This window comes from Spirosoma validum (assembly GCF_014699035.1).
Taxonomy (GTDB): Bacteria; Bacteroidota; Bacteroidia; order Cytophagales; family Spirosomataceae; genus Spirosoma; species Spirosoma validum.
In genome coordinates, this window is record NZ_JACXAA010000003.1 from 461372 (window position 1) to 519042 (window position 57671).

The window sequence follows — 57671 nt, forward strand, 5'->3', positions numbered from 1 at the left end:
TCGGTAATTAACTGATACGCATTTGTACTCAACCGGATCGGTACACGCGTTTTGCCACCGGGTTGTACCTCAATACGTTGGTTCAAAAACCCATTAAACAGTTCCTGACCCGTTAGCAGAACTTTATATTCTAATTGATTGATACCCGCCAGTTTACCAGTAGGATTGGTAATATCCAGGTTTATCCGGGCATCCAGGGGAACGTTACGTGTCAGCAAGCCAGTCGCTAGTCGGGGAAACCGGGCAAAATTGAGATCTTCCAGTTTGCGAAACTCGCGAACATCAACCCCCGCCAGATAGATGCTATCCGCAGAAGCAAGGGTATAGCGACAGTCGCCAAGCGCCTTGGCCTGCGAAATCTGTTGATTAACACTACAGCGGCTAAACAACAAAGGGAAAGCGACTAATACGAAAACAAGTGTTTTTTTCATGATTGGTTGTAAATCGTTTACTATAAACGTTCGACAGCAGGTAAAGGGTTTGGTTTAACCCTTACAAAGCTAAGTTTTCTTAACCTCGCTAGTACGTTCTGTCAACAGATCTAATTATAGACGGTAAAGCCGATTATTGGTCATTCGCATTCCATTCCGTCCTTAGTCAGTTGATTTGCGCGCTTGGTCAGTTGTAACGCATTCGCTATTTTGAATACACTACAACGTATAATTTGCTAATTGGTTTACGATGAGGTTGCTATAAGTTAGGCCCTATAGCTTAACTATTTTTTTATCTTTGCTGTAGTACACTTTCCCATTTTCATGGACAAGCTAACCGCCGACGACCTGATTTACGGGTACATCAACGGTATTTTCCCGATGGCCGACTCCGACGGTACATTATACTGGTATGCACCTGACCCTCGTGCTATTATTCCGATCCATACCTACGAACCCGCAAAATCGCTTCGTCCCGTTCTGAACCGTAACCAGTTTGAGATACGTATCGATACCGCTTTTACCGAAGTCATGCAGTGCTGCTCAAAACCACGTTCTGATGACGACAGTATCTGGATTTCGTCCGAAATCATTAATGCGTATACCGAATTGCATCACATGGGCTTAGCCCACAGCGTCGAGACGTATATTGACAATCAATTGGTTGGCGGTTTGTATGGTGTTGCGTTAGGTTCCGCTTTTTTTGGAGAATCGATGTTTCATCACGTTAGTAATGCCTCTAAAGTAGCCTTTCATCATCTGATCCTGATTTTGCGTCAGCAGCAGTTTACCCTGCTCGATACGCAGTTTATTAACGACAACGTCCGGCGCTACGGAGCCATTGAAATTCCTAAAGCTGACTACCTGAAGCAGCTTAAACTGGCCCTCCGTCACAAAGTCCGTTTTGTAGAACCTGTCGGCAATGAGCAATAGAAACGGCTTATTACGTAATTTTGCCGACTACAATCTGCTATTACGTTCTAATGTCCAGGCCCGTTCTTGTTCTTAAATTTGGTACTGCTTCCATTACAAAACCCACCGGCGAGCCTAATGAGCCAATTATGGTCGACATTGCCCGGCAAGTGGCTTTGTTACATCCATACTATCGCATTGTACTGGTATCGTCAGGAGCGGTAGGAGCTGGAAAGGCGCTGATTCGGGAGTATAAGGGCGACATTACGCAACGCAAAGCCGCAGCGGCTGTCGGTAATCTGTTACTACTTAATCAGTACTCCCGCTTCTTTTCAATCTATGGCATTTCTATTGCGCAAAGCTTGTGCGAGCGCCACCATTTTGCCAGCCGCGATCAGTTTTTGCAACTCAAACAAACCTACGAAGAGCTGTGGGCAAACGATTTGATTCCGATTGCCAACGAAAACGACGTAGTAAGCAATCGTGAACTGAAATTTTCGGACAATGACGAGCTCGCGACGCTTATCGCCGTTGGCTTTGGTGCTAAAGCGATGATGCTTTGTACCTCTGTAGGTGGATTGCTGGATGCCAATGGCCAGATTATCCGGCAAGTCGAGACCTTCGATGAACAAGTATTTGGCGTTGTTCGGACGGATAAATCGTCGCTGGGTTTGGGCGGTATGGCGTCGAAACTGACGTTTGCTAAGTTGGCTACACGCATGGGTATCCGGGTCGTTATTTTCGGATTGAACGAACCCGACAGCCTCGGGCGGGCGTTACGTGGCGAAACGGGTACCGAGTTTCTACCCCAATCGTCTACTTTATCAGCTCGAAATCGCTGGCTTGGTAGCGGCAGTCTGGTTGTGGGCCGTATACAGGTTGATGCCGGTGCGGTACGTGCTTTGCAACAACGACGTAGCTTATTAGCCGTTGGTATCCGGGCCGTACTAGGCGAATTTTCGACCGGCGAAATGATTGAAATTCTAGATGAGAACCAGGAGCCGGTAGCCGTAGCCCGCGTACGGATTTCGTCTGATACGTTATCGCAACAGCTTAATCAGCAAAATGTTGAGGTGGCTAATGCGAATGATATCGTACTTTTGTAACCTATGACACCTATTACGCCCCTGCTCCAATCGGCGCAACAAGCCGCGGCCGTCGTTCGTCGATTGAGTCCTGCTCAGAAAACAGACCTGCTTAATCGTCTAGCGGACGTATTGGCTGTGCATACAACTGAGATTGTGGCTGAGAACCAGAAAGACCTCGACCGGATGCCATCAACTGATCCGAAATACGATCGGTTGAAGCTGACGGAAAGTCGGGTAGCGGATCTGTCGAAGAGTTTGCGTGACGTAGCGGTATTACCCGATCCGGCGGGGGAGGTTCTCCTGGAACGTACCATTGAGCAGGGATTGAAACTCAAAAAAATTGCGGTACCACTGGGTGTTGTAGGCGTCATTTACGAAGCTCGCCCGAACGTAACGGTCGACGTAGCGTCGTTATGTCTGCGCTCTGGAAACGCCTGTGTGCTGAAAGGTGGCAAAGAAGCGGATGCCTCGAACCGGTATTTGGTTGGGCTGATTCAGGGCGTATTAACTGAATTTAACGTACCAAAAGCCGCCGTTACGTTGCTTCCTCCTGACCGGGCGGTTGTTAATGAACTGCTGACGGCCACTCGTTACGTAGATATCATTATCCCACGCGGATCGGATTCACTGATTCAGTTTGTTCGTAAAAACTCGTTGGTGCCAACGATTGAAACCGGCGCTGGCGTATGTCACGCCTATGTTGAGGAATCGGCTGATTTAGACAAAGCCGTGGCCATCGTCGTAAACGCGCGCGTATCACGCCCATCAGTCTGCAATTCGCTCGACTGCGTACTGGTTGACGAAGCTATCGCAGAGCGCTTCTTACCGATGTTAGTCGATGACTTCAACAAGTGGAACGTAGAGGTTTTTGCTGACGAATTGTCTTTCGAGGTTTTCGAAAAAGCGGGCTATACGAACCTGCAACATGCCAAATCAGAGGATTTTGGTCGTGAATTTTTAGATTACAAGTGCGCTGTAAAAGTCGTTGCCGGACTTGACGAAGCGCTGTCGCATATTCAAACCTACTCGTCGCGACATTCTGAAGCGATTCTGTCACAGAATCAGTCCCATATTGACCAGTTCCTGCGCGAAGTAGATGCGGCTGCCGTTTATGCGAATGCGTCTACTCGCTTCACCGATGGTGGCGTCTTTGGTTTAGGGGCCGAAATTGGTATCTCGACTCAAAAACTCCATGCACGTGGACCCTTTGCGCTTGAAAAGCTGGTCACCGAAAAATGGATTGTGGTTGGTGATGGACAGGTACGTTGGTAGAATCATCAACTACTTTACCTGTCTGGACTACCGAACATGGGTTAGAAGTACTTTTTGTGAGAAGAGTCTAACCGCGTCCAGTTAGTAACGATTATCCGATGGCAAAGTGACTGTCTCCAGCCAATATACACGTAGCAACTCAAAATAATTTATCCATTGCTCCGTGGTTAAGGGCTTGGCAATGAATGAGTGAACTCCCAAATCATATGCCCGCTGCACATCTTCTATTGTCTGATAAGCACTGATCGCAATAACAGGTAAACGCGGATAGGTGTGTCGGAGGACCGTCAGGAGGTGCCAGCCGATTTCGGGTTGGGGCAAATAGATGTCCAGTAATATCAGACGGACGGCCTGAGCCTCATTTTTTGAACTAGCCTGCATATACTCGACTGCTTCGGATGTAGTCTGCACAAAAACCGGCCTGGCTTGCGGAAAGCGCTGCCCCAAACCATAACTCATCACTACTTGATGCTCAGGATTGTCTTCAATAATCAGGATAGGAAACGTACGATCTGATCGGGTTGATGGAGTCGTAACGGATGCTGTCATAAATATTACTTATAAACCAGATCGTAAATTTACAGTTAAATGTAAAGATATTCTTTCGGACATACGATTGATTAGATTTAACTTTTGGAATATCAGTGGAAAACAGTCCAACTATTGCCTCACCTTTGATAACGATTGCTGCTTATCTGTTTGCTAAGCGAGAAGTGATTCTCAACAGTTGGTTTACTCGGGTTACGGAAGACCCGGCATCCATAACAGCGGTTACCTTAACCCGTGATGAATTCAACGATCAGATTCCGCTTATTCTGGATATTCTGGATCAACGGCTACGTCATCAAAAACCTAAGCTGAATGCATTAACCATAGCCTCCGAACATGGAATGCACCGCTGGCACAAAGGCTATGGCTTGACCGAACTACTCCAGGAAGTAGCGCACCTGCATACGCTGATTACCCATGAGCTGGAAATTTACGGGTCTATTTATGCCGATACTGAATTGAGCGTCCTATCCAATGCTCATCGTTTAGTGAACGAAATCATGCACGAAGCTATTCAGGGCAGTGCGGCTCAGTATAACGACCTGCAACGGCAGGATGCCTCGCAGCGAGCCACAAATCTTCAACAGGCCTTACAGGCGCTGGATGAACTGACCCGGCAGCGGGGCGAAGTGCTGAGAAATACATCGCATGATCTTCGCAGCCATTTCTCACTGTTGAGCGGGGCTGCCTGGATGCTGGACCAGCCCGGCACAGAGCGGGAACAAAAGCAATGGCGGGATATGTGGCAACGTAATCTGGATAGTGCCGCTACGTTGCTGATGAAGCTGATGGACTTTGCCCGCTTAGAAGCTGGCCAGGAAACTCTGCAAATTGAATCGTTTAATGCAGGAGACTTATTACGACAGATCGCCGGAAGTATTCAGCCTTCAGCTGAGCAACGTCGATTATCATTTGAATGGACCGGACCCGAATCCTTAGTTGTTGATGGTGACCCGATTAAGGTGCAACGGATCGTACAGAACCTACTGACTAATGCCTTAAATCACACCCAGCAAGGATGGATTACATTGAGCTGGAGCCGGGAAGATAATTTTCGCTGGATCGTGAGTGTACAGGATAGCGGACCTGGCTTACCGCCGAATATTGCTGGAGAAGTAGGCCAGGCTTTAGTACCCACAGTTGATTCAACATCCATTTTTCGGGACAGTAATCCGATACAACCTGCACCGGACCCAGAGAAGGCCATCCCTGTTAATCCCTCTCAGCCGAAAGGCGAAGGGATTGGCCTGTTGATTGTCAAAAAGCTTTGTGAACTGTTGCGGGCTGATCTGGATATTGAAACCCGACCTGAAGTGGGTACCTTGTTTCGGGTTCGTTTTCCAATGCACTACACAAAGCATGACTGATTTTCTCTGAGTTGGACTATCCAAAATTAAGAGTGTGTTCGTCGCGATTATATATACATAGGTAAATCAGTAAAATTGTCAAAATTTCTCTCCTGATTGAGGCAGGAGAGAAACTACGTCCTGCTGTTTAATCGACTAGCCTTCAAATCGTTATATTGAGTAATAGTGGATGCTATAATAGCGTAGATTAAGTTTTTAGGCTTTTCTGCCTAAATTCCGCTGTTTTTCGATTATTCCTCGTATTGATCCTGATGAAATTATTGCTCTGCTGGTCACTTGCTTTCCTGACAGCGTCCGTGCTTGCCCAGCCTGCTCCAAAACAAACCCGCTCTACAAGTCGGCCGGAACTCACTGTTGAAACCATTATGCAGGACCCCGATACGTGGGTGGGCTCATCACCCTCCAATCCGTTCTGGTCCGATGATTCCCGAACGCTGTATTTCAACTGGAATCCTGCCAGCGAGCGTACGACAGGAGCGAAAGAGAAGCCAGCCCAGAGTGATTCACTCTATAAAGTGACCTTTAGCACAAATGCCCGGAGTAAACGTTTAACGGCCTCGAAGCCGATTAGAGTTAGTCCGGCTGAACGACGGGTCTTACCAGCGGCTCCGGGCGCGACCTACAATCGGGCCTATACGCAACGGCTGTTTGAGCGGCAGGGCGATTTGTTTTTGCTCGATATAAAATCCGGTTCCATTCGGCAGTTGACCAACACCGTTGAGACGGAAAGCGAACTTACTTTCTCGGGAGACGAACAGCAGGCCATCTTTCGTCGGGGTTCAAATCTGTTTAGTATTGACCTACGAACGGGCGAGCTGACTCAACTCACTGACTTTAAATCCGGGACTAAAAAAGAAGAGCCGAAGCTGACCGACCAGGAGAAGTTTTTGCAACAGGACCAACTGCGGTTGTCGACGGTGTTGAAAGAACGAAAAGACAAGAAAGACGAAGGCGAACGTATCAGCAAAGCCAACCGGCCCAAACGTCCGAAAGAGATTTATTTCGCCGACAAGCAGGTAGTTACTCCGCAACTCAGCCCCGACGGCCAGTTCGTTACGTATCGACTGACCAAATCGGCGGCCAATGCGAAAACGGCTCTCGTGCCTAATTACGTCACCGAATCGGGCTATACAGAGAATATTACGGCTCGTACGAAAGTAGGCGCTCCACCAGCCAGCCAGGAGTTTTTTGTCTACGATATTGCCAATGACACGGTTCGGTCAGTGGATTTGAGCGGCATTCCGGGTATCGGGGACCTACCCGCTTATCTGAAGTCGGCCAGCACTGCCAAGCGCGACACTACCAAAAAAACGCGTCCTGTCATCATCAATGGGCCCATCTGGTCCGATAACGGTAAACTGTGCGTGGTCGTGCTTCGGTCGTTGGATAATAAAGACCGCTGGATTATGCGCCTTGACCTAAACACAAGTCCGACCGCCCCACTAAAACCTTTGCTTCTTGACCGCCAGCACGAGGATACCTGGATTGGCGGCCCGGGTATTAACTGGCAGGGGGGCGGTTCGTCCGCACCAGCTAACATAGGTTTTCTGGCTGATAATCAAACCATCTGGTTTCAGTCGGAAGCTGATGGCTATTCGCACCTGTATACCGTTAACGTGCTGACGAATGCCAGGAAACAACTGACTTCCGGTAAGTTTGAAGTACAACAGGTTAGGCTTTCGAAAGATAAAACGCATTTTTTTCTTCAAACCAACGAAGTGCATCCGGGCGAGCAGCACTATTACCGGATGTCGGCGAATGGTGGTGTCCGAACCCGCCTGACAACCTTAATCGGTGCCAACGACGTAACACTCTCACCTGACGAAACCCGTATGGCTATTCGCTATTCGGCCAGCAATCAGCCCTGGGAGTTATACGCAATGGATGTAAAACCAGAAAAGGACAAAGGAGAAGAGAAAAAAGAAGCTATAAAATTAACCGATTCGCCGACGGAGCGTTTCAAAGAATATCCCTGGCGGGAGCCACAGTTCGTGACCATCCCGGCCCGCGACGGCCAGACGATTTACGCCCGGCTCTATAAACCCGAGAACCCCACGGGTAAATCGGTTGTATTTGTTCATGGAGCTGGTTATTTGCAGAATGCTCACAAATGGTGGAGTCAGTATTTTCGCGAGTATATGTTTCATAACCTGCTCGCAGATAAGGGCTATACGGTGCTCGACATCGACTACCGGGCTAGCGCAGGATACGGACGCGACTGGCGCACGGGCATCTACCGATACATGGGTGGGAAAGATCTGGAAGATCATGTCGATGCGGCAAAGTGGCTTGTGCAGATGCAGGGCGTCGATGCCAGTCGCATCGGCATTTATGGGGGATCATACGGAGGCTTCATTACGCTCATGGCCATGTTCACTACTCCCGACGTCTTCAAGGCTGGAGCAGCTCTCCGGCCCGTAACGGACTGGGCCGCCTACAACCATGGGTACACGGCTAACATCTTAAATGAACCGCAATTAGATTCACTGGCGTACCGCCGTTCGTCGCCTATTTATTATGCTGAAGGGCTAAAAGGTCATCTACTTATCTGTCACGGCATGGTCGACGTAAACGTGCATTTTCAGGATGCTGTTCAGTTGGCGCAACGGCTCATCGAACTCAAAAAAGAGAACTGGGAACTAGCCGTTTACCCCGTCGAAGACCATTCTTTTGTGGAACCGACAAGCTGGATGGATGAATACAAGCGGATTCTGAAACTGTTCGAAGAACGATTATGATTCGTTAACATGACTTATACTTACCCCGCCGAAGCTCTGACTGGGTAATTTATATTATCAATACCCGTAATACCTGCCCCACCATTTCTGCAAACTACGTCGGATTTCGTCTTCGCGGGTATTGTGAATCTATGGAAGCTGCCAACTATGCTTCGATCGGCTCTTGATATACTTTTATTAGTTGAGTAGCTGCTAATACCGGAAGCGCGTAGGTTACACCATTTAAGTCTGCAAATTCAACAAGAAAGCTTCCATTACCGAATACCTCAACAATAGCCCCTAAGCTGCCCTTTCGTAATTTTTCAGTGGGCAGATCGGAAAGTAATACAACGGTGTCTAATAAGTCGGGAGTGTCCATAGTTTTCCGATTTAAAGGTTTACGTAACAACTGACTAAACGTGGAAACGATTCGCCAAAGAGAATAATCCAGGCTGTTGTAACAGTGGCTTTTTGGCCTTGATTGGCCATATCGAAATCCACTACGTATAAATCTCCCTGTTGGTTCTATCCATTAGCCTGGGTCTCATTCAGCAAAACTATGGTCAAAATCGTTTCTTTAAGCAATAAGTAATCTATTGCAGTAAGCCCCAGGGCCGATTTAAACACCCGGGCTTTATGTTTCCCAGTAATATGTGTTTCTGATAAACAATAGCCAACTAGTTTTTGATCATCAATATAGGCTTTTTCAGCAAATGGTAAGAGCATAGAATGAACCGAACAAAACAACTATCAATTTTAATACCCGTACCAGTCTCCCCACCATTTCTGCAAACTACGGCGGATTTCGGCTTCGCGGGCGTTCTGACCCGGTTCGTAAAACTTGCGCCCTTTTAGGTCATCGGGCAGGAAGTTTTGCTGGACAAAGTTTCCTTCGTGCGAATGAGCGTACTGGTAATCTTTACCATAACCAATCTGCTTCATGAGCTTCGTAGGCGCGTTACGTAAATGCAGCGGAACGGGTAAGTGTGCGGTCTGTTCCGCCTGCGCCAATGCATCATCGATTGCTACGTAGCTTGCGTTACTCTTAGGCGAAGTCGCCAGATAAACCGCTACTTGTGACAAAATGATACGTCCCTCTGGCATGCCGATTGCCCGAATAGCCTGCACTGCTTCCGAGGCCATAATCATGGCGGTTGGATTTGCATTGCCAATATCTTCCGAAGCCATAATCAGCATCCGTCGGGCAATGAACACCGGATCTTCGCCAGCGACAATCATCCGCGCCATCCAATACAAGGCCGCGTTTGGATCGGAACCACGTAATGATTTAATAAAGGCTGAGATAATATCATAATGCTGTTCACCCGATTTATCGTAGCGGGCAATATTCTGCTGCGCTACGGTAGTTACTCCTTCGTCGGTAATCACTAACGGATCGGATGACACGTGTGCTGAAGCAACTAACTCCAGCAGATTTAGCAGCTTACGCCCATCGCCACCTGATAAACGTAGCAGGGCATCGTATGACTCGACCGTAATCTTTTTAGACTGTAAAAACGTATCCTGCGCAATGGCCCGATCGACAACCTGAATCAACTCATCGCGACTGAGAACTTCCAGAATATACACCTGACAACGCGACAATAACGCGCTGTTTACTTCAAACGAAGGGTTTTCCGTTGTTGCCCCGATCAGGGTTATCTGCCCTTTCTCGACAGCGCCGAGCAGCGCATCCTGCTGACTTTTGTTGAACCGATGAATTTCATCAATAAAAACCACGGGTGGAAACATACCACTCGGTCGACTTAATACGTCCCGGATTTCTTTAACTCCCGAGTTAATCGCGCTTAAGGCTATAAAAGGGCGATTGACGGCTTCGGCTAGCAGCAACGCCAGTGTAGTTTTACCAACGCCCGGTGGCCCCCACAAGATCATGGAGGGCAATCGTCCGGAAGTGACAGCCCGACGTAGTGCACCAGTTGGGCCGATAAGTTTACGTTGACCAATTACGTCGTCAAGGGTGCGCGGGCGAACCCGCTCGGGCAATGGCGTTGAGTCTGTATTCATTCAGCGAAGTTACTCGATTGAGGAGAAGGGAGGAAGGGGAGAAGAGGGAAGAAAGGGAGAAAAGATTATGATGCCTTCGTCTCTTCTCAATAAAAAAGACCCAGCAGCCTGAAATAGCTACCGGGTCTTCATTCAAGGTTAGGAATAGTCAGCGTCAGAGCGACACATTTTCAAGCGTAACATAACGCTTGAGGTTGCTCATAGCACCAAAAATTAAATTATAAACAGACTGGATATTGATTTGCATGAGGGCCGAAATCTCTTCATTGCTCATATTCTGAAAATATCGCAGGTGAACCGCTTCACGCTGACGGCGGGGTAATTTGTCAAGGGCCTGATGGAGACAATCGTTCATAAACGAATCTTCTTCGTGGGCAATCAACAGGTTTTCGTGCGACGGATCAGCTCCGGGAAGCATATCGCCTACCCGCCGACCGTTGGTGATTTCGTCCTGGCTAACTAGCTTCTGCTCAGCCGTAAGATGACGAACCAGCTTCCGTTTAATGGATGCCATCAGGTAAAACCGCACGGAGGTGGTTGGGCCGATGGTGGTACGGTGCTTCCAGAGTTCAACGAACAGATCGTGGATGCAGTCTTTGATCAGTGCCCGATCCGTAGCGAAGTGGGCGCAATAATGGTAGAGGGTTTGAACATAATTTTGATACAATCGGGCAAACGCATTTTCATCGCCACTGCGAAACTGATTCCAAAGGGTTTCGTCATCGGGGCCGTTGTGAGTACGGGAGCGAGCCATGATAGGGTAAGTAAAGGTTAGGAATAGCCTTGAGGTCTGTAAACTTACCGATAAAAAATAGAATTAAAAAAGTAATTAAATAAAATTTTTTTTTGTCACTCTTTCACTATTTGAAGAGGCACAAAACTGAATCGTTTTCCGTCGAACAGACCCTTGTCACTGAGTTTCAGGTTGGGAATAACCACCAGGGCCATAAAGGAAAGCGTCATGAAAGGAGCCGCCAGGGTGCTGCCTAACTCCTGCTTGGCAAATTGGTCGAGTGACGAATACTGCATTGCTACGTCGTAGCCGTCCGAATCGGTCATTAACCCGGCCACGGGCAGCGGTAAAACTTGCTCACTGGTGCCGGTAGTTAACTTCAAAAAGTCACGGCGACTCATGCGCTCATCATCGCTTTTATGCGCAGCTGCTCCGGCTACGGCCGATAAGCCGCCCTGCGCTTCAATGACTAAATTGATCGCTCGACAAAGGCTCTCGTCATCACAACCAACGGCGGTAATATTATGGGAATCGTGCCCGACAGAAGAAGCAATAGCGCCTTGTTTCAAGCCAACGTTTTTAATAAAGGCAACCGCAGGCGGGACATCCTGATACCGGTTAACGACCACCAATTTTAAAATATCCCGCTCAACGTCTGGTACAATCTGACCGTCCTCTACTTTCGGTTCGAGCTGTATTTCATTCGTGATCAACTGCCCATCGAGCGCTTCAATGACCCGTATTACGTTTGCTGAATCACCGGAATTCGCCGAAGACGTAACGTGTACGGCAAAATCGTCTGGGTTTTTTGGCGAACAATTGAATTGATTGACGTGCTCACTCCGTAAATCTGGAATAGTGGATTGTCCATCTTCGGCAACGATCTGGCCGTTGATGACCGTTTGCTGCACCCGCAAATCCTGCAACGTATCGACCACAATGTAATCGGCAGGATCGCCTTCCCGTAATAAGCCAACGGGCAACCGATAATGCAACACTGGATTCAAACAGGCAGCCCGCAGTACGTTCCAGAGGGAATGTCCCTTTGCCAAAGCCCGAATCACCAATTGGTTGATATGTCCTTCGGCCAACGTATCGGGATGTTTATCATCGGAGCAAAACATGATTTGCGCCGGGAACTGGCTCAATAGCGGAATCAGCGCGTCGAAATTACGGGCGGCACTTCCTTCCCGGATCAGGATGTGCATACCCCGACGCGCTTTATCAAGGCCTTCTTCATACGTAAAGCATTCATGATCAGTGCTGATACCGGCATCGATATAGCGCTGAGCGTCGTCGCCGGTTAAGCCGGGCGCGTGACCATCGACGGGCTTGTTGAACGCTTTTGCCAGCGCAATTTTTGCCATTACGTCCGGGTCCTGATGCAATACGCCCGGAAAATTCATCATCTCGGCCAGATAGCCGATTTCCTTCATCGCCAGAAGTTGCCGAACGTCCTGAACGTCGATGAGAGCACCCGCTGTTTCGAACGTAGTGGCCGGCACGCACGACGGGGCGCCAAACATAAATTTGAATGGTACGCGCCGACCTTCTTCGATCATATAGTTGACACCCGCAACGCCCAGTACGTTGCCAATCTCATGCGGGTCGGACACCGTGGCAACTGTACCGTGTACGACGGCTAACCGCGCAAACTGCGGAGGTGTCAACAGCGAGCTTTCAACGTGAACATGCGCATCGACAAAACCGGGTAGTACGTAGGGTTCGCCAGGACGTTCGGGACCGAGTCGCTGAATGTGAGAAATTCGACCGTCGGTAACCGTAATGGTTCCGTAAAAAATTGCCTGATCAAACAGGTTCAGAATATTCGCCGTAATCATAAATCAGATGCGGATAAATAAATTCCGGCGGTACATCCACCGAAGAATCAGGTAAAAAATGCCCAGCGTAACAGCACCAATCAATAGTTTTTCGTAGGACGGACCAAAGATCAGGAAGGGGCCATGCCCGAGGTGTGTATATAACGACGTAATGATGAAGCTGTCGATCAGATGCACCAGGCAATAAATAGCAATGGAATTCATGCCAACAACGACAAGTGGAAAAGCCCAGGCTCGTTTTTCCTTTACGTCGATAACGTAGTAGAAGAGAGCCAAAAGCCAAAAGCACCAGCCTCCGCTGAATAATACCCAGGCGGGTGTCCAGATACGTTTCACGACGGGGCAGATTCCCAAAACGTGCAACAGAATGCCCGATGCAAGACCAATGGCTCCGGCCAGTAAAAACCGTTTCAGAACTTCCCGCTGGCTAATCCCCGACCGCAACCATCGACCAGCCTGCAAACCCAGAATCATCGTGCCGAGCGTAGGGATGAAACTAAGTGTAGCGTAACCTCCTCCGTTAAATAAAAAGGGTTTTTCGCGCGGAAACAGATTCAGGAACCACGTATCAAATGCCCACGCCAGATTACTGTTTTTATTGAAACGCGCCATCAAACCCGTATAAAACTCAGACCAGTCGGGTGGAACCCCCACAGCGGTATAATCGAAAGTAGATCCGGGGGCCGGATAGATTACAAACGCCAGCCAATAGGCAAACAGAATCAGGCCGAAGGCAATCCAGGTGATTCGGGGTTTGGCATAGCCCAGCAAGAAAAGAAAGGGATAGCCAAGACCAATTTGCGTAAGGGTATCTTCAAATGTAAATCTCGTTTGTTCGGAATGAGTGGAGCGCAAAAAGATGCCAAGCAAAATCAGAATCAGCGATCGACGTACGGCCCGTCCAAACAGTTTGCCAAATCCATGTCCCAGCGTAGCCCGGCTGGCCACTGAATAGGGCAACGCTACGCCCACCAGGAAAGAAAAAGAAGGCTGAATTAAGTCGTGCAAGGAACAACCCGCCCATTCAACATGACTCTGATGATGGGCCAGAAATGCCCAGAAAGCACTAGCTGGAAAAGCTTCGTGCAAGCGATCGAATTGCAAAAGTTCGGCCGCCATCAACGTCATGACAAAACCCCGGTAGACGTCCATCGACATCAACCGACCAGCCAGGAAAGGGCTTGGCGCAGTAGATAAAGGTTGGGGCATAAGATCGGTAGGATTCGGACGTTAAAACTTGGTACTGTCTGGCACATTCGCAAGCGAAGAACACAAACTTTTTAGGAAAGGCTGGTATATTTCGCCCAAAGACGTCTCTTTAAATTAAAAATCCGTTTTCCAATGTCTGCTCGTGTATTGAAAGTTCATCCCGCCGATAATGTAATTGTTGCTTTACGGGATCTGTCGGCTGGCGAACAAATTGACTTCGGGAATGATACGTATACCCTCCCTTATGCCGTTAGCGCCAAGCATAAATTCGTGACTGAAGATCGTCAGCCCGGCGATCCAATTACCATGTATGGCGTACTGGTCGGGAAAGCCACTCAGCCTATTCGCCGGGGTGAATCCATCACTACGTTTAATCTTAAACACGACGCCGATCGCTACGGTCTCGATAAAAAGCAACCGTATTCCTGGCAACCTCCCGACGTTTCGCCCTGGCAGGGCCGTACGTTCATGGGTTACCACCGCGCTGATGGCAGTGTAGGAACCCGCAATTACTGGCTGGTTGTACCCCTGGTTTTTTGCGAGAATCGGAACGTATTGATTCTGAAAGATGCTTTTGAACGGGAGCTGGGCTACTCGCAACCCGATACGTACCGCGATCAGGTTCATGAACTGCTGAGTTTGTATAAGGCGGGCGATATGAGCGTCATCAAAAAGATGGAACCGTTTGTCGCCGAGTCGCAGAATCAGACGCTGGCGCATCCAGCCAAATTGATAAATCGTCCGTTTAAAAACGTTGATGGCATTAAGTTTCTGACGCATGAAATGGGTTGTGGGGGCACCCGGCAGGATTCAGCTTATCTGGGTTCATTGCTGTCTGGGTTCATCAACAATCCGAACGTAGCCGGAGCGACGGTACTTAGTCTGGGTTGCCAGCATTTGCAGGTCGATATGGTTGCAGCGGAGATCAAACGGCAGAATCCGAAGTTTGACAAGCCGCTGTTGCTGTTCGAACAACAGGCCGGAACCGAGTATGCGCTGATGGCGCAGGCCGTGAAAGAAACGTTTCTCGGTTTGATCGAAATCAACAAACTCGAACGCCAGCCCGCTCCACTCAGCGCCTTAACGGTTGGTCTGAAATGCGGTGGTTCCGATGGGTTTTCGGGTATATCGGCCAATCCCGTTCTGGGCCATCTGTCAGACACGCTCGTTACGTTGGGCGGCAAAACGGTATTGGCTGAATTTCCGGAGCTGAACGGCGTCGAGCAGGAGCTTATCAACCGCACCGACGACAATGCCAAAGCGCAGAAGTTCATTACGTTAATGGGCGATTATTCAGCGCAGGCCGAAGCCGTTGGCTCGGGTTTCGACATGAATCCGTCACCGGGAAATATTAAGGATGGATTGATTACGGATGCGATCAAGTCAGCGGGAGCCGCTAAGAAAGGTGGTAACGCGCCCGTTGCCGATGTACTGGATTATGCTGAACCCGCCACGACACCCGGTCTGAGTCTGCTTTGTACACCTGGCAACGATGTAGAAGCAACAACAGGCATGGCCGGATCAGGGACCAACGTTATTTTGTTCACGACGGGTTTGGGTACGCCCACCGGCAATCCGATCTGTCCGGTCGTGAAGGTGTCGACTAATACAAAATTGAAAAACCGGATGCCCGATGTCATTGATTTCGACAGTGGTCCAATCATTGATGGTGCCCAAAGTATTGAACAAAACGCTGATGCTCTGCTCGAATACATTATCAGCCTGGCATCAGGTGATCTAATAACGCAGGCCGAACGGCTTGGTCAGGACGATTTTATTCCCTGGAAACGGGGCGTGTCACTTTAGAGGGAGGAAAAGGAGGAAGGAAGAAAGGGATGAAGGGAGAATAATAATTGAACACTTCGTCTGTTTCCTTCCTCCTTTTTCCCTTTCCTCCTTTCTGTCTCTACTTATGTTTTCACTCACTAACAAAACTGCCCTCGTCACTGGGGGCGCCAGCGGCATTGGGCTGGCCATTTCCAAAACGTTCGCACAGGCGGGCGCTTCCGTACATATTCTGGATCTTAACGGTGATCAGGCCGAGCAGGCTGCCAGCGACATTCGCCAGGCTGGGGGACAGGCCACAAGTCATGCCATCGACGTATCGAATCAGCAACAGACGGTAGAGGTCATCAATCAAATTGCTGCTTCAGGGCCGATTCATATTCTGGTCAACAACGCAGGTGTTTCGCACATTGGTAAGGCTGAAACCACTACCGAAGCTGATTTCGACCGGATCGTACGTATCAATATCAAAGGCGTCTACAACTGTCTGTTCGCCACTATTCCGCACTTGAAAGCGAATGGCGGAGGTGTCATTCTGAACATGGCGTCGATTGCTGCTACGTTGGGTCTTTCCGATCGTTTCGCTTATTCAATGAGTAAGGGCGCCGTACTAAGCATGACGCTTTCCGTTGCGAAAGATTATTTGAACGAAAATATCCGTTGCAATTGTATTTCACCTGCGCGCGTCCACACGCCGTTCGTAGACGGATTCCTGGCCAAAAACTATCCGGGTCAGGAAGCGGAAATGTTCGAGAAATTATCAAAATCACAACCCATTGGCCGTATGGCGAAACCCGAAGAAGTTGGCTCGCTGGCGCTGTATCTATGTTCTGATGAAGCCGGTTTCGTTACGGGCTGTGACTACGTACTGGATGGCGGATTTACGAGATTAAACTCCTAAAAAATCAATCTGTAAAAAGAACTAGCCAACACGTTGTCCAATGTGTTGGCTAGTTCTTTTTTAGCTCAGAAACGGGAAAATTAGTCAGAATCTGCACCAGATGGTCAAAGTCGGCGGGCTTTCAATTCTTGAACGGCAAAATCGGCCGCGCGGGCTGATAGGGCCATGTAAGTCAGCGATGGATTCACGCAGGCTGATGAGGTCATGGAAGCACCGTCGGTAACAAATACGTTTTTTACAGCGTGGATCTGGTTGTGACCGTTTAGTACCGACGTTTTTGGGTCGCGGCCCATGCGAGCGGTTCCCATTTCGTGGACAGCCATGCCAGGGGCCGAGCCTTGATCATAAGCCTTTACGTTGATTAGGCCGGCGGCTTCGAGCATTTCCTGCGCATCATTCTGCATATCGACCCGCATTTTTTTCTCGTTTTCCCTGAATTCCGAATCGAAAGCAACCGTAGGCATCCCCCATTTATCGAGTTTGGTTTTATCCAGATACAGGCGATTCCGATAGTCGGGCAGTTGTTCCCCAAAACCGATCAGGCCCATCGTCCACAAACCCGGTTTGGTCAGTTCTTCTTTTAAGGAAGTGCCGAAAGACAACTCAGCTACGTGCCGCTGCCAACCCTGCCGACCACCGCCCCCCTGATAACCGAAGCCACGCAGGTAATCGCGCTTATCGGCCCCGATGTTGCGGTAGCGGGGAATGTAAATACCGTTTGCTCGTCGCCCGAAATAATACCGGTCCTGTCCGCCTTTCCACTGGCCCGAAGCGCCCAGCCGAAAGTGATGATCCATCAAATTATGACCCAATTGCCCTGAATCGTTGCCCATACCGTTCGGAAAACGATCGGATACCGAGTTCATGAGCAGAGCCGTAGACGCCATCGCACTGGCGCAGACAAAAATGACCTTTGCAAAATAGTCTCGATTTTCCAGCGTCACAGAATCGACAACCCGCACGCCCGAAGCCCGCTGTTTCTGAGCATCATAAATTATCTCCGTTACGACCGAATCGGGACGTAGTGTTAGCCGACCCGTGCGCATGGCCGGTGGCAACGTAGTGGATTGCGTACTAAAATAGCCCCCGTACGGACAACCCCGGATGCACTGGTTGCGGTATTGGCAGGCGGTCCGGCCATTGTCCAGATGCACTTTTTGCGCTTCCGATAAATTAGCTGTTCGGCCAATGGTCATAATCCGGCCGGGAAACGCTTTTTCGATCCGTTTTCGCACTTCCTTTTCAACCAGATACATATCCATCGGCGGCAGAAATTCGCTGTCCGGAAGTTGGGGTAGCCCCAGTTTTTCGCCAGAAACACCAGCGATTTTTTCGACGTACAAATACCAGGGAGCAATGTCTTTGTAGCGAATCGGCCAGTCAACACCGATTCCTTCTCTGGCGTTCGCTTCGAAATCAATATCGCTGAATCGATAGGACTGCCGCCCCCACATAATGGATTTTCCGCCCACGATGCCCGGTCGTAGCCAGCGAAACGGTTTATCCTGCCGATAGGACGTATCCATGCCGGGCATCCAGTAGCTGGGAGCACTTTTGGGTAACGTCGATTCCTGCGGGGCCTGGGGATATTTGGGAGCCAGTTCACCCAGTCGGGCTATCGGTTGCGCTTCCCAGGGCGCTTTCATGGCCTCTTCGTAACCCGTTACGTGTTCCAGCGAGCGCCCCCGCTCCAGCATAAGCACACGCAATCCTTTTTCTGTCAGTTCCTTCGCGGCCCAGCCTCCGCTAACGCCCGACCCAATGACAATGGCATCATAGGTCATGTCTTTTATCGCATTGATATTGAGGTTCATAGCTCGATAGCTTCAGTTAAATCGCCCAGACTTTCTTACCAGCTTTGAACGGAACATCTCCCTGGAATCGACCCGGAATAGGCAGATAGTCTAGGGCTTTGGTCACGCCGGTTTCCGATGTAAAGTAGCCGACAATAGTCAGTTCGCGCAGACTCATAAAGAATGGTTTTTCCCGTTGGGTCAGTTGGCCGACAATCTCGTTACGTTGCTGGCTACTGAGTTCCGGGAAAGGCTTTCCAAATGCGTTCTGACTCAATACGTTGGTTTGTTGCAGCCCCTGCCGGAACAGGTCCTGCTGTTTTACATCGGAGCAGTTTCGGATAACGTATTCGATAAACTGGTCGGCACCAGCGGCTTTAGCGCCGGGCGTGTCGGTTGTGGGAATGATTACGTCGGCCAGATCGGCGATGAGCGCTTGCTGTTCGGCAGACAAATGGAAGGAAGTCTGGTTGCTGGTTTCGCCACGTAGTGCCGCCTGGACCGGCAATGACAGGGTTCCGCCCACCAGCATGGCCAGCCATTGCAAAGCCTCCCGACGGGCTATGAACGGACCGTTTGATGCCTGGATGAATTTCATAAAGAGTATATAGACAAGGTCAATGGAAGGAATAGGGAGCTTGTAAAACTGATAAATTGAGTCGGTTTAATCCTATAAGAACGGAACCCGCCAAACTTACTGACAAACAACGTACTGCTGATTCGAAAGGTATCGAACCGCCTTCCATTAACCCATCTACTTACTCATAAAAACCAGCTTCGACGGTAGCATTAATTGTATAGATGGGTGTTTCAACAAAACGGGAAGCCACGATAAGCTCTGTGCTATCCATGTGGGGCGTAAACATCTCCCGGATCAACTGCGGACAGTTATTGTCTTTCGATAAATGCGATAACAGAACGTGGCTCATAAACGAAGGCTTGTGCGTTTGCAGAAGCGTTAACGCCTGTCGATTGGAGAGGTGCCCTTTCCCACCCCGAATTCGCTGCTTCAGCATATAAGGATACCGCCCATTTTCTAATAAATCCTCGTCATAATTGGCCTCCAGAAAAGCCGCATGGCACTGCTTGAAGTGGCGGATAACATGATCACAGGCTACGCCAATATCCGTAAAGACACCTACGTTGGTGCCCTGACAACTGATTAGAAAACTATGCGGATCGCGGGCATCGTGTTCTTTGGGGAAAGCCGTGACGCAGAGATCCCCGATCCAGACGGGTTCATAGCCTTGCAGAAGGCGGATAGGAAACAGTTTATGCGGCAGTCGGGTGTTTTGCAGCGTTTGCGACGTAATGAATACGGGTAACTGATATTTTTTGGCTAACTGAGGAATCCCGATGATGTGGTCACTGTGTTCGTGGGAAACAAAAATGGCTTTTACATTCTGGAGCGATAAACCCAGCCGATTCATGCGCGTTTCGGTTTGGCGGCAGGAGAGACCCGCGTCGATTAAAACCGCTTCCTGCTCATTGCCAACGTAATAACAATTACCGTTGCTGCCAGAATTTAATGAAGTAATGTGAAGGGGCATAGCAACGTAAAGAAACGGCTTTTTGGTGAATTTTAGGCTATGGTTTGGCCAATGTTTTAAGCAAAGTTTTATTGCCGAATGATACGTTACAGGAAAGTATGTGAAAGAATTTCAACTGAAAATGCTAATCTTTCGGCACGGAATGCAAACAATCTTTATCCGTATCACTCGTAACCCGATCCCTTATTTCCTAACCTGCTTACTTCATGAAATCTGCACTTGTTTTGCTGGCAGTTCTTGCCCTGACCGGATACGTAACAGTCGCTCAGAACACACCACCCAAAGCCAATGATTCTACGACACCTTTGCACCTGCTGCAGCCCGATTATCCCGTGCCGTATGGTCAACCCAAAATAGAGGACGTAACGAAGGTGATCGGCCGCGTTTATGAGTACCTGGAAAGCACAACGCCCGCCCAGTTAGTTGACCGCCAGTCGAATCAGCCCATAACCGACTATGCCAAATTCAATCCTAACGCTATCATCAAACCGGGTGATTACCGGCTAACCAGCTATGAGTGGGGCGTTACGTATGCGGGTATGTTACTGGCCAGTGAAGCCACCGGCGATTCACGCTACGCTGACTATACGAACAAACGACTGGCTTTCCTCGCATCGGTGATTCCGTATTTCAGGGCGCAGGTTAGTGCTGATCCTCACGCGAACACACCCCTCCGCGCTATGCTGGCCCCACACGCCCTTGACGATGCCGGGGCAATGGCCGCGGCCATGATTAAAGCGAGCCGGTCGGGCGGTGTCAAAACGGATCTTCGTCCGCAGATCAATACGTATCTCGATTACATTACCAAGAAGGAATACCGCCTGTCGGATGGGACGCTGGCCCGCAACCGGCCGCAACCCAACACACTCTGGCTCGACGACCTGTTTATGAGCGTCCCGGCGCTGGCACAAATGGGCAAGCTGACTGGTGACGCTACGTATTTCGATGAGGCCGTAAAACAGGTGTTGCAGTTCTCCAAACGGATGTTCAATAAGGAAAAGGGATTGTATATGCACGGCTGGGTAGAAGGCATGAGCGTTCACCCCGAATTTCACTGGGCGCGGGCCAACGGCTGGGGGGTTATGACGGCGGTTGAATTGCTCGACGTACTGCCCGAAAATCACAAGGGCCGCGCGGCTGTGCTTGAGCAGTTGCGGGCGCACGTTCGTGGATTGGCCGCATGCCAGTCTGGTTCGGGTTTCTGGCATCAACTGCTCGATCGGAACGATTCGTATCTGGAAACCTCAGCGACGGCTATTTACGTCTATTCGATTGCCCGGGCCATTAATCGAGGTTGGATTGATCCAAAGGCCTACGCGCCCATGGCATTGCTTGGCTGGAACGCCGTTTCGACCAAAGTAACGGATAAAGGTCAGGTGGAAGGTACGTGCGTCGGTACCGGAATGGGGTTCGATCCGGCTTTTTATTATCACCGACCCATCAACGTTTATGCGGCTCATAGTTACGGTCCAGTATTATTGGCCGGGGCTGAAGTGATCAATCTACTGAAGAAAAAGACGTTTGAAATAAACGACAGCTCGCTTCAACTGACAGAAAAACGATGATACGTTATGCCTGCCCATCTGAACCCACGATGCCGTACGCCATGAGAAAAATAACCTTTAGCTGGATACTGATCTTTTGTGCCTGTTTTACTCTACAGGCACAAACATTACCTAAAAAGCAGGCCATTCTGGCTAAAATGATCCTGGCCAATGATTACTTCATGAATAAATGGCCAGACACGGGTAAGGAAATCGTCACCAATAAAACGCGCCCCAGCAACATCTGGACGCGGGCCGTGTATTACGAAGGCTTGATGGCATTATATGGTATCGACAAGCAGAAACGATACTATGACTACGCCGTGGACTGGGGGGAGAAGCACAAATGGGGTATGCGTAGCGGTATCAACACCCGGAACGCCGACGATCAGTGTTGCGGGCAGACATACATCGATTTGTACCAGATCGACCCCCGCCCAGAGCGTATCCATGACATCAAAGCGTCCATTGATAACATGGTGAGCAGCGACAAAGCGGATGACTGGAACTGGATTGACGCGCTACAAATGGCTATGCCTATCTATGCTCAACTGGGTGCTCTATACAAGAACCCGGCCTATTACGAGAAGATGTACCAGATTTACAACTACTCCAAGACGACTCATGGTGGCAAAGGGCTTTATAATCCGGATGATCATCTGTGGTGGCGTGATAAGGATTTTGTACCACCCTATAAAGAACCGAACGGCGAAGATTGCTACTGGTCGCGGGGGAACGGCTGGGTCGTGGCGGCACTGGTTCGTGTTCTCACTATCATGCCCAAAGATGCACCGCACCGGGATGAATACGAGAAAATGTACCTGGGCATGATGCAGGTTTTACCTAAACTGCAACGACCTGATGGTTACTGGAATGTGAGCCTGCACGACCCAACGAATTTCGGCGGCAAAGAATTAACCGGAACGGCTCTGTTCGCGTACAGCATGGCCTGGGGAATTAATCACGGGTTGCTCGACGCTAAAACGTACCGCCCTATTATTGCGAAAGCCTGGAACGCGATGGCAACCGAGTGTGTGCATCCCGATGGATTTCTGGGTTATGTGCAGGGGACGGGCAAGGAACCCAAAGACGGTCAGTCAGTTACCTACGACAGCAAGCCCGATTTTGAAGATTATGGCCTTGGTTGTTTTTTGCTGGCAGGTTCTGAGTTGTATAAACTGAAATGAACGTAACAGCTTATTGAAATACTTCACTTAAATTCAGCTCGATGCCAGTTGTGGGGTCAACCAGAAGTTCGTCGTGGAAAACGGAAATTTTTTGGTCGGGCGTGAGCAGGAAAATTGTTTGCAGCGCAGGTTGTACCAACCAGCCCGACCGGACACCCGCTCCAAAATAAACCTCGAATTTGGCAACCAGCTCTTCTACCGATTGCGTTGGTGATAGGATTTCAATAGCCGTAAGTGGAAGTTCCGTCATACGTATTTCGTCATGACGACTATCAAACGGAATCAGTGGATATATGCAAATGTCTGGCGTGTAATCTGAGCCAGTAATCTCAATTCGAATTTCGGGGAGAATCGTGAATTGACTGGCATAGCAGCTGAATAGAGTGCCACTAATGCGCATCTGGATAAAGGCGTGGTTTTTGCTGGGCATTGGTTTACGACGGTCGGCTTCGTAATCGGATAGGAGTGGGGCGACGAGCGTTTCCATAAGCAAGAGGTCTTTTAACAAAGATAAGAAAACCCGGCAGTATGCATGAGAAATAGGGAGAAACAAGCTACGCCAGCTAACTGGTTTGTTGACGGCATACTATTGAATACGTAACAGCTTTGACTACGAGAAACACGCTTTTTGAACTCATCACAGCAATCGTCGCCGGTACCCCGTTACTGCCTGCCGGGCCACTTCAACTGGAAAAAGCCGATGACAATTATTTCTCGTTGAGCAGGCTATTCGTTTAGGTTGACGTAGTAAAATCTGCTTTTATAGGACCTAAGAACGGGTAGGCGGTCTGGAATTTCTTCTTTCCCCGATAGCCATCATTCGTTTTATTTTTGTTTTGACCTACATGAGTGCCCCAAAAGCAGTTCATCACTACTTTCAAAAAAGAATACTGTTCGTACTAGCGCTGCTCGTCGGGCAAACTTTTTCCGTCTTCAGTCAGTCCCGTTCAACCATATGGTTCAAGCAGCCCGCCCGTAACTGGAACGAAGCGCTGCCGGTCGGCAATGGTCGGCTTGGGGTGATGGTCTTTGGGAAAGAATCGGAGGAATTGCTTCAACTCAATGAAGAAACGCTCTGGTCGGGTGGTCCGGTCAATCGAAATCCTAATCCGGGTGTGGCTAAATACTTACCCCAGGTACGCGAGGCCTTATTTCGGGAAGATTACGCACAGGCGGCTAAGCTGACGCAGAACATTCAGGGTTTGTATTCGGAAGCCTATCAGCCGCTGGGGGATCTGCTGTTAAAGCAAATGTTGTCTGGTACGTCGACAAATTATTACCGGGGTCTTGACATCAACAACGCTACGTCGACCACGCGCTTTACGGTCAATGGCGTTACGTTTACCCGTGAGATTTTCGTGTCAGCACCCGCTCAGGTGATCGTTATTCGCTTGACGGCCAGCAAGAAAGGCGCGCTGGCGTTTACTGCAGCCGTTCGCAGTCCGCATCCAGTTACCAAACAGCTGCTGGGTCGAGATGAGTTAGCCGTTCGGGGGAAAGCACCGGCTCATGCTGACCCAAATTACGTTGACTACAATCCGAAGCCAGTCATTTATAGTGACTCGACTGGTTGCCGGGGAATGCGATTCGACTGGCGGATAAAAGTGCGCTCAACGGATGGAACGGTCGCTGCCGATACGGCTGGCTTACGTATTCAGAACGCGACGGAGGCTGTGTTGCTAATAACGGCGGCTACGAGCTTCAACGGGTTTGATAAATGCCCCGACCGCGAAGGCCGCGATGAAAAACAATTGGCTGCTAACTACCTGAATGGTGCATTGACCAAATCATTCGATGTGCTACGTCGGGAACACATCACCGATTATCAGCGACTCGCCAGCCGCGTTCAGTTCAGAATTTCAGGTAGCCCAACGCCTAATTTGCCGATGGATGAGCGATTAAAGCGCTACGCCGAAGGAGCCGTTGATCCGGAACTGGAAAGTTTGTATTTTCAGTTTGGCCGCTATTTGCTGATATCCAGTTCGCGACCAAAACGGGAAGGCGAACTAGGCGTTCCGGCGAATTTGCAGGGTATCTGGAATCCGATGGTACGTCCGCCCTGGAGCAGCAACTATACGACCAACATCAATGCTCAGATGAATTACTGGCCAGCGGAGATGGTCAACCTCTCTGAACTGCACACGCCCCTGCTCGACTGGATCGGTTATATGGCCGCTACAGGTCGCGAAACCACCAAAAATTTTTACAACATGGGTGGCTGGACGGTTCATCACAACTCCGATATCTGGGGACTATCGAATCCCGTTGGCGATAAAGGCAAAGGAAGCCCTTCCTGGGCCAACTGGGCAATGGGTGGGGCCTGGCTGAGTCAGCATCTGTGGGACCATTATGCTTTCACCGGCGACCGGGCATACCTTCAGCGCTATGCGTATCCGCTGATGAAAGAGGCCGCTCAGTTCTGCCTCGACTGGTTAACGGAAGACAAACAGGGTCATCTGGTAACAGCACCGGCTACGTCACCCGAGAACATTTTCATTACCGAGAAAGGAGAAAAGGGTTCGGTTTCGGTCGCTACGACGATGGACATGGCCATTATCTGGGATTTGTTCAGCAATGTGATTCAGGCGTCGGAGCAGTTGGGCATTGATGCAGATTTCCGAAAAACCCTGCTCGACAGCAAGAAAAAGCTATTTCCATTACAAATTGGCAAGAAAGGAAACTTGCAGGAATGGTATAAAGACTGGAACGACGAAGACCCGCAACACCGGCACGTATCGCATCTGTATGCTCTGCATCCGGGTCGGGAAATTTCGCCCCTTACTACGCCGGCCTTTGCCGATGCTGCCCGCAAAACGCTCGAAATAAGAGGAGACGGTGGTACAGGGTGGAGTAAATCCTGGAAAATCAATTTCTGGGCGCGGCTACATGATGGCAATCATGCCTATAAATTACTACGTGAACTGCTGCGACTGACGGGCATGGAGGGAACGGATTATGCCAAAGGTGGCGGTACGTATCCGAACCTGCTTTGTGCGCATCCACCGTTCCAGATCGATGGTAATTTTGGCGGTACGTCGGGGATTGGCGAAATGCTGCTGCAAAGCCATGATGGACTGATTCACATTCTGCCCGCTATCCCGGATGCCTGGAAAGAGGGCGAGGTAAAAGGACTGAAAGCGCGTGGTGGCTTTGAGCTTGATTACAACTGGAAAAACGGTAAACTCGACAAGCTGACCGTCCGCTCGAAGCAAGGGGGAAACTGCCGGATTCGGGTTTACAATTCGCTGAAAGCCGCTGGCAACGTAGCATTAAAGACTGCTAACGGAGCAAATCCCAACCCGTTCTATAAAATGCCCGCTAATCAATACCAGACAACCTCGCCCGAAACGCCGGCAAACGGGACTTTCGTTTATGACCTGACCACCGCGCCCGGAAAAGAATATACTCTGACAGCCGTACGTTAACACAAAACCAATCACGAATCAAACCCCAAGCAAATGAAAATCCATAAACTTCTTTTTGTTGCCGCCCTGGCAATTTGCACCCTGACTGGACTAAACGCATCGGCTCAGAAGAGCGAACAAGCTGTAGCCGACGCCGTCGAAAAACTCCGCAAAGCCATGATTGACCCTACCGACGCTACGTTGCAGGCCATCGCGTCTGACAAGCTAAGTTATGGACACTCAAACGGAAAAATTGAAGATAAAGCTGAATTTATGCGGGCATTAGTGAGTGGCGAATCAGACTTCAAAACGATCGACCTTACCAAACAGACCATCACCATTGTTGACAATACAGCCATGGTTCGGCATGAGCTGTCAGCTGTAACTGCCAATAGTGGTACGCCCGGAACGGCGCATTTGTCTGTATTGCTGATTTGGGTCAATCAGAACGGCGGTTGGAAACTGCTGGCCCGACAGGCAGTTAAAATATAGTAATGATGCTTCAGGGTACAGGTCGTTACGTTACTTCAGTTATAGCGTCTATAAGGAACTTATAGTTACATTGTTCGCTCCTGGCTATTCACTGCTAACTGACCCCGATCTGTGCCCGAAGTCTTTCTCTATTTCATTTGGCAGTATCAATATGTTACGACAACAAGTCTGGTAACCACTGATGGTGAAAAAGTTCAGGTGTTGCACCCTGGGTTTCGGAATTACAACGCTGGTCCCGATTTTACTAATGCTCGTCTGCTCATTAATGAGGTAGAGTGGGTGGGTACTGTTGAAATGCACACGCATACATCGGATTGGCTAACGCACCGCCATCAGCATGACCGCGCTTACGACAACGTAATACTGCACGTAGTCTGGCAGGACGATCGCGCAACAACTGGTCGCCGGGTTGATCGAGCGAATGGGACGCCCTTACCGACGCTTGAGCTAAGGAAGTTGATAGACCCTGATTTGTTGGCTCGTTACGCTAATCTGAATGACTCACCACAGCAAATCCCCTGTGCGGATCAGTTTCGTCAGGTATCACCCCTGCGCGTAACGTCGATGCTCGATAAGGCGATGTTACAACGGTTGGAACGGAAGGCTACACATGTACAGCAGATCGCTGAGCAAACACAGGGCGATTGGGAGGAAACGGCTTATCGATTACTGGCCATGAACATGGGGTTCAAAATAAACGCTGAGCCAATGGCGCAACTTAGTCGGGCCGTACCGTTGAAAGCAATTCTGAAGCACCGCGACGTATTGGTACAGGTTGAAGCCATGTTGTTCGGAACATCAGGTTTGCTGGATAGTGACGAACTCCCACCGGGAGCCACTGACGATTACGTAACGACGCTTCAACGTGAATACCGGTTTCTGGCGGCAAAGTATGATCTAGCCGATAAGCAAGTGGCCGCTCATGCCTGGAAATGGGGACGATTACGGCCCGCTAATTTTCCCACATTACGGTTAGCCCAATTGGCTCGTTTGTTAACCCGCCATGCCAGTTTATTCTCGCTATTTGTGGGGACAACGGATGTAGAACAGCTACTTAAATCGCTACAGTTAACGCCCGGCGAGTACTGGCAATCGCACTATCGATTCGGGAAACGTACTGAAAAAGCGGTACCGGCATTGGGTCTAAACGCTGCTGAGAATATTGTCATCAATACGGTTGTCCCGTTACTAGCTGCCTATGCACACCATCGTGGGCAACCTGCCTATATTGATCGGGCTATTCGGTTACTGGAGCAACTGCCTGCCGAAAAAAACCGCCTGACCGAAAGCTGGGATACTCTCGGACTCGGTATCCAGACAGCCTTCGATTCGCAGGCGGCTATTGAACTCTATAATGAATTCTGCTCCCAGAAAAAATGTCTGAGTTGCCAGATCGGAGCAGCGTTGATTAAAAAGTGAAAAATGAAGAGTGTAGAGTGAAGAATATCTTGCGTCAGCTTATTCCTCACTCTACACTCTTCATTTTTCACTCCTTTAGCTTACAATCACATCCTGCTTGGTCGAATCCCACGTAACGCGTTTGCCGGTGTGCAGAGCCGTTGTGGCCATGATGTTAGCAACGGAGTGGTTGAAACCGACGCGGGCAGGTGCATTCGGCTCTTTACGGCTGCGGACGCATTCCATCCAGTTTTTCATGTGCAACGACGTCATCGGATCGCCACCGGTGTTGGCCGAAGTCTCCATCTTGGCTGCTTCTCCCAGCGACATCGTTGGTAGCATATTGGCTTTCATGCCCATATCTTTGGCGAATTTCTCTTCTAAGCCACCCTCTGGCGAGATCTTGTTGGTGTCGAGGTTGATCATACCACCGTTCGAGTAATAGTATTCTTTGACACCACCCGCTTCGTTGTTCATCCGAGACGAATACAACACCTGGAAGCCTTTGGTTTTGTCATTATCCGGGCCGTAATCGAATACCGCCGTGAACGTATCGGCATTGGTACGTCCGTCTTTCCAGGAATAAATACCACCATTAGCAACCACCGAACGAGGATGATCCAGGCCGCTGAACCAGTGAACCGTATCGATCTGGTGCGACATCCACTGACCTGGAATACCTGACGAGTAGGGATAAAACAGCCGGAACTCCAGGTATTTGCGTGGGTCCCATTCCACTTTCGGGCGATTCAGCAGAAAGCGATTCCAGTCGGTATCTTCCTTTTTGATTTCGGAAACGAGTTTGGCACGGCGCCAGCGACCCGGCTGGTTCACGTTCCAGGTCATTTCGACCATAGTAATGTCACCGAATTTGCCGGATTTGATAAAATTGTTGGCCTGATGATAATTGGGAGCACTTCGTCGCTGCGAACCGATCTGCACGATTTTCTTTGAGCTTTCAACCGCTTTCAGCGCTTTGCGGGCATCGTCCAGGGCTTCAGCAAACGGTTTTTCGACATACGCATCCCGACCCGATTCGACGGCGGCTACGCAATGCAGTGCGTGCTGAAAATCGGCGGTGCTGATGATAACGGCGTCTACATCCTTGCGGTCGAGAAGTTCATCGTTATTACGCGCTTTGAAAAACGAGCCGTCGATCATGTTTTTCCCTTTCAAAAACTGCTCCGCTTCGTCACGACGACGGTTCCAGATATCGGATACGCCCACGAAAGCGAAGTTATGATCTTTCATGTGTTCGCCGAAGGCGGGCGCTAGTGACTGACGGAAACGATCCGAGAAGCCAATGATCCCAACGCGAACCCGGTCGTTGGAGCCCAGGATGCGGGCATAACTGCCTGCCGTAAAACTCATGCCAAGTCCGGCAAGGGCAGATTTCTTTATAAACTCACGACGATTTTCCATGTATTACAAGGCTTAAAGAGAATAATTGACAATAGACAAAGATACGTACTGGCAAAGTCTAATGCCTGATAGCCAGCTTCTTTTATGGTGTTTTGATTTTAATATTTCGATACGAAACCTGATCGCCATGATCCTGAAGTAAGATATGACCCTTTGGTGCTTCCCCAAAACGACCATTCGCGTTGTATTCAGGGGCTTTGTACTTGCTCATGGCTACTAACTCCCGGAATTTCTCGCTTCCCCGTTCGTAGTCCACTACTTTCGTGCCGTTCAGCCAGTGTTCAACGTGTTTGCCTTTCGAGACCACACGACCCGTGTTCCACTCACCAATCGGATTTGCTTTTTTGCTAGTGGCCGGAATCAGATCGTACAGCGAGCCTACAGTTCGGTTGCCGTTACGTCCCAGTTTAGCGTCTGGGTGCTTATCGTCGTCTAAAACCTGAAATTCCAGACCAAAAGCCGATCCTTTGGGCTTTGGCGTATGTTCAACGACAAAATATTTAAGGCCGCTATTTGCCCCTTCGGTCAGCTTGAAATCAAACATCAGATCGAAATCACTGTACTCGTCGTCGGTCACTATGTCGCCGAAGCTTTGCGATTCCGACCCGTCGGATTTCTGGATGGTCAGCAAACCGTTTGCTACGTTCCAGCCTTTCGCGGGAAATTTATCGGAATAGGCGCCCCGCCAGCCCTTCGTCGTTTTACCATCGAAGAGCATCTTCCAGCCTTCTTGCTGTTCCTGAGTCGTAAGTGTGTTAGGCGTTTGCGGTTTCTCGAAAGCCAGCAAACCGAGTAATAAGCCTGATAAAAGCAGTTGTTTCACAGAGGAATATTTAAGGTTTTGGTAATAAAGTCTTTGTTAATCTGCGCGCACTGAACGGGTGTTTTATCTTTTTCCGGTACACCATCCAGCTCAACGATTCCCCAGCCACTAAACTTAATGTCGTCTAGTGCCTTGATAACCGCCGGAATATTGACGTTACCCCGGCCCAGTTCAACGAATTTGTACGCTTTGGGATCATTGGGCTTCTCGGGTAGGGGAGACATCGTGTCTTTCAGATGAAGCGCGTACAGCAGGTCTTTATACTGTTTCACCGCCTTCTCCGGCTGACCGCCACCTTGTTTGTAGTGCGCAATGTCGAGCTCCAGTTTCATGTACTTAGGATTCATCGCCTGTAAAATCACATCGACCTCTTCGGGCGTTTCGCCGAGCTGGTTCATGTGATTGTGGTAAGTAGCCTGAATACCCAGATCGGCCGTTTGCTTGCCGATCTCGTTCATGACGGTTGCCAGGCGCTTCAATTCTTCTGTGGTTGGCAGCCGGTCTTTCGGACGGGCTGAGTTCGTTAATTGAATAGCTGAACCGCCGAGCGCTTTCACAAAACTGGCGTGCGCTACGTGCATGTCGATGGTACTCTGCTCCTTGGCCGGATCAATCTCGACGTTTCCACTCGAAAACATCACCAGTTGTAGTTTGTGCTGATCCAGCAGCGCTTTCAGTTCAGAGGGTTTCGCGCGATAAGGTCCGAACGTATTGGCCCGGAGCTGGATAGCCCGGTAACCTAAAGCTGCCAGATCGGCAATGGCCTGCGCATCGTTGCCACCCCACGTAATGGATGAGTAGGCGATTTTAAGACCTGATTTTCTCGGTGAACTGGCCAATAGCTGGCTGGTTCCGGAAGTTAGCGCCAGGGCCGATAAGCCCGCCGTGGTGAGAAACTGTCTTCGGTTTACAGTCTCCTGCATAGTTGTAAAAAGAAGGTATAATCAGTATAGAACACTGATAATGACATGAACGAACAGTCTGGATAAGAGAAAATCAATACGTTTCTACTTATAAAATGTTACACCGGGTTAAAACCCGGCGCAACGTATCACATTTATCAATTGCGCCGGGTTTTAACCCGGTGTTATATACTCTAAAGAAGTCTGCTTTTTTATATATTTGTTAGTCTCCATAATCTGCCGGAATCATTAATGACGTACGAAGCCTGGGCCCCACTATTTCTGGGTATGGTTTTAGCCATGTTACTGGCCAATTCGGTGCAGTGGTTTATGTACCGGGAGCGTATCTATGGCATCTATTCCGTCTACACAGTTACCTGGGCCATCTACTTCATAAGCAGTTACTTCGATCAGCCGAAGAACATTGCCAATTTCGAAAAGCTCATTCTTTCCTACTCAGGCTATATTCTGTATCTGGAACTGGCTAAAATTTTCCTGAATTTGCGGGAGCGTCCGAAATTTCTGCGATGGGTAACCGTCGTTCAGGGACTACTGGTCACATATATTGTGATAAAAACCTACGTCTATCTCTTTACGGATTTCTGGCAAAGTAAATGGCATGCTTTGCTGTTGCATCCTGTACGATTTTCGTTGCTGGCAGTCGGCGTGTACATCGTGTATGCGTTTTTCCGTTCGAAAGACGCAGTAGCTCGCTTTTTCGTCGCTGGAACGGCATCGTTGTTGATTAACCACGCCATCACGACGATTCTGCTGATATATTCTACCGATTTTGATGTAAAGCTGCCACTCTGGCAACATCCGGATCTGTTTATTCAGACGGGCGTGGTACTGGACTTAATCTTTTTTGCCTTGGGTATTTCGTACCGGCACCGACGCGAAGCCGTCAATAAAGCAGTTATTGAGAAAGACCTGGAACGCGAACGCGAGCAGCGCCGTCGCGAATACCTGGAAGCTGATTTGGCTTTACAAAAGATGCAGCAGGAAAAGACCGAGATGCAGATGCGGGCGTTGCAGAGCCAGATTAACCCACACTTTCTGTTCAACGGGCTTAATACGTTATCGTCCCTGATTGACGAAAGCCCCCGGCAGGCTGGTGAATTTGTCGATGAACTCTCGAATGTGTACCGGTATTTGCTACGTAGCAACGAAAGCGAACTGACGACGCTGAACGTTGAACTGCGGTTCATTCAATCGTATTTTCACCTGCTTAAAACCCGTTTCGGACGTAGTATCTCGATGGATATTGCTGTTGATGAATCGTATCAGGAAGCTTTACTACCCCCGCTAACATTGCAGCTGTTGGTTGAAAATGCCGTTAAGCATAACGTCGTGCTGAAGAATCAACCCCTAACGATCTGCATCCGGACCGATCAACAGAAACAGTTGATCGTCGAGAATACGCTGCAACGTAAAAAAATACGCGTCGAATCGAACGGCGTAGGCTTGTCGAATATCGCCATCAAATACCGTTTGCTGAACCAACCGTCACCGCTCATTGAAGAAGAGGAAGGCTGGTTTCGTGTTACGTTACCGCTGCTAATGCCAGTGCTTAATCCGGCTAAGTAATCAAGTAGTTGGATAGACTTACCAATCTGTACTTTTACGCTACTCTTTAGCTTACTTTTTCTGATTCCTGACACAATTTGTCTGGCGAGTCGTCAGCCTGAATGGACTGAAAGTCACCTTGTGTTATTTCTTTCTCTATGTTTTTGTATACCTATATGATGAAAAATCTCTCGATGCGTTTGCTGAATCAGTACCTGTTATTCTTTTTTATTGGCTGGTTGTCAGCCAGTCCCATCGTGCTCGCTCAATCAACGGTCCAGTCGATTATTACAGTTGCTGGCGGCACCGGAAATGGCTCAGACCCCAATCAGTTGTATAGACCGGCTGCTGTTATTGTCGATGGATCAGGTTATATCTACGTATCAGATGAATATAACCACCGAATCCAGAAATTTCCCCCTAACTCTACCTCAGGTACGGCTGGCATTACCGTGGCGGGGACTGGTTCATCTGGTTCGACGGCCAATCAGCTAAGCACACCTGTTGACATAGCTATGGATGAATCAAATAATCTCTTTGTGGCAGATTTTAGCAACCGACGTATCCAGAAGTTTCCTGCTAACTCGACCCAAGGTACCTCGGCTATCACTGTGGCAGGGGGAGACTATGCAAGCCTGTTTCCGAACCATGAGTTGGCCCCATCTTGTATAGTTGTGGAAAAGTCAGGCAATCTGTTTCTGTCGGATGTATTTAAAGCTCGCGTCCTGAGAGTATCTCCTAACCTGAATCCGTCCCAATCTGTTAACGTCGCAGTGGGAGGTAATGGACCTGGGGTAAACGGCAGTGGCTCGACAGACAATCTGCTAAATGGCCCAAACGGCATGTGTGTGGACGGAGCTGGCAATCTTTACATAGCTGATCTGTTCAACAACCGCATTATTAAGTTTCCTGCTAACTCGACCCAAGGCACCTCGGGTACCGTAGTAGCCGGTGGTAACGGGCGGGGCGCAGCGGCCAATCAATTGGATAATCCATATGACGTTTTTGTGGATGATCCAGGCAATATTTATGTAGCAGATTGGCTGAATCACCGTATCCAGAAGTTTCCGCCCAATTCGACGTCGGCCACTGCAGGGATTACTATCGTGGGAACTGGTTCACGAGGTTCAGCACCTAACCAATTAGATAGTCCAAGGGGCGTGTTTGTGGATGGTAAGGGAAGTATCTACGTGGCTGATTATGGTAATCACCGCATTCAGAAATACAATCCACCGGTAATTATCAGCCAGCCAGCGGCCAATTCTAGTGTCTGCGCAGGTACTACCGTCACGGCGCAAGTAAGCGCAAGTGCCAACGGGCTACTCACTTATCAATGGTATAAAGACAACCTAAGCACGCCCGTTATCGGCCAAACGAGCGCTATCCTGAGCTTAACAAATGTAGAGCCTTCAGCGGCTGGTAGCTACTCGGTGGTGGTTAGCGCGGGTGAGCTTATTATTACTTCGACCGGTTTTGCACTTACTGTACTAGCAAAACCCTCAGCTGGTTTAGTGACCAGCGGCACCTTGAGCCCTGCTATGCCTAGCGTGACACTGACAGCCTCGGGGGGAAGCACCTATCAGTTCAGCGTTGGGGCAATCCAGGTTCACAACGGACCTACCGCTACGGTCAACTCACCAGGTACATACTCCGTACTTGTTACCGGGACGAATGGCTGCTCAAACGTAGCGTCAGTCACTGTAACAGCAATTCCATCCCCTGACTTAATTCCCTTACTCTACGCCCGCCCTACAGGTTTATATGGCCAATCACCTGTTACACTGGTAGTGGATGTGTTGGAACTCAACGGGGTGGCTAGCAGTGGTTTGATAACCCTAAAAATCACTCAGGACAGCAAATTATCTCTAATCATGTCCCCTGGTGAGACGATAATTAACAACCGCTCGGTCAATAACAATGTTTGGCAATTAAGCGGTCCTACCAACGGCTACTACGTCTTAACAACCAGCCAGCCTATTCCAGCGGGGGATAAACTAAGTGTAGGCTTAACGGGCACGTTCATACCCGGGAGCAGTTCGGGGGGGCTAACCGTGAGCGGAACACTAATGGGAGGCAGTGGTGGAGAAATGCGGGTCACCAACAATATTGATGCCGATAAGCTTGACTATTTTCAGCAATAGAAGGGTTAACAGCAATAGGTCATCGCATAATCTTTGGATTGCCTTTTCATATCGTTCCTATAATTTTGATGGTGGCGGATTCTCAAACCCGCCACCATTAATTGAAGACAAATATTATTGAATAATCACTGAATAGTCGACGTTTAGATCGTCCGTTCCGGGCGTTGCGGTGCCGTTTTTGGCGCCCGGTTGGTGACGTAGGCGGACATTCAGTTTTCCCGTAGCGATGGGTCCCGCTTTCAGCGAAAAGGTTAAACCAATCGGATAAGGGCCTGGCGCTGGGTTGGTATCTTTATCGGTAAGCGTTACAGTCAGCAGACTGGTTGCTGAAGGCGTATAAATAAACAAATGTTCGTTGGCCTTCTCACGAATTTCAGCGGTTGCGTCCAGGGTAGGCGTTTGCGTTTTATCATACAGCTGAACCACGCCTGAATACGTTGCATTTGCTTTTAAGTTCAACGTAGCTTTTGTAAAATCAGGTGCTGTTGCGTTTAGGTTCTCGATGGTCGCTGTCACTACGTCCTGAGCATTTGTTGCGTTGGTAAGCGATAGAATGGCGGTTGTGATGGCTTCATTGTCGTCGGTTGGCGCGACGTTCTGTTCATCATTCTTACAGGCACCGGTCAGGAGCGAAACGGCCAGAATAATCCACAGGGCTTTACTTATAGATTGCATAACGCAGGTTGTTAAGAGGTGAAAAATTAACTACGGGTAAGAACAGAGAAGGGTACGCGTACTTTCAGACTGATGTTACGTCCCGGTTCATCGGCGAAATAGCGGAAGCGGTTTAGGTAATCGCGGTATGCTACGTTGGCTAGATTAGTGCCACTCAGAATCACGCTCATCGATTGACTTCCTAACGGGGCTGTAAAGCCAAATTCGGCACCCAACAGAAAATAAGCGGATGGGGGCGAAGCAAAATCGCCCGTAAATATGACGTTTCCGTTTTCCTGTCGACTCGTTACAGCGGGTGCCCGATTTTGGCGCGCTACGTATAAACCACTCACCGAAACGTAGAGGTTTGATAACCCACCCCACCGAGACCAGTCGTAACGAAGGGTATTGTCTGAGCGATTAGGCGGAATGAAAACCAGATAATCATGGTCGGTCTGGTTGTAAGCAAATAACAGTGAGTTCTTGGTTGTCAGGGTCAGCTGGTCGGTCAGCTTATACGTAATCGTTGCATCGATACCCCGGAACGTCGCCTGTACCTGCGCGTAACTGTAGGAGGGAAACGCGCCCCGCTGACGGATAATGGGTACTGAATCAGGCTTGAGGTAAATATAATTGTGAATGAGGTTGTTATACACGCCGATTTCGCCACTTAGGCGCTTACCTGTGTAGGCTAGTACAAGATTCCCGTTATAAGCCTGTTCGGGCTGGAGATTTGGATTACCCGTTTCGTAAGCAACGGCGCTTTGGTGTAAACCGTTAGAGTACAAATCCGCTACGTTCGGTGCGCGCCAGGCCGTACTGAGGTTAGCCGTTAGGGTTAGGTTAGAGTGGAATTGATAAGCTGCTCCCAGCGAACCGTTGGCATTGGTCCAGTCGTGGGTTGTGTAGTACGTCTGTTTAGTAGCTTCGTTCAGGAAATACGCCCGCAGCCACCGGTAATCGTAACGCAGACCCCCTTCTACCGTCCAGCGACCAGCCGCATACCGTTCAATGGCGAACAAACCCGCTCCGTAGTTGCGGAAGTTAGGAATCAGAAACAGGTATTGCCGCACATTTCCCTGCGTGATGCCATTGAAGCCTGCACTGCCCGACCAGACACCACCCCCGCCGTTTTTAATCGAGCTATGTTCCCAAACCAAATCGGCGGTATGGGTAACCAGCTTGAGGTATAACTCCGGGTTAAGCGAACCGCTGAACGATACGTAGTCATACTCCCGGCGGGTATTCTGCTGACGGGCAAACGTAGCCGTCAGCGTACCGCCCTGATTCGTGCGCAGGTAAGCGCGTACCTTGAGTAAATCGTGTTGAACGTCCTGATAAGGCCGATCGAGTGTGTACGAAAAACCGGGTTTTGACAGGGGTTCTGATCGACTGATGGCGGCATACAAATCGGCTAAGCTACCGACCTGAGCACCCGTGAACAGCCCGATTTTCGTGTCGAACTGACTATAAAACACTTCGGCTCCCCAGGGCCCATGATCGTAGTGGATGTCTCCCGAAAAGTTATTCTCGTGGTAACTTGTGTTTTCCAGGAAATAATTGGGCGTTCGGACATAACCCGACCGCTTAACGGTACCTTGTAAGCGCCAGCTTAGGCCCGGTAGCTTTTTGCCGAACGCGCCTTCCAGCATACCCGACGCAACGCCCATTCGCCCATTCGTAGCGCCCACTACGTTCACTTCGCCGTTGATTCCCGGCTGTTCCGGCATGGCTTTGGGCTCTACCAGGATAACACCCCCGATCGCATCTGAACCGTAGCGAATGCTGGCCGCTCCTTTGATTACGGTGAGCCGCGATGCCAGAAACTGATCGACCTGGGGGGCGTGTTCTGTACCCCATTGCTGATCTTCCTGCCGGATACCGTTGTTGAGAATGATGATGCGGTTGCTGTATAAGCCGTGAATAACGGGCTTCGAAATACTGGGTCCGGATTGAATAGAGTACAGGCCTGTCAACGATTTCAGGCTTTCGCCCAGCGACTGTCCGCGCGTTTGGTCGAGTGCTGCTCCCGATAAACTGGTTTGGGTTTGAAGCAGTTGCTGCGCTTCCGAACGATGCTCTGTGACAACGACTTCGTTTAACGTAACGTTTTCGGCCAATAGCGTCGCCGATGCTATCATCGTATCCGATAAGGGAACATGGATCGTGCGGGCAACCGTCTTGTATCCGATAAATTGATAATCAAGCGTATAGATGCCGGGGCATAAGCCGGTAATCTGAAAACGACCATTCGCATCCGCAACAGCTCCTTTGGCCAGTTCCCGGATATAAACGGTTGCGCCGGGCAATGGAAGTTTCTCCGTACGTTGTCGGCTGTCCTGACCCTGAATAAATCCTACCAACGAATCAGTACAAACCGCTATGTTTTGGCTCCATGCTGTACTACTAATAAACAGCATTAGCCATAGTCTGACGTATTGTCTAAACCTCTTCAGTTTGCCCGACTGGCTCGGTGGCCTTTGATGCGTTCGTGTTCTCACTCCTTACGTATTGTTCACTGTCGTACAAAACGGATTTTGTGCAACGGTGTTGCAAAAGTAAGGGATTGAATGGAACGATTACAAAAAGACGAAATCTTTTTGCAATAATGTTGCAAGTGACTGAATAGGCAAACGAATAACGGAAGAGCGAGATAATTTATGAAGTGAGGTCAGTGGGACCGCCCGTGCAGCTCAAAATCTGACCCGCACGGTTTTAAGAAACCTTATCGTGTCGGGTTCTAAAACCGACACCACTGGAATAAAGTACCTTATTTTCTGGCATTTTTCCTGCGTGTATCACTCCGCAACGTTGGCAATGACGCGCTGGTAGCGGGTTAATTGGGGCGATCCACCGTCGGTTACTTCCAGAACAATATGAATGGTTTTACCAACAGGTGCGTCTTTAGGTATCGTAAAGGAGGCTTTGGCTTTATCAGCATCCTTTAGGTCTATCTTGCCTTGATACGTACCAGCCTCTTCGTATTGCCACCATTTGTAGGTCACGGCATTGCCATCGGGATCGCTCGCTGAACCACTGAGTTGGATTGTCTGCCCTGGTTTGACCGTCAAGTCGAGGGCGTGATTGAGCTTAACAACGGGGGCATGGTTAGCGTTTTTGTAATCCTTAACGCACCAGTCAGCACGGGCGGCAAAGTCATTTTGTAGTACATTGATCCAGCGCGTTTGTGGGTAAGCTGCATCCTGCTTTTTGGTATAAGGATCGTAGTCTGTCACGGTTTTACCGTCTTCCCAGCGGTGCGGATTCGTGCGCGATTGCACCATGCGACCACCCCAGCCGCCGTATGAAACGTCTTCTTTGCTCCGTAAGCCTACGTCGATCAGGTAAAAATAAGCGGGTGAGTCGCCTTCCGAAATGAAATCGTACTGACTTCGGTCGTATTTTTTGGCCTCCGCCATGTCGCCGTGCGTATGCTCAGGATCACCGGGCAGTTTCTGACCATCGCCCCAGAGGTAATAGGAGGACAGTAACGGACCATGATCGAACTTAATGTTTTTAGCAAACCACTTCCCCTCCAGATAAGTCTGTAATTCAGCGGGCACAACGCGGGGCCATAAATATGCAAAACTCCAGAACTGATCTGAATTATAAAGCACCCGAATATCGGGCCAATTTGGCGCTACGTATTTCTGGTACGTAGCGTCCTGATCCAGAACAGCGTAGATAATGGTTTTGGCTGCTACTTTTTTGTAGATCGTTTTCCAGTTGGGCGTATTCTTATACTGATCTTCAATGGATTTTAAGGCTCTGGCCAGCGTATTGGTTCCTCCCCATATCTGGACATAAACGGGGCTTGGATCGTTGTCGAGGAGGATTTTTTTAATGAAGTCAGAACCTTCCGTATCACGGTTCATGTCCCCTTCGAAGTCAATGTTTCCGATACGTATCAAACTCTTCAGATGGTCAGGCGTGGGGTATCCTTTGGCATGTTTTATCAAGTTCGGATAAACCTGCGCGTACTTGTCGATGTATAGCTGCATCCAGGTCGTACCAGGCCAGCGGAGGTCGGTTCGTTCACCATAACGCTTGGCAGTGCTGGGCATTTCAGACGTAAATTTTGTGCCTTTCCCATCGCCTTTGTAATGCCATTGCGAACTGCTGTAAATCAGACCGACGATATCAAATTCGTTCGCATACAGCAACATTCGGATAAACGTATCGACATCATCAACTTCACCGTCGGTGGTAACGATCGTGCGGGGTTTGGCTGATTTTAACGATGATGCTTTGGCTTGCCCCTGCGCCCGGCTAAGTACTAATTCACCTAAAAAGGCGTAGAAAAACAACGACAGAACCGCCGGGAGTAGGTAACGTTTCATAGAGTAAAGGTATTATCCGGTTAAAGATAGCAGAAGAAGTGACAGAAGATTAGTCCTGTTTTTTGTTGGTCAAATGAAAAAGTTAGGTTCCGGTTTATCGGTTGATTGTCAGTTAGTTTAGTGTTTGATCGGTTAATCATTTTCAAATAAAATAAGTCTATTCAGTCGATAAATCGAAACCCTGGTTGTACGAGTTAGTTAGAAAAAGAACTTAACGTTATCACGTTTTCAACAGCGTTTATGAAAGCAGCAGTGTTTCACAAAATCGGCGACATACGCCTGGAGAATACGGAAGATCCCCGTATCGAAGATTCCCGCGACGCGCTGATTCGCGTTACGTCAACGGCCATCTGCGGTTCCGACCTGCACATTTACGATGGCTTTATTCCACAATTTCAGAACGAGGTACTTGGCCACGAGTTTATGGGCATCGTTGAAGAAGTTGGCTCGGGCGTAACTAACCTGAAAAAAGGCGACCGCGTTGTGGTACCGTTTACCATTGCCTGTGGCCAGTGTTTTTTCTGCCAGCATAACCTACAGATGCAGTGCGAAAACTCGAACCATGAACACTATGGACCCGATGGAGGACTACTCTCGCAAAAAGGAGGAGGACTTTTCGGATATACCAATCTCTACGGCGGCTACAACGGCGGTCAGGCTGAGTACGTGCGGGTTCCATACGCCGATTATGGCCTGCGCCAGGTTCCTGAATCGCTGAAAGATGAGCAGGTATTGTTTTTAACCGATATCTTCCCAACTGGCTGGAGTTCCATCGAATGGGGTGAGCTGAAGGGTGGAGAAACCGTTGCTATTTTTGGCTCAGGACCTGTTGGACTGATGGCCCAGAAATCGGCCTGGTTGCAAGGAGCCGGACGAGTTATTGCCATAGATCCATTGGAATATCGACTGGAGCGAGCCCGACGAGTCAACAAGGTGGAAACGATTAATCCGAATGAAGTCGATCCCGTTGAAGCGATTCGCCAGATGACGGAAGGACGGGGAGCCGATCTCTGTGTCGACGCAGTGGGTATGGAAGCCAATCGGTCGTTTCTGGAAAAAGCCAAAGCCGTTATTAATCTGGAAAAGGGGACGACTAAAGTCCTGGAGTTATGTTTTCAGGCAGTACGTCGGGGCGGTATTGTTTCCGCAGTTGGGGTATATGGAAGCCCGTCGGACAATTTCCCAATCGGGCGTATCTTCGATAAAGGCATTACGCTTCGAGCCGGACAGTCGTTCGTGCACAAAAACATTGATCATCTGCTGGACTTAGTCGTTCAGGGTAAAGTTGTGTTAGACGACATTATCTCGCACATCCTGCCCTTATCGGAAGTTTCCAGGGCGTACGATATGTTCAAAAATAAGGAAGACGATTGCACGAAAGTTGTGCTGAAACCTTGATTATATGAAGGTACCACGGGTTTTAACCCGTTTTCTAAGCCAATCTTTAAACGGGTTAAAACCCGGCGTACCTTAACACTCTGTTTAAATACTCAACAATGGAAAATCACACTGGAAAAACAGCGCTTATAACCGGCGCAAGCAGCGGAATCGGCCGCGAACTGGCCCGACTGTTCGCGAAAGATGGCTATAAATTAGTAGTGGTCGGACGTAACGCCGAGATGTTGGGGCAATTGGCTGCCACGCATTGGAATCAATACGGCACTGAAACCACGATCATTCAAAAAGATCTCGCTGATCCGAATGCTCCGCAGGAAATCTACGACGAAACTCAGTCGAAAGGTATTCAGGTCGACGTACTGGTGAACGACGCTGGTTTTGGCGAATATGGCCAATTTGCTACCGAAACCGATTTACAGAAAGAACTGAGCGTCGTGCAGGTAAATGCGGTGGCGTTGATGCACCTGACCAAGCTCTTCCTGAAAGATATGGTCAATCGGAAAGCTGGTAAAATTCTGATGCTGGGCTCCGAAGTGTCGGTTGTGCCAAATCCAATGATGGCCGTCTATGGGGCGACAAAAGCATTTATCAAATCGTTCTCGGAAGCGATTCGGAATGAATTACAGGGAACAAACGTGACCATTACGGTACTGATGCCCGGAGCAACGAATACCAACTTTTTCAACGTAGCAGGGGCGGCCCATGTTAAAGGCGCTGATCCGGCAAAAACCGCCAATCCTGCTGATGTCGCTAAGGAAGGATATGAAGCGCTTCTGCAGGGCAAAGACCACGTAGTGGCGGGGTGGATGAACAAGGCTCGCGTGGTCGCAGCCCACGTATTGCCCGATCCGCTTCTGGCCGCTGTTACGCGAAGCGATATGATGCCCAAAGACGAAACTCAGGATAAGCAGAAAGAGCAGCTAACTCAACTGGCCATTGGTGTTGGTGTGGTAGCGGGTATAGTCGCCGGACTTTATCTAACGTATCGGCAGGCTAGCCCAATCGATAAAGTAAACTATCGGTACAAAGCAGGTAAAGCCCGAATGTCGGCGAAGCATGCTTTGGATTCTGCCGCTGATTCGGTTAAAGGGGCTTACAAAAAAGCTAAATCAGTTGTTGAAGACGAACTGGCATAAGTATTAATAAAATACATTAACAAATCGAATACGACCCTGCTGGGCAGGGCTGTTAAGTTCTGATGGTCAACCCTGAAAGAATGTAATCTTTGTAGAAAAAGTAACCGCCAATAGAGCTAGAACCCCGGAGGGGTGACATCATTTCACCCCTCCGGGGTTTTGGGACGAGTGACCCTGCTTATTTCTACAATGATTTCATCCCTACGGGATTAGCACTTAACAGCCCTGCCCCGCTGGGTCAACTGTTAGTATTCTAACTTCTATTAACAGTTGACCCAGTGGGGTCGTATTTTAACATGAGTTTGGAGCGAACCAGTCTTATACCTTATTTACTCAACAATCAGCCGTTTGGTAAAATTACCCGACTGCCCCTGAATCGTTAACAGATACGTACCGGTGCTTAGTCCGTTGACCGGTATCGATTGCTCTGGCGTAATAAGCGTCAGCGTTTGTTGCTGAATCGACCGGCCATCTGGGTTCACTACCTTAATCCGAACCGACTCATTGACGGCGAAATGATGGAATGTTAACCGAATAACTCCCTGTCGTCCAGATACCGGATTCGGGAAGATCTGAACGTCAGGTTTACTATCAGCGTACTCCGCGGCCAGACGCCCCGATGACAGATTCACGAGCTGTAAATTATCGACGTAATACGGCGAATTGATTGTACCGCCTGTGTCCTGAAAATACAGATCGCTCAACGTAGCGGGACTGCCCAGGGTTGTAATCGGTATGGTAATGAGCGTCCAGGTGTTAACCGTTGGCTGCACGGTATACGCTTTTGAACTGCTGTTGAACGTTACGTCGAAGCGCTTCCCGGCTGCCGATCCACCGTGTACCCAGAACTGTAAATGGGTATATGGCGACAGCGCTACCGGTGTTGAGGCATGTAGAAACAGACCGCCCCAGTTGGCCGTGTATTGCAATGCCAGGGATTTGCTCCCTATTTTCACAGGTGAGGTGTTGTTGAAGTTGCGTGTGATGCTCCAGGACCAGTCGGCCCAGCCTGCTTTCAGCGCATCGTCGTAAATCAGTAAACCACCAGGCTGCGGATCAGGCGTACCACTAGTTACGCTTACACTGGTCGTTGCCATACCCGAACAACCGTTCAGACCAACCGCTAGGGTATACGTACCAACTGCGGCTGTTGTTACGTTCACAACTGATGGATTCTGATTGCCAGACGCGAAATTATTTGGGCCGGACCATTGATACGTAGCACCCGAACCAGCACTGGCTGCTACAAGATTTAGCGTTTGCCCGGTCGTTATGGGACTGCTACTTGATGCCGACGCCATGGGTAAGGGCTTAACGGTCACGGACGTATTGGCGGTGTACGATGCACCGTTGCTAACGACGGTCAGCACGTAGGTTCCGGAGGCCAGAGTTGTTGCATTGGGCAGGGTAGGATTCACCGTTGACGCGGTAAAGCCGTTCGGACCGCTCCACTGATACGTAGCTCCAGAACTTGCATTAGCCGCTGTTGCCGATAAAGTCAATGTCTGGCCTGCACAAATTGGACTGTTGGCCGATGCGCTGACCGTTACGGCTGGCGGTGGCTTAGTACCCGGATTGGAAGCCAGTTGAATCTGATCGAGATAGTACGTCGGCTGGACCTGATTCGTTACGTCCTGAATGTAAATATCCCGCAACGTAGCCGGATTGTTAAACACCGAAAACGGTACGGTAATCAACGTCCACTGATTCGCGGTTGCACTGAATGTATAGGAGCCGCTGCTATTGATCACAACCTGCATCCGCTGCGTTCCACTGGTTCCGCCATGCACCCAGAATTTTAGATAGGGGTATGCGCTTAACGAGATGGGCGCATCCGAATGCAGATACAGAGCGCCCCAGCCAGCCGTGTTCTGTACCGCCAGCGACTTGGTCCCATCGTGAATGGGCGACGTAGCGTTGTAATTTCGCGTGGCACTCCACGACCAGTCGGCCCAACCGGTTTGCAGGGCATCGTCGTAAATAATACGTGAATTACCACCGGGTACGGTTCCTGTTACCGAAACCACCGTTGTCGCTGTGCTGGTGCATCCATTCAGGCCAACCGTCAGCGTGTACGTACCCGAGGCTGTTGCTGTAGCGCCAGGAATAGCAACGGTTTGCCCAGTGCTGCTGTAGCCGTTGGGACCGCTCCATCGATACGTAGCGCCTGAACCAGCATCGGCCGCTGTTAAATTCAGCGGTTGACCCGCCATTACCGGACTGTTGCTCAAGGCTGAAGACATGGGCAACGCGTTTACCGTAACGGCAATCGTGGCCGATTTGGATCCTTCGCTGGCGTTGGTAACGACGAGCAAATACGTACCCGAGGCTGCCATTGTCGCATTCGGGAGGGTTGGGTTCGCCAACGTTGACGCAAAACCGTTCGGACCGGACCATTGATACGTAGCGCCCGTCGGTGCTCCATTCGATACCAGATTCAGCGGTTGCCCCGCGCAGATCGGACTGTTGCTCGATACCGTGAGGGTAGTGGGCGGGGGCGTATCAGAAGGCGTTGTAAAATAAGCTACCAGAAACGTGTACCCAGCCTGATTATAGATGGCGGGCTCGGTAATTTCCCAGGAAGGCTCCGGGTATGATGTGTTCCAGTTGCGGTACGATTTCATCGCGGGCTGGCCTTTCGGCGGAGCGGACGTACCGCTATAATACACATTGGGACCGCCCGTCAGGTAGCCCGGTGCGGGACCGAACTGCGACCCTGCACCATCATACTTTGCCGAACCATCCCGGAACCAACTGTGGTAAAATTCATCGACACTGTTTTCTGCGCCGGCATTGGCTCCCCGAGAGCCCATGTTGCTAAGGTACATCCAGGCCAACGGATTTCGTCCGTGGAAGTAGTGCAGGTATTCCTCCGCAATCTCTTTGTAGAGTGTATTCTTACTCGGATTAACGTTCAGGTCGACTGCCAGAATTGGAATGAGTGCCCACAGGGCTTTTTGCAAATTGGAACCCCACGAGTAATGCCCCGTCCACATAAAGCCCAGATATGGATCAGCCTTCTGCGTATAGTTTGCTTCAATGGGCCAATCCATCGAGCTCTTGAACTTATCCTTAATGGCGGAAACGACGCTGGACGTAGCACCATTGGCTTTGGCGTAAACGTAATAGGCCCGGTTCAATTCCCAGCACAGCGACGCATCCAGATAACCCGCTGAAAATGGGTGAAAACCATTCTCACTTGTAGCGTTGACGTTGTTGTAATTGGCTTCGAAAAACGACTTGTACTTAGTTGTTCCGGTGGTCGAGAACAACTCAGCAGCGGCCGCCACCCGACGTCGTTTGTCGTCGTTGGCGTCCGAGCCTGCATCGGCAGCGGCCGTACTGGCCCCATCTTTTCCCGATGCGGGTAGCATGTTCGGATTGGTTTCCAGATACGTCCAGGCGGTTTCGGCAGCTGTGCGAAGCGTTGTCGCGTAAGCCGGATATTGTCCTGGATAAGCGCTGTAGATACGGGCAGCATGCGCCATGATAGCCGCAAACGTAGCCGTGGCCCAGGTTGTAACGGGTGTGTAATAGCGCGGTTGCGTATCCGTAGCGGGGTCGTCGGTGCCGTTTTCGTAGTTTGTGACCGTTACGCGGTTGTGTACGCCACCGTTCGTTGCCTGCATGCGCAACATCCAGTCCAGTTCCCACTTCAGCTCGTCCAGCATGTCTGGTACACCATTGCCCGACTCCGGAATGTTCGTGTTGTCGGTAAAAGCCGACGGACGGAGTTCATAGCCCACCATCAGGTTCCAGAGTGTAGCGTTCAGAAAAGGAATGTACTTGTTATAATCTCCGGCATCGTACCAGCCGCCTGTTACGTTCCGCTGCGTACCCGCCTGGGCCGCTCCGTTATATAGCAGCGCGTTGGCATCCTGCATGTGAGCCGGGCCGTGGGTCCAGTTGCCGCCGTACTGGGCTGGAATCGACGTACCGGAACGCTGGTAGTAAAACGTTCGGGTAGAGGCTTTCAGCGCAGCCGCGTAAATGTCGTCGCGAACTTCGAAATCGTAGGAGCGCAGATTGTTGGCTGGATCGAAAATATGATACGTACCGGCTGTTGTTACGCTCGAAAAATCGCCGTGCCAGGCCTTATCGCCCGAATCGTCGTGCTTAGTTCCGCCGTTCCATGGCACTACCGAACCCGTGTACACAACGGCGTTGTCGGCCGTTCGGCGCACCTGAAACTGACCACCCGGCGTATACGGTGTTCCTGCATTCTGGCCCGTGACCGGATTGGCAAACACCACCACTTTTTTTGCCGATAGGCGCCACCCAAACTGATCGACGATAATTTGTTTACTGATGCTCTGCGACCAGGCAGGTGACAGACTCAACCAGCCAGCGAGCAAACAACGCAGGTAATAACCCACGTCTACACGGAAAAAACGCTTTGTTTTTTTCATACATGTACTTGTTTAGTGAAAAAAATGAAGCAGCAAAGTAGATGGTCGTGGATGGGTAAGAGAGCCTGATTTGGATGAAGTGTATAATTATAAAGCTAAATCGTTAATTTTTTGGATAAATTGAATAATTCTAATTATTTAGATTTATATAATAATAACTTATAAATATAGAATAAAGCAAATCCAGGACCGGTTGCGGGTTAGATGCATTACTGTTGTTTATGCAGTGAGGCTGCTACCAACCGAGTGCTGGTATTGGCGTATAGCTTGTCCGTTGATCAGGCCTATACATAGATCTTTTAGTAAAGTCTAAAACTTTAGTGAACTTGCAACGTTGAGTGATGTCAATGGCATTCGCTGTAGGCTATCGGAACAAACGCTATTCTTATGATTCTTTCGTTTACGGCAATTACTAGTAACGCTCAGTTTCGAGATTTTTCCTGTCAGTTTACGGAACTGGAAACAGCTTTGGATTTTCTGGGATCAGTTACATTACAGGGAGATACAATCATTAAAGCGCACATTCTTGACGATGATAAGCGCGTTGAGCTGGCGTCGGAAGCTTTCGACGGGAAGTCCTTCACCGAACCTCTTCACCAACTCGAAAAGCAATGGCAGGCCATTCTGAGCAAGCCGAGACGCTCCTCACAAGCAAATAATCAGTGGCATATTGACTTAACTCGTCAACGGATTAAACTATACGATACCAGAATAGAGCAGATTACACGCATGGTGCTTCAGGTTGAGCTACTATGCCTGCGAACTGAAGAAATGTTATTGCATGAACCACGACGAGATAATCTTGTCAGTTATTATCGCTCAATGCTGGATATGTATTGCCAGCAAATAAACCAGGCGCAAGCCAGTAAACAACAGGTTCAGAAAAAGCTGAAGCAATTAGAAAGTTGTGTTGTGTAATAATAAAGGCTAATCTTTCTCTCGGAGTTAGCTCTTATTAGGTGATACTACACTTATATGTTAATATTTATCAAATTCTTATATTGAGTATAAACAATTTACTTGTCACATAGGTAGGTGTGTTAACACATGGTCTATAGACCACTACCCTCATGAAAGCGATTGTCGATACCATTGAACAAGACACCTGGATGGTCCGGGGGTGGAAAATTAAATTCATTCTTTCGGATAAGCTGTTACATCAGGCGAAGCTGTTATCTCGAGTTGACCATTGGTACGACGACCCCATCGTCGCTGATACGTATATAGAAAAAATGGCGGTCTGCTTCAACAGTATTCAGCAATTTCATCACACATTTGGCCTATTACCTCAGGTAGGCGACCGGCTGTATAATGAAGAGTCCGGAGTAATTGTCCAGGATCGTTCCATCGACGGTGGACTTAAGCACATTACGTTTAGGGTTAGTATTTAGCTGCGATGCATCAGCTAGTAACCAGTTATTTGGTTTATGATTCTTTCGCTTAAGTACTCTAAAAAAGATTTTTGCTAATTATATGTAAATATGATTGAAAACTGTTAGATTTCGCTGAGGTAGCAGACCAACTATCACCAGCCGCGTTTTTTGCCTCTCCTTTCAGGAACTGATTATTGCTAAATGGACGATCAGGCTGTCTGCCTTATTCAATACCACTTCTATGACGCTCTCATTCACGGCAATTGGCGAGAACGCTGTTCAACATGATTTCTCCTGTGATCTTTCCAGTCTTGAGGACGCTCTGGACATTTTGAATATCATTGTTTTTCAAGGGCACACACTTCTTCTGGCGCATATTGTCGATGAAGGCAAACGTACGGAACTACCTCCCGAAGTGTTTGATGGGCAACCGCTTTCCGCTGTTATGAAAAAACTGGAAAAGCAATGGCGGGCAGTTCTAAAAAAGCCGGTACGTTCTTCTGCCCCCTTTCATAAGCAATGGCGGCAGAATATGAATCGGCAACGTATCCGATTATTTGATGACAGAATCGCTCATTTTGATCGGGTGATTGATGCATTTAAGCAACAGGCTCAGCGAGCTGAAAAGATGCGATACGGCAATCGTGAACGAACTAGACTCATCAGGCACTACAACATAATTATCAATACGTATAAGGGATATGTTGCCCGGACAAAAACTGAGCGGCAATCGGTGCTTGACAAAATGAGCCAACTGGATCAAAGTTGTTAATTATGCTATTTCTAGTTTGGGTGGAGTTACCAAAATAAATCCTGGTAACAGAATGATCCTAACGGGGCTGCCATAAAACTCCTGCAAAATTAGCCCACGGGGGAGGGGTCAATAGGATGGTCGTCCGTTGTCGTGGGTTGTACCCAAAGCTGTTCTGAGTTGTTAATTACCTGTCCGGAGTGACAGGCTCCTGATTAAGTTTCAGCCAATAGTCACAAACGGTTACGATCGTATTCCTGAGCCCTTCGAAATCGGTGGGTTTTAGTAGAAACGAATTCGCACCTGACTCATAACAGCCATAAATTTCAGACTCAGAAGCTACACTGCTCATCATCACTACCGGAATCGTTCGATACGCAGGATGTTGTTTCAGATACTCCAGTGTTTGATGACCATTCATCTCTGGCATGTGACGATCAAGAATAATAAGACTTGGCTGATGGCTCATCTCACGAAGTTCTTCCAGAAATATCTTGCCATTAGCAAAGAAGCGTACAGGATAATCTGGCAAAAATCGAAGCAACAATTGCTGAAGCAACAGGCGGTAATCCGCTGAATCATCAACAATGCATATGAAGCGGGTAGAAGTCATCAGGAGTGTATTCGGTCAAGAAGCGGGCTCACGTTTTTAACTAAACCAAATAAAGAAGTGTGTAGAGAGATTCTAACGGTAAATAGTATGTAAAGCTCTCATTATCGCCTATTTATGGCTGATTAGGTACCGCTGAGTCTTCACTATATTTATCCTGGTGCATAGCGAAGTCGCGTGTTTTGCGGGCGCGTTCACGCGTTTGCCTAGCTTTTTCGAGGAATTGCTCAGCGGCTGTTTCGTTACCACCTTCGGCAAAATGTTTTCCCGAGTGTTCGAGCAGAATGACAGTTTCTTCCAGGCTGCGTATGGCTTTCCAGAACGATTCTTCTACCACTTTCGTAGTTTCGGCCAGCAACGAACTAGCGGTATAGGCATGACCCGTATGGCACCGATACCGAATGATTTTTCCTTCTTTAATGCTGATCAAGGCTCCATTACACTCTGGGCAGGTTAGAGACGTCAGCTCACCCATGTTCAGAATGCCCATATCGAACGCATTGTCCTCGGCGGCAATATTTATCTCGGTTTCCAGACGCTGTTCTTCATCAGATGGCAGTTCGAGTTTACCGGGGACCGTTTCGCTGCTTAATTGAATGAGTGAAGAGGCTATGCCAGCAATGGGCAGACTATAATCGACATCCACGTAGTTCAGTACGTTGTCTGGCATACTGGAATACATGGCTTCTTCAGGTTCCTGAATGATACACGTGCCGCCGAGTCGCTTAATCGACCACATGCCCGACGTACCATCATCGAGCATGCCCGTCAGTACGACGCCGATGACGCGCGGTCCGTAGGTATAGGCGGCTGAACGGAACAGCGCGTCGATGGATGGGCGGAATCGGTTCTCTTTGGGCCCTCGCTTAACAATGACCTGATCATATTCAACCAGCAGGTGATGGTCAGGCGGGGCTACGTAAATATGGCCGGGCAAAATAAGTTCACCATCTTTGGGATGAACCGTTTTCAACGGGCCCGATGCGTTGAGAATATCAGGCAGGTAACTGGGTGAATGGGGCGATATATGCAACACAACGAAGATTGATGCCTTAAAATCAGCTGGCAAAGTTGCTACTAATTCTTTCAGGGCATAAACGCCACCCGCCGATGCGCCAATAACAATAATATCCCGCTTTGCCATCTTGATCGAAAGGGTTACCTTTAGATAGTAATTACTCAACTTCTATCCTACCTTAACTTCAGGACTGTCTCTTGGTTCATAAGCAGTCAACAGAATATGTCGAAAAAAAAAGAGGATTCTGATTCCTCCCAGCCTGAACTTCCTCATAACGTTCCCATTGTCGCTATTGGTGCCTCCGCGGGTGGGCAGGAGGCTGTAGTGGAACTCCTTGAAAATCTGTCGCCAACAACTGGACTGGCGTATGTGTATATCCAGCACCTTGATCCAACTCAGGAAAGCCACCTGGCCCATATTCTGGGGCGGGTGACGGAAATGGTTGTACTGGAAGCCCAGCATCTGATGCGGATCAGGCCAAATTACCTGTACATTATTCCCCCCGACCGCGATCTGGAAGTGCTGGATGGTGTGCTGACGCTGGTGCCGCGCACGGCCCGCTCGGTGATTCATATGCCCATCGACCAGTTTTTTCTATCGTTGTCAGAACGGCAGAAAGAAGGGGCTATTGCCATCGTACTGTCGGGAACGGCCTCCGATGGAACACTGGGTTTACGGGCCATTAAGGCGGCTGGTGGCATTACGTTTGCGCAGGATGATACGGCCCGATTTCAGAGCATGCCCCGGTCGGCTATTGCCGAGGGCGTGGTTGATCGGGTGTTGTCTCCGGCCGCAATTGCCAAAGAACTAGAGCGATTGAGTAAGCAAACGGCCATTTTCCAGCAGACCATTCTGACGGAAGCCCAGGAAACCGAAAGTCTGGAAGCCTCAAAGACCGAACCCGCATCAAGTACGGATGAAGACTTACGGACGATTATCCAGTTACTACGTCGTTCTACCGGAATGGATTTCGGTCAGTATAAAGTAACGACGATTCGCCGACGAATCATTCGCCGGACGCTGCTCTATAAACTGGACTCTCTGAACGAGTATGCCGATTATCTGCGAAACCACCCCGAAGAGGCTAGTCTGCTCTATGACGATCTGCTGATTAACGTAACGACGTTTTTCCGGGATGCCGAGACGATGGATTACGTCCAGAAAGTGTTGCTGCCGCAATTAGTAAAGGACAAAATACCTCAGGAACCGATACGTGTCTGGGTGCCCGCCTGCTCAACGGGCCAGGAAGCTTACTCCATTGCCATGCTGTTGCTAGAGGTTCTGGGCGATCGTACCCTTAGTCGGACCATCCAGATTTTCGCTACGGATCTAAGCGAATCGGCGGTCGCAAAAGCCCGCATGGGGAGTTATACGCGGGGCGAAATCATGGACGTATCGGCCCGGCGGCTACAACGGTTCTTTACGAAAATAGACGACCATTACCGCATCAACAAAGCGGTGCGGGATATATGTGTATTTGCGCCCCATAACCTGCTGAAAGATCCACCGTTTTCTCGGCTCGATCTGATAAGCTGCCGGAATCTGCTGATCTACCTGGAGACTCCCCTCCAGCGCAAAGCAATCGTTACGTTTCATTACGGACTGAACCCGAACGGCTATCTTATTCTCGGCAAATCTGAAACGGTAGGTACATCGGCTCCGTTGTTTTCGCAGGTCGAGAAGAATTATAAAATTTTCGCCCGAAAAAACGACGTTGATAGCCGCGCTACGTTTACCATGGCACCCCGCCAGTTAGACGGCGATTCCGTTATGAATCGTTCGGTATTGACTTCAAAAACGATAGGCCAGGGTAATGGCGAATCTTCTGGGCGTATTGCGTCGTCTCAGGGGCGGTGGGGCGGATTAGCCTCTGATTTGGATAAAGTTGTCGATAATCTGTTGCTGAATCAGTACGTACCCGCCAGTGTCGTTGTCAATCAGGATCTGGAAATACTCTTGTTTCGGGGCTCAACGGGCCTGTTTCTTGAACCGGCACCCGGCAAAGCGAGTCTGAATCTCATCAAGATGGCTCGTCCGTCGTTGGTCTTCGAACTGCGTAACGTGATTCATAAAGCTCAGAAACTGAATGAGCCCGTACGCAAGAGCAACTTAGAAATCAAAGTAAAAAACAAAGTTCATTACGTAGCGATTGAAGCCGTACCCCTCGAAACGATAGGCGAAGAGCGGTTATTTCTAATCATTTTTGAAGAAATCGAGCCGCCCGTTGTGCCCACCACCCGAACCGCCGACGCCCGCAATCGACGGATCAAAGAACTGGAGGCTGAACTGACTAATCTGCGGGAGGATATGCGCTCAGTCATTGAAGAACAGGAAGCCAGCAACGAAGAACTCCAGTCGGCCAATGAGGAAATCATTAGCAGCAACGAAGAGCTGCAAAGCATCAACGAAGAACTCGAAACCAGTAAGGAAGAAATCGAATCGACCAACGAAGAATTGCTGACGATTAATCAGGAATTGCAAGTACGTAACGACCAGTTGTCAGAATCTTACCAGTTTGCCGAAGATATTTTCGGAACCATCCGCGAAGCTACACTGGTCCTTGATACTGATTTACGGGTCAAGAGTGCCAATCAGGCGTTTTATCGGCTGTTTCAACTTCATGAGGAAGAGACGGAGCGACGGCTTATCTACGAACTGGGTAATCGTCAGTGGGACATTCCTGAACTCCGGCTCATGCTTACCGACATCATTACGTCTGATGTGCAGTTTCTGGGGTTTGAACTGACGTATACATCGGTCGAGACTGGAGCGAAAATTCTGTCGCTCAATGCCCGGCGGGTTGTGCGGCAACAGGAGTCAATTCTGCTGGCTATCGAAGACATTACTGAACACCGGCGCGCGCAGCAATTAGTGATTGAGCGCGAGGCCTGGTTTCATCAAATTGCCGACAATGCCCCTACATTGATCTGGGTGACCGACGCACAGGGCAACATTACATTCCTGAACAAAGAGTGGATTAACTACACCGGGCGTTCTCTGGAAGAGGTAAAGCAGCATGGTTGGGTAGAAGCATTCCACCCAGACGATTGGGCTGCCTATATAAAAACTTATACGACTCACGTAAAAGCCCAGCAGCCGTTTACTGTAGAGTATCGACTAGGCCGACACGACGGCGACTATCATTGGATGCTGGAAAATGCCCAGCCGCTCTTTGGAGATAATGGGCTATTCAATGGGTATATTGGTAGTGTGGCCGATGTGCATCTGCAAACCGAAATGAACCGGGAACTTGATCGGCGCGTGCAGGAGCGAGCGACCGAATCAGAGCAAACCAATCTCCAAATAATCACGTTCGTCGAAAATACGCCTGATGCCATTACGCGCTGGGACGAGGATCTTAAACTCTTGTTTGCTAACAGTGCTTTCGTTAGTCAAACGGGACTGCCACTTGATGAACTCCTGGGTAAGACCAACGCCGAGATGGGTCAACCTGATGCCGTTGCTCAGCCTTACATGAATAAATTACGGCAGACGTTCAGGACTAAACAACCGCAGGAACATGTTAACGAACTTTCCACACCGAACGGTACGGCTCTGTATTATTCACGTATAGTGCCAGAATTCGGCCCTGATGGGATTGTCAGGAGTGTGCTGGCTATCGCCCGCGACATTTCAGATCTGGAGAAGGCCCGGGAGCAGGCACGGGAAAACGCTTTTAATCTACAGGTAGTACTAAACAGTTCACAAGCGGCTATTGGGTTTCTGAAGCCGATTCGCGAGAACGACACGATAACTGATTTTCGCTTAGTTGTTTGTAATCACGAGTTCGCCCGAATTGCTGGCTTACCTATAGAACGATTGGTGAGTCGGCCTGTCTCTCAGTTATCCGATAAGCTCTGGCAAGAGCGTACTGTCGAAATCGTTCGGCATACACTGGAAACTGGTGTACCATTTATGGAGGAGCGCCAAGACCCAGGGAGCGGTGAATGGATGCTAATCACGCTTACTAAGTTTGATGATGGGGTTGTGCTGACAGGCCAGAACATTACTCCGCTGAAGGAGGCTGGGAAACAGCAAAGCGACCTGCTGAATGAACTAGAAAAATCAAACAAAAATATTCATATCCTGACCAGGCTCCGCCAGCAAATCCGGGACCGGGGTGAATTCCTGCGCACGACCTCGCATGACCTGCGGGGTAATTTCGGGATCATTCAGGGGGCTGCTACGTTGCTGGATATTGCTGGCACTGATGAGGAACGTAGCATCATGCTATCGATGCTCCAGCGGAATCTGCAGCAGGCCACGAGTATGCTTACCGAATTGCTGGACGTGGCCCGGCTGGAATCGGGACAGGAACAGCGACAGATCGGTGTCTTCGATGCCGCTGAATTACTTAGTGGCATCGAAGACAGTGTGCGTCCGTTAGCCGATGAGCGCGGTTTGTGGTTACGTAAGGAAGGTGAGAAAGCATTTTCGGTTGAAGGCGATGCCGTGAAAGTTCACCGCATTGCTCAAAATTTATTGCTCAATGCCTTGAAATATACGAAGACAGGCGGGGTAATCGTAAGCTGGGGAGCCGCTTCTGACCCTGATCATTGGCAGTTGACCATTACCGATACCGGACCCGGTTTACCGCAAGAAGCGCATTCAAAGTCGGGCGAAGGTATTGGTTTGCTCATTGTCCGTCAGTTGTGTGAGTTGTTGAATTGCCAGATGGAAGTAGATAGTCAGCCGGGTGTTGGGACGCGTTTTCAGTTGACGTTTCCCCGATCGTATAACCCTATTTAACGGGTTAATAAGGCCACGACCGTAGCTGGACTACCTGTTGTCTGGTAAGACAGACTAATCCAGATACGGTCATTCGCCTATTAAATATACTTCGGCAATGTAACGGCATCCCACCAATACTGGCGGATGGAAGAAATACAGGCGAGCCATTTCTCGTAAGCACATGGTTTCACGATGTATGAGTTGCCACGTAACGCATATGACTCACTAATGTCTTCAGCATCCGATGATTGGCTCAACAGGATAACGGGCATTTCACGGTAGACGTGATGCGTTTTTAGACTCTCTAACAAGTCCCAGCCGTATTGGCGATAAGGCAGATATAAATCCAGTAGAATTAGCCTGGGCAACTCCCGCAAATTCTGTACACATTCTTCCAGATAGGTCATCACCTGCGCCTTATCTGACATCCAGACAGCTTCAACTTCGGGAAAACGTTGTTGTAAGGCCAAGCGGATGAGAAACCACTGATCGTCATTATCCTCAATTACCAGAATAGTAGCTTTCTGGTCTTTAGAATGCTTAGCTAAGGCAGATTTAGTCATCTAAGTTTTATATTATAGAGGAAAGGTAACAAATAGGAGCCAATAATATCAAAAAGGATAAGTAATTGATTAGATGGCTATTAAAGTTAATAAATCATTCTAAAGAGTGATAATGTAAACAACGATTTTAAAGCGTTAGTTAATTCTTTGTCTTTATCTTGAATAATTCTGGCCAAATGTGAGCTAGCGGTAACGACGAAAAGCAGAACCAGCTTACTGCGAAGACCAAGAGCAATCACTAGTTGGCATTGGTCATAAGAAAGCGCTCGTACTGATCGGTAAATCAGCATGAGCGCCAGTCGTCTTGGTATAACTTACTACTTTTTAGTAAGCAGTGAAAAGGGTTGTGAAAGCAGAATTAGAACGTGAAGTTGCCACCATAATCGCGGGTATGATCACGCCAGATGCTGTGGTAATGAATCTGAGTGGGATAAACGACTCCCGTCTGGCAAACGAATTCGATCCAGACACTTGGTCCATCAATACGTACATAATCAGCGTTGTTCGTTAGGGCAGTGTTACCAGAGTAGGCGATGTAGGTATTTGCCAATTCACTTTGATACGTAGTGAGTAAGCTAGCCGCTGAAGCATCATCCGTATCCTGAACCCAGGGTTTCATAGCCGCCAGGACCAGTGCCTGCTGTTCGGTCGTTAAGCTGCTAACCCGAAGGCCTACTTTCGTTGCTGGAAACTTCCCGTCGTTGTTTGGGCCCAATACTACGTCGCTAAAGGTGCTGCTGAGTTTGGCGCTGGCGAGTTGCGTGCTACTTAGCGACGCCAGCATCGCAGCCATAGCGGCCTGTTCACTGTTAAGCGGGGCATAAACTGTGCCGTTCGTGGCGGTCCAGCTTTTCGGCTCAACGCCTTCAAACTGGGGTGTAGACCCCTGAACCGCTCCCGCGTTATAGGTTTTATTGACTGCTAAATGATGGCCACCAAACTGAAACTGCCAGGTGCTTGTCGTTGAGGGTGTTCCCAAAAAAGCAATAAAATAAATGCCCGATGAATAGCCCATGCTGTTGACGGACCCCAGCACATCGTCTGCCGCCCGAATCTGCATAATTTCGTCATATCCTTCATTCGTCGTTGTGCCGGTGGCTGCCTGAACAACGGCCAGCGCAGCTGCTACCTGGGTACTTGTCAGCGAGCTCAACTGCAATCCAACCCGGCAACCTGACCCGCAGGGTAAATTCGACCACTTGATGGCATTGTCTTTGGTATAACTGAGTACAACGGCCGATTTCTGGGCATCGTTTAACGTTGCCAGGAAGGCATTGGCCGCACAAACGACCTTAGCTGTTGGGGTTGTTGCCGTGCTGCAGTCGGTTGTTGTCGTCGTAGTCGATGAGCCTGCTGAGATAGTGGCTACAGCTGTGCAGACACCTGTGCCATAGGTGGTTGCCGATACTGTAATGGTCTCCGACGTTACGCTCGATGTGCCGTCAAATGTAAGTGGAATGGCAACGGAAGCTTGTCCTACCGTTACAGTAGTAGTATAAGTTGTCGGGGTAAAATTAGAATTTGAACTGGCAATATTAAACGTAATCGATCCGGCGAGTGCATCGCTCAATCCGACGGATAGGGTTGTGCTTTGCGCTAAGCCATTATTAGTGAACGAGGTATTGGTTAGTGC

42 protein-coding genes and 1 pseudogene (2 of these 43 running past the window's edge) are annotated in these 57671 nt (G+C 49.3%); 20 read left to right on the forward strand and 23 right to left on the reverse strand.

The window, feature by feature from the left end; genetic code table 11:
* On the reverse strand, positions 1-431 hold the 5' portion of the coding sequence (locus IC230_RS10700; protein WP_191038978.1) for a hypothetical protein. 184 nt of this gene lie to the left of the window's left edge; the window shows 431 of its 615 coding nt (coding positions 1-431); the start codon lies at positions 429-431; its stop codon lies beyond the left edge, outside the window.
* Positions 432-755: 324 nt separating this feature from the next.
* On the opposite strand from IC230_RS10700, the gene aat reads away from it, so the two are divergent.
* Genes aat through IC230_RS10715 form a run of 3 tightly spaced genes read left to right on the forward strand, consistent with a single transcriptional unit; the run spans position 756 to position 3703 of the window.
* The gene (gene aat, locus IC230_RS10705; RefSeq protein WP_191038979.1) at positions 756-1364 is read left to right on the forward strand and encodes a leucyl/phenylalanyl-tRNA--protein transferase; all 609 of its coding nucleotides are present in this window, start codon (positions 756-758) and stop codon (positions 1362-1364) included.
* 50 nt (positions 1365-1414) lie between these two features.
* Positions 1415-2449 (forward strand): glutamate 5-kinase, encoded by a 1035-nt coding sequence (gene proB, locus IC230_RS10710; protein ID WP_191038980.1) that lies wholly within the window; start codon positions 1415-1417, stop codon positions 2447-2449.
* 3 nt (positions 2450-2452) lie between these two features.
* Positions 2453-3703, forward strand: a complete 1251-nt coding sequence (locus IC230_RS10715; RefSeq protein WP_191038981.1) for a glutamate-5-semialdehyde dehydrogenase — start codon at positions 2453-2455, stop codon at positions 3701-3703.
* Positions 3704-3784: 81 nt separating this feature from the next.
* On the opposite strand, the gene IC230_RS10720 is transcribed toward IC230_RS10715, so the two are convergent.
* Positions 3785-4252: a response regulator gene (locus IC230_RS10720; protein ID WP_191038982.1), complete on the reverse strand. Its 468-nt coding sequence runs from the start codon at positions 4250-4252 to the stop codon at positions 3785-3787.
* 125 nt (positions 4253-4377) lie between these two features.
* Between IC230_RS10720 and IC230_RS10725 the strand changes: the two genes are divergently transcribed.
* Both IC230_RS10725 and IC230_RS10730 read left to right on the forward strand, forming a co-directional pair.
* Positions 4378-5619: a sensor histidine kinase gene (locus tag IC230_RS10725; protein ID WP_191038983.1), complete on the forward strand. Its 1242-nt coding sequence runs from the start codon at positions 4378-4380 to the stop codon at positions 5617-5619.
* 251 nt (positions 5620-5870) lie between these two features.
* A complete protein-coding gene (locus IC230_RS10730; RefSeq protein ID WP_191038984.1) occupies positions 5871-8357 on the forward strand; it encodes a S9 family peptidase in 2487 nt (828 codons plus the stop codon).
* A 145-nt stretch (positions 8358-8502) separates the two neighbouring features.
* Here IC230_RS10730 and IC230_RS10735 read toward each other — a convergent pair whose 3' ends face one another.
* The 6 genes and pseudogenes from IC230_RS10735 to IC230_RS10760 all read right to left on the reverse strand — a co-directional run bounded on the left by IC230_RS10735 (position 8503) and on the right by IC230_RS10760 (position 14090).
* Positions 8503-8715 (reverse strand): DUF4926 domain-containing protein, encoded by a 213-nt coding sequence (locus tag IC230_RS10735; protein WP_191038985.1) that lies wholly within the window; start codon positions 8713-8715, stop codon positions 8503-8505.
* Between the two features lie 11 nt (positions 8716-8726).
* Positions 8727-9062: pseudogene (locus IC230_RS34770) on the reverse strand (DUF6883 domain-containing protein).
* A 30-nt stretch (positions 9063-9092) separates the two neighbouring features.
* Positions 9093-10364, reverse strand: a complete 1272-nt coding sequence (locus IC230_RS10745) for a replication-associated recombination protein A (RefSeq protein WP_191038986.1) — start codon at positions 10362-10364, stop codon at positions 9093-9095.
* Positions 10365-10518: 154 nt separating this feature from the next.
* A complete protein-coding gene (locus IC230_RS10750; protein ID WP_191038987.1) occupies positions 10519-11118 on the reverse strand; it encodes an RNA polymerase sigma factor in 600 nt (199 codons plus the stop codon).
* Positions 11119-11213: 95 nt separating this feature from the next.
* The gene (gene ade / locus IC230_RS10755) at positions 11214-12938 is read right to left on the reverse strand and encodes an adenine deaminase (protein ID WP_191038988.1); all 1725 of its coding nucleotides are present in this window, start codon (positions 12936-12938) and stop codon (positions 11214-11216) included.
* Between the two features lie 3 nt (positions 12939-12941).
* Entirely contained in the window at positions 12942-14090 is a 1149-nt protein-coding gene (locus tag IC230_RS10760) for an acyltransferase family protein (protein ID WP_191039305.1), read from the reverse strand.
* Positions 14091-14279: 189 nt separating this feature from the next.
* On the opposite strand from IC230_RS10760, the gene IC230_RS10765 reads away from it, so the two are divergent.
* Together IC230_RS10765 and IC230_RS10770 are read left to right on the forward strand one after the other, a co-directional pair.
* Positions 14280-15953, forward strand: coding sequence for a UxaA family hydrolase (locus tag IC230_RS10765; protein WP_191038989.1), 1674 nt, complete (start codon positions 14280-14282; stop codon positions 15951-15953).
* A 106-nt stretch (positions 15954-16059) separates the two neighbouring features.
* Positions 16060-16833 carry an SDR family NAD(P)-dependent oxidoreductase gene (locus IC230_RS10770; RefSeq protein WP_191038990.1) on the forward strand — a complete coding sequence of 258 codons (774 nt, stop codon included), beginning with the start codon at positions 16060-16062 and terminating at the stop codon, positions 16831-16833.
* A 104-nt stretch (positions 16834-16937) separates the two neighbouring features.
* Here the strand turns inward: IC230_RS10770 and IC230_RS10775 are convergent, their stop codons facing one another.
* The 3 genes from IC230_RS10775 to IC230_RS10785 all read right to left on the reverse strand — a co-directional run bounded on the left by IC230_RS10775 (position 16938) and on the right by IC230_RS10785 (position 20176).
* Complete coding sequence (locus tag IC230_RS10775; protein WP_191038991.1) at positions 16938-18647, reverse strand: GMC oxidoreductase; 1710 nt, start codon at positions 18645-18647, stop codon at positions 16938-16940.
* Positions 18648-18663: 16 nt separating this feature from the next.
* Positions 18664-19224 (reverse strand): gluconate 2-dehydrogenase subunit 3 family protein, encoded by a 561-nt coding sequence (locus IC230_RS10780; protein WP_191038992.1) that lies wholly within the window; start codon positions 19222-19224, stop codon positions 18664-18666.
* Positions 19225-19384: 160 nt separating this feature from the next.
* The gene (locus tag IC230_RS10785) at positions 19385-20176 is read right to left on the reverse strand and encodes an MBL fold metallo-hydrolase (RefSeq protein ID WP_191038993.1); all 792 of its coding nucleotides are present in this window, start codon (positions 20174-20176) and stop codon (positions 19385-19387) included.
* Between the two features lie 206 nt (positions 20177-20382).
* Here IC230_RS10785 and IC230_RS10790 point away from each other — a divergent pair, with 206 nt between their 5' ends.
* Together IC230_RS10790 and IC230_RS10795 are read left to right on the forward strand one after the other, a co-directional pair.
* Complete coding sequence (locus IC230_RS10790) at positions 20383-21741, forward strand: glycoside hydrolase family 88/105 protein (protein ID WP_191038994.1); 1359 nt, start codon at positions 20383-20385, stop codon at positions 21739-21741.
* Between the two features lie 41 nt (positions 21742-21782).
* A complete protein-coding gene (locus IC230_RS10795) occupies positions 21783-22907 on the forward strand; it encodes a glycoside hydrolase family 88/105 protein (RefSeq protein ID WP_191038995.1) in 1125 nt (374 codons plus the stop codon).
* 10 nt (positions 22908-22917) lie between these two features.
* Here the strand turns inward: IC230_RS10795 and IC230_RS10800 are convergent, their stop codons facing one another.
* Positions 22918-23394: a Uma2 family endonuclease gene (locus IC230_RS10800; RefSeq protein ID WP_191038996.1), complete on the reverse strand. Its 477-nt coding sequence runs from the start codon at positions 23392-23394 to the stop codon at positions 22918-22920.
* Between the two features lie 358 nt (positions 23395-23752).
* Here IC230_RS10800 and IC230_RS10805 point away from each other — a divergent pair, with 358 nt between their 5' ends.
* The 3 genes from IC230_RS10805 (at position 23753) to IC230_RS10815 (ending at position 28222) form a co-directional block, all read left to right on the forward strand.
* A complete protein-coding gene (locus IC230_RS10805) occupies positions 23753-26332 on the forward strand; it encodes a glycoside hydrolase family 95 protein (RefSeq protein WP_191038997.1) in 2580 nt (859 codons plus the stop codon).
* A 33-nt stretch (positions 26333-26365) separates the two neighbouring features.
* A complete protein-coding gene (locus IC230_RS10810; RefSeq protein ID WP_191038998.1) occupies positions 26366-26803 on the forward strand; it encodes a nuclear transport factor 2 family protein in 438 nt (145 codons plus the stop codon).
* A 111-nt stretch (positions 26804-26914) separates the two neighbouring features.
* On the forward strand, positions 26915-28222 hold the full coding sequence (locus IC230_RS10815) for a DUF2851 family protein (RefSeq protein WP_191038999.1): 1308 nt from the start codon (positions 26915-26917) through the stop codon (positions 28220-28222).
* 75 nt (positions 28223-28297) lie between these two features.
* Here IC230_RS10815 and IC230_RS10820 read toward each other — a convergent pair whose 3' ends face one another.
* The 3 genes from IC230_RS10820 to IC230_RS10830 form a co-directional block, all read right to left on the reverse strand.
* Entirely contained in the window at positions 28298-29623 is a 1326-nt protein-coding gene (locus IC230_RS10820; protein ID WP_191039000.1) for a Gfo/Idh/MocA family protein, read from the reverse strand.
* A gap of 82 nt (positions 29624-29705) precedes the next feature.
* The gene (locus IC230_RS10825) at positions 29706-30446 is read right to left on the reverse strand and encodes a 3-keto-disaccharide hydrolase (protein ID WP_191039001.1); all 741 of its coding nucleotides are present in this window, start codon (positions 30444-30446) and stop codon (positions 29706-29708) included.
* The gene (locus IC230_RS10830; protein WP_191039002.1) at positions 30443-31369 is read right to left on the reverse strand and encodes a sugar phosphate isomerase/epimerase family protein; all 927 of its coding nucleotides are present in this window, start codon (positions 31367-31369) and stop codon (positions 30443-30445) included. Before IC230_RS10830 ends, IC230_RS10825 begins: the two co-directional genes overlap by 4 nt.
* A 231-nt stretch (positions 31370-31600) precedes the next feature.
* Here IC230_RS10830 and IC230_RS10835 point away from each other — a divergent pair, with 231 nt between their 5' ends.
* Together IC230_RS10835 and IC230_RS10840 are read left to right on the forward strand one after the other, a co-directional pair.
* Complete coding sequence (locus tag IC230_RS10835) at positions 31601-32935, forward strand: sensor histidine kinase (RefSeq protein ID WP_191039003.1); 1335 nt, start codon at positions 31601-31603, stop codon at positions 32933-32935.
* Positions 32936-33090: 155 nt separating this feature from the next.
* Entirely contained in the window at positions 33091-35055 is a 1965-nt protein-coding gene (locus IC230_RS10840; protein WP_191039004.1) for an immunoglobulin domain-containing protein, read from the forward strand.
* Between the two features lie 114 nt (positions 35056-35169).
* On the opposite strand, the gene IC230_RS10845 is transcribed toward IC230_RS10840, so the two are convergent.
* The 3 genes from IC230_RS10845 to IC230_RS10855 all read right to left on the reverse strand — a co-directional run bounded on the left by IC230_RS10845 (position 35170) and on the right by IC230_RS10855 (position 40049).
* Positions 35170-35730, reverse strand: a complete 561-nt coding sequence (locus IC230_RS10845; RefSeq protein ID WP_191039005.1) for a hypothetical protein — start codon at positions 35728-35730, stop codon at positions 35170-35172.
* A gap of 26 nt (positions 35731-35756) precedes the next feature.
* Positions 35757-38129, reverse strand: a complete 2373-nt coding sequence (locus IC230_RS10850) for a TonB-dependent receptor (RefSeq protein ID WP_191039006.1) — start codon at positions 38127-38129, stop codon at positions 35757-35759.
* Positions 38130-38507: 378 nt separating this feature from the next.
* The gene (locus IC230_RS10855) at positions 38508-40049 is read right to left on the reverse strand and encodes a DUF1593 domain-containing protein (protein ID WP_191039007.1); all 1542 of its coding nucleotides are present in this window, start codon (positions 40047-40049) and stop codon (positions 38508-38510) included.
* A gap of 240 nt (positions 40050-40289) precedes the next feature.
* Here IC230_RS10855 and IC230_RS10860 point away from each other — a divergent pair, with 240 nt between their 5' ends.
* Both IC230_RS10860 and IC230_RS10865 read left to right on the forward strand, forming a co-directional pair.
* Entirely contained in the window at positions 40290-41447 is a 1158-nt protein-coding gene (locus IC230_RS10860) for a zinc-dependent alcohol dehydrogenase (RefSeq protein WP_191039008.1), read from the forward strand.
* 98 nt (positions 41448-41545) lie between these two features.
* The gene (locus IC230_RS10865; RefSeq protein ID WP_191039009.1) at positions 41546-42583 is read left to right on the forward strand and encodes an SDR family NAD(P)-dependent oxidoreductase; all 1038 of its coding nucleotides are present in this window, start codon (positions 41546-41548) and stop codon (positions 42581-42583) included.
* A gap of 329 nt (positions 42584-42912) precedes the next feature.
* Here IC230_RS10865 and IC230_RS10870 read toward each other — a convergent pair whose 3' ends face one another.
* Complete coding sequence (locus IC230_RS10870) at positions 42913-46992, reverse strand: glycoside hydrolase family 9 protein (protein ID WP_191039010.1); 4080 nt, start codon at positions 46990-46992, stop codon at positions 42913-42915.
* A 387-nt stretch (positions 46993-47379) separates the two neighbouring features.
* Here IC230_RS10870 and IC230_RS10875 point away from each other — a divergent pair, with 387 nt between their 5' ends.
* The 3 genes from IC230_RS10875 (at position 47380) to IC230_RS10885 (ending at position 49137) form a co-directional block, all read left to right on the forward strand.
* On the forward strand, positions 47380-47910 hold the full coding sequence (locus IC230_RS10875; protein ID WP_191039011.1) for a hypothetical protein: 531 nt from the start codon (positions 47380-47382) through the stop codon (positions 47908-47910).
* 152 nt (positions 47911-48062) lie between these two features.
* Complete coding sequence (locus IC230_RS10880; protein WP_191039012.1) at positions 48063-48383, forward strand: hypothetical protein; 321 nt, start codon at positions 48063-48065, stop codon at positions 48381-48383.
* A 223-nt stretch (positions 48384-48606) separates the two neighbouring features.
* Positions 48607-49137, forward strand: coding sequence for a hypothetical protein (locus IC230_RS10885; RefSeq protein WP_191039013.1), 531 nt, complete (start codon positions 48607-48609; stop codon positions 49135-49137).
* A gap of 166 nt (positions 49138-49303) precedes the next feature.
* Here the strand turns inward: IC230_RS10885 and IC230_RS10890 are convergent, their stop codons facing one another.
* Complete coding sequence (locus IC230_RS10890) at positions 49304-49729, reverse strand: response regulator (protein ID WP_191039014.1); 426 nt, start codon at positions 49727-49729, stop codon at positions 49304-49306.
* Positions 49730-49841: 112 nt separating this feature from the next.
* Positions 49842-50870 (reverse strand): chemotaxis protein CheB, encoded by a 1029-nt coding sequence (locus tag IC230_RS10895; protein WP_191039015.1) that lies wholly within the window; start codon positions 50868-50870, stop codon positions 49842-49844.
* A gap of 96 nt (positions 50871-50966) precedes the next feature.
* Here IC230_RS10895 and IC230_RS10900 point away from each other — a divergent pair, with 96 nt between their 5' ends.
* Positions 50967-55493 (forward strand): CheR family methyltransferase, encoded by a 4527-nt coding sequence (locus IC230_RS10900; RefSeq protein WP_191039016.1) that lies wholly within the window; start codon positions 50967-50969, stop codon positions 55491-55493.
* Positions 55494-55573: 80 nt separating this feature from the next.
* On the opposite strand, the gene IC230_RS10905 is transcribed toward IC230_RS10900, so the two are convergent.
* Positions 55574-56038, reverse strand: a complete 465-nt coding sequence (locus IC230_RS10905) for a response regulator (protein WP_191039017.1) — start codon at positions 56036-56038, stop codon at positions 55574-55576.
* Between the two features lie 358 nt (positions 56039-56396).
* Positions 56397-57671, reverse strand: partial view of a DUF3500 domain-containing protein gene (locus IC230_RS10910; protein ID WP_191039018.1) — the 3' portion only. Its footprint extends 120 nt past the window's final position; only the last 1275 of its 1395 coding nucleotides appear in the window; the start codon falls outside the window, past its right edge; the stop codon is at positions 56397-56399.

What these genes read in the sequence shown, in the direction of transcription:
- IC230_RS10870 (WP_191039010.1), bottom strand. Translation starts at nt 46,992, where the DNA reads ATGAAAAAAACAAAGCGTTTTTTCCGTGTAGACGTGGGTTATTACCTG.
- IC230_RS10765 (WP_191038989.1), top strand. Translation starts at nt 14,280, where the DNA reads ATGTCTGCTCGTGTATTGAAAGTTCATCCCGCCGATAATGTAATTGTT.
- IC230_RS10835 (WP_191039003.1), top strand. Translation starts at nt 31,601, where the DNA reads ATGACGTACGAAGCCTGGGCCCCACTATTTCTGGGTATGGTTTTAGCC.
- IC230_RS10845 (WP_191039005.1), bottom strand. Translation starts at nt 35,730, where the DNA reads ATGCAATCTATAAGTAAAGCCCTGTGGATTATTCTGGCCGTTTCGCTC.
- IC230_RS10715 (WP_191038981.1), top strand. Translation starts at nt 2,453, where the DNA reads ATGACACCTATTACGCCCCTGCTCCAATCGGCGCAACAAGCCGCGGCC.
- IC230_RS10770 (WP_191038990.1), top strand. Translation starts at nt 16,060, where the DNA reads ATGTTTTCACTCACTAACAAAACTGCCCTCGTCACTGGGGGCGCCAGC.
- IC230_RS10730 (WP_191038984.1), top strand. Translation starts at nt 5,871, where the DNA reads ATGAAATTATTGCTCTGCTGGTCACTTGCTTTCCTGACAGCGTCCGTG.
- IC230_RS10810 (WP_191038998.1), top strand. Translation starts at nt 26,366, where the DNA reads ATGAAAATCCATAAACTTCTTTTTGTTGCCGCCCTGGCAATTTGCACC.
- IC230_RS10750 (WP_191038987.1), bottom strand. Translation starts at nt 11,118, where the DNA reads ATGGCTCGCTCCCGTACTCACAACGGCCCCGATGACGAAACCCTTTGG.
- IC230_RS10900 (WP_191039016.1), top strand. Translation starts at nt 50,967, where the DNA reads ATGTCGAAAAAAAAAGAGGATTCTGATTCCTCCCAGCCTGAACTTCCT.
- IC230_RS10840 (WP_191039004.1), top strand. Translation starts at nt 33,091, where the DNA reads ATGATGAAAAATCTCTCGATGCGTTTGCTGAATCAGTACCTGTTATTC.
- IC230_RS10885 (WP_191039013.1), top strand. Translation starts at nt 48,607, where the DNA reads ATGACGCTCTCATTCACGGCAATTGGCGAGAACGCTGTTCAACATGAT.
- IC230_RS10720 (WP_191038982.1), bottom strand. Translation starts at nt 4,252, where the DNA reads ATGACAGCATCCGTTACGACTCCATCAACCCGATCAGATCGTACGTTT.
- IC230_RS10795 (WP_191038995.1), top strand. Translation starts at nt 21,783, where the DNA reads ATGAGAAAAATAACCTTTAGCTGGATACTGATCTTTTGTGCCTGTTTT.
- IC230_RS10890 (WP_191039014.1), bottom strand. Translation starts at nt 49,729, where the DNA reads ATGACTTCTACCCGCTTCATATGCATTGTTGATGATTCAGCGGATTAC.
- IC230_RS10875 (WP_191039011.1), top strand. Translation starts at nt 47,380, where the DNA reads ATGATTCTTTCGTTTACGGCAATTACTAGTAACGCTCAGTTTCGAGAT.
- IC230_RS10760 (WP_191039305.1), bottom strand. Translation starts at nt 14,090, where the DNA reads ATGGACGTCTACCGGGGTTTTGTCATGACGTTGATGGCGGCCGAACTT.
- IC230_RS10895 (WP_191039015.1), bottom strand. Translation starts at nt 50,870, where the DNA reads ATGGCAAAGCGGGATATTATTGTTATTGGCGCATCGGCGGGTGGCGTT.
- IC230_RS10780 (WP_191038992.1), bottom strand. Translation starts at nt 19,224, where the DNA reads ATGAAATTCATCCAGGCATCAAACGGTCCGTTCATAGCCCGTCGGGAG.
- IC230_RS10820 (WP_191039000.1), bottom strand. Translation starts at nt 29,623, where the DNA reads ATGGAAAATCGTCGTGAGTTTATAAAGAAATCTGCCCTTGCCGGACTT.
- IC230_RS10790 (WP_191038994.1), top strand. Translation starts at nt 20,383, where the DNA reads ATGAAATCTGCACTTGTTTTGCTGGCAGTTCTTGCCCTGACCGGATAC.
- proB (WP_191038980.1), top strand. Translation starts at nt 1,415, where the DNA reads ATGTCCAGGCCCGTTCTTGTTCTTAAATTTGGTACTGCTTCCATTACA.
- IC230_RS10850 (WP_191039006.1), bottom strand. Translation starts at nt 38,129, where the DNA reads ATGCTGTTTATTAGTAGTACAGCATGGAGCCAAAACATAGCGGTTTGT.
- IC230_RS10880 (WP_191039012.1), top strand. Translation starts at nt 48,063, where the DNA reads ATGAAAGCGATTGTCGATACCATTGAACAAGACACCTGGATGGTCCGG.
- IC230_RS10745 (WP_191038986.1), bottom strand. Translation starts at nt 10,364, where the DNA reads ATGAATACAGACTCAACGCCATTGCCCGAGCGGGTTCGCCCGCGCACC.
- ade (WP_191038988.1), bottom strand. Translation starts at nt 12,938, where the DNA reads ATGATTACGGCGAATATTCTGAACCTGTTTGATCAGGCAATTTTTTAC.
- IC230_RS10805 (WP_191038997.1), top strand. Translation starts at nt 23,753, where the DNA reads ATGAGTGCCCCAAAAGCAGTTCATCACTACTTTCAAAAAAGAATACTG.
- IC230_RS10785 (WP_191038993.1), bottom strand. Translation starts at nt 20,176, where the DNA reads ATGCCCCTTCACATTACTTCATTAAATTCTGGCAGCAACGGTAATTGT.
- IC230_RS10735 (WP_191038985.1), bottom strand. Translation starts at nt 8,715, where the DNA reads ATGGACACTCCCGACTTATTAGACACCGTTGTATTACTTTCCGATCTG.
- aat (WP_191038979.1), top strand. Translation starts at nt 756, where the DNA reads ATGGACAAGCTAACCGCCGACGACCTGATTTACGGGTACATCAACGGT.
- IC230_RS10860 (WP_191039008.1), top strand. Translation starts at nt 40,290, where the DNA reads ATGAAAGCAGCAGTGTTTCACAAAATCGGCGACATACGCCTGGAGAAT.
- IC230_RS10800 (WP_191038996.1), bottom strand. Translation starts at nt 23,394, where the DNA reads ATGGAAACGCTCGTCGCCCCACTCCTATCCGATTACGAAGCCGACCGT.
- IC230_RS10830 (WP_191039002.1), bottom strand. Translation starts at nt 31,369, where the DNA reads ATGCAGGAGACTGTAAACCGAAGACAGTTTCTCACCACGGCGGGCTTA.
- IC230_RS10775 (WP_191038991.1), bottom strand. Translation starts at nt 18,647, where the DNA reads ATGAACCTCAATATCAATGCGATAAAAGACATGACCTATGATGCCATT.
- IC230_RS10855 (WP_191039007.1), bottom strand. Translation starts at nt 40,049, where the DNA reads ATGAAACGTTACCTACTCCCGGCGGTTCTGTCGTTGTTTTTCTACGCC.
- IC230_RS10905 (WP_191039017.1), bottom strand. Translation starts at nt 56,038, where the DNA reads ATGACTAAATCTGCCTTAGCTAAGCATTCTAAAGACCAGAAAGCTACT.
- IC230_RS10865 (WP_191039009.1), top strand. Translation starts at nt 41,546, where the DNA reads ATGGAAAATCACACTGGAAAAACAGCGCTTATAACCGGCGCAAGCAGC.